This window comes from Nocardioides mangrovi (assembly GCF_020073815.1).
In the GTDB taxonomy this organism is placed as follows: domain Bacteria; phylum Actinomycetota; class Actinomycetes; order Propionibacteriales; family Nocardioidaceae; genus Nocardioides; species Nocardioides mangrovi.
The window spans coordinates 55578-110927 of record NZ_JAIQZJ010000003.1; the positions used below are offsets into that span (position 1 = coordinate 55578).

Here is a 55350-nt window from a genome sequence, read left to right on the forward strand (position 1 = left end):
CGCACACGGTGACCAGCCGGCCCTCGGCAACCGGGTCGAGCCGCTGGCAGCCGGCCAGGCCGTAGAAGCGGGTCCGCACCTGGGGCGACTCGCCGCCCGGCCCGAGCTCGCCGTCGCCGATCGTCGGGCGGCCGACGTACGACGGGGTCACCCACGTGCCGGCACCGGGCGGGACCCGGACCCAGCCGTCGGGGACCAGCCAGACGACGCCGGCCAGCACCAGCACGACCGCTCCCGCGACCAGCACCACACGGCGGGTGGGCCGCAGCCAGGCCCGCACCCGGGGGTGCAGCAGCGAGAGCGCCCCCAGCAGGAGCACCAGCGGGCCGAGGGCCCAGCAGAGGAGGCCGACGCCCACCAGGACGGCCGTGCGCGCGAACCACATCTCGGGCGAGATCCTACGACGCGGCAGCCGTGCCGCGACTCAGCGCCCGCGAGCGAGGATCCCCTCGCGGCGGCCGACGTACGCCGCGGCCACGAGCGTCGTGGTCATCGCGGTCGCGTTGATCGCCAGCACGGTGATGCCCTTGACCAGGACGTAGGTCTCGAGCGGCTGCGAGAGCAGGAGGGCCAGCCCGATCGTGGCCTTCGCCAGCCACAGCACGGCCCAGAAGACGGTGAGGCCGCGGAAGAGCCGGACGATCCGCGGCCGGGCGGCCAGCTCGTCGTCGAGCGGGTAGAAGTCCGCGGCCAGGCGGGCGACGACCGGCCGCGCGGTCCGCAGCGAGAGCAGGAACATCGTCGCGATCGCGACGTCGAGGACGATCGGCTGGAGGAAGTAGACGAAGGCGCTGTTCGCCAGCAGCGCCACCAGGGTCCGGGCGGTGAGGACGGCCGTCGTCAGCAGCAGCAGCCCCGAGGTCCGCCGGCCGGTGAGGGCCCGCCACCCGAGCGCGCCGTACGACCAGACCAGCGCGGCGACGATGGCGGTCCAGACACCTGAGGCGCAGACGACGGTGTAGAAGACCGCCGCCGGGACGAGGCACCCGATCGCCATGTTGGTGCCGGCCCGCCGGGCCACGGCCGCCAGGCACGGGTGCGGTCGCGCCACGGTGACCGGGGCCGGCAGGGCGGCGGGCAGGGCGAGCGCGGTGACTGTCATGGAGGACCCAACTGGAGGAGGCGTACCTGGGACATCGGCTCGTGCGGGCGATTCTTGAGCGACGTTCCCGTGCCTGCAGGACGGAACCGTGACGTGCTCATGACGCGGAGGTAAGGATCTGCCACTATTCCGCCACACACTGTCCGTATCGGGGGAGATGGATGGACCAGGACCCGACGTCCAAGCACTGCTCGTTCTGCGGCGAGACCGGCAGCTACGACCCGCCGCTGTGCGGTGGTCTCGGCGCGTTCATCTGCGGCGACTGCATCGACGACAACGCCCGCGGCCTCGCCGACTTCCAGGCGACCGGCATCGTCGAGCCGAAGCCGTGGGCCGACATGTCCGAGACCCACCTGCTCAGCCGGCTGTGGCTGATCGCGGGCACCGTGACCCAGGCCGAGGACTTCCTCCGGGACTGGGTGCACATGATCCGCGGGCGCGGCGTCTCGTGGACGGAGATCGGGAAGGCGCTCGGGATCTCGGCCCAGGCCGCCCGGGCACGATTCGGGAGCGCACCCGCGCGGGCATGATGGCCCCATGAGCGACCCTCGTGCCGGACAGCCCGCCGAACCCGCCGACCTGGTCGACGTCGCCCACCTGGTGACGTCCTACTACACCGGCGTCCCGGATCCGGAGGATCCCGACCAGCAGGTCGCCTTCGGCACCAGCGGCCACCGCGGCTCGTCGCTGCGCACGGCCTTCAACGAGACCCACATCCTGGCCACGACCCAGGCGATCGTGGACTACCGCCGCTCGCAGGGGTACGACGGACCGCTCTTCCTCGGCCGCGACACCCACGGCCTCTCCGAGCCGGCCTGGGCCTCGGCGCTGGAGGTGCTGGCCGCGAACGACGTCACCGTCCTCGTCGACGACCGCGACGGCTACACGCCGACGCCGGCGGTCTCGCACGCGATCCTGCGCGCCAACGCCGGGCGGGTCACGGGCGGCGGGCTGGCCGACGGGATCGTCGTCACGCCGTCCCACAACCCGCCGTACGACGGCGGCTTCAAGTACAACCCGCCCCACGGCGGCCCGGCCGACTCCGACGCCACGTCGGTGATCGCGGCCCGCGCCAACGAGCTCATCCGGGCCGGCCTCGACGGTGTGCAGCGGGTGCCCTTCGCCCGGGCCCGGGCCGCGGCGTCGGCGTACGACTTCCTGGGGACCTACGTCGACGACCTGCCGCACGTGGTCGACCTCGACGCGATCAAGGCGGCCGGGGTGCGGATCGGCGCCGACCCGCTCGGCGGCGCGTCGGTGGCCTACTGGGGCGAGATCGCCGAGCGGCACGGCCTCGACCTGACCGTGGTCAACCCGCTCGTCGACCCCACCTGGCGCTTCATGACCCTCGACTGGGACGGCAAGATCCGGATGGACTGCTCGTCGCCCTCGGCGATGGCGTCGCTGATCGCCCAGAAGGACCGCTACGACATCGCGACCGGCAACGACGCCGACTCCGACCGGCACGGCATCGTGACTCCGGACGCCGGGCTGATGAACCCCAACCACTTCCTCGCGGTCGCGATCGGCTACCTCTTCGGCGGGGCGCGGCCGGACTGGCCGGCCGGCGCCCGGATCGGCAAGACCCTGGTCTCCTCCTCGATGATCGACCGCGTCGCCACCTCGATCGGGCGCGAGCTCGTCGAGGTGCCGGTCGGCTTCAAGTGGTTCGTGCCCGGCCTCATCGACGGCTCGTTCGGCTTCGGCGGCGAGGAGTCGGCCGGAGCGTCCTTCCTGCGCCGCGACGGCGGGGTCTGGACGACCGACAAGGACGGCATCATCCTGGCGCTGCTCGCCTCGGAGATCCTGGCCCGCACCGGCGAGACGCCGTCGCAGCGGTACGCCGACCTGGTGGCCGAGCACGGCGAGCCGGCGTACGCCCGCATCGACGCGGCCGCCTCGCGTGAGCAGAAGGCGGCGCTGGCGGCGCTCTCCCCGGACGCGGTGACCGCGACCGAGCTGGCCGGCGAGCCGATCACCGCCAAGCTCACCGAGGCGCCCGGCAACGGCGCGAGGATCGGCGGCCTGAAGGTGACCACCGGGTCCGCGTGGTTCGCCGCCCGCCCGTCCGGCACCGAGGACGTCTACAAGATCTACGCCGAGTCCTTCCGCGGCCCCGAGCACCTCGCCCAGGTGCAGGAGGAGGCGAAGTCGGTGGTCGACACCGCCCTGGGCTGACCACGCAAGCACCCACCGCGCGAATACCCCAGATCGGGGACGCGGTCCCGCATCCCGGGCACCTCCCGCCCGGCCCCCGACATGCTCGGGGGTCGGGGAGTTGGAGGATTCAGTGGGCCGTCTGCTGCACGCTCTCGGCTCCTTCTGCGCCCGGCACGGGCTGGTCGTCGTCGCCGTGTGGGTGCTGGTCGCGGTCGGCGTCGGCACCGCGGTGGCCACGATCGGCGCCCAGACCGGCAACGACCTGTCCCTGCCGGGCACCGGCAGCCAGGCGGCGAAGGACCTGCTCGAGGAGCGCTTCCCGCCGCAGCAGAACGGCGTCAACCCGATCGTCTTCGACGTGACCGACGGGAGGCTGACCGACGACCGCTACCACCAGGCGGTCGTCGACTCCGTCAAGGCGATGCGCAAGCTGCCGCACGTCCACAGCGTCACCAACCCGGTCAGCAGCGGCGGCCAGACGGCCGGGCTGCTCTCGGACGACGGACAGACGGCGTTCGCGCCGGTGCTGATGGACATCGGGTCCGGCGACCTGACCGAGGAGCTCGCGCAGCGGGTCCTGGACGCGACCGAGCCCGCGCAGAAGGCCGGGATCACCACCGCCGCCGGCGGATCCATCGGTACGACGCTCTCCACGGACGAGTCGGAGACCAGCGAGGTCGTCGGCATCATCGCCGCGATGATCATCCTCAGCTTCGTGCTGGGCAGCCTGGTCGCGATGGGGCTGCCGATCGTCTCGGCCGTGGTCGGGCTCGGCGTCGCGCTCGCCACGGTCGGGCTGCTCGGGCACGTGCTCGCGGTCCCGACGAGCGGCCCGACGCTGGCCACGATGATCGGCCTCGGTGTCGGCATCGACTACGCGCTCTTCCTCATCACCCGTCACCAGGACCACCTGCGCGACGGCATGGACGTCGTCGACTCGATCGCCCGGACGGTCGCCACCTCCGGCAGCGCGATCGTCTTCGCCGGGTGCACGGTCGTGATCGCCCTCCTCGCCCTCGGCGTCGCGGGCATCCCCCTCGTCAGCACCCTCGGCCTGGCGGCCGCGATCGCGGTCGTGGCGGCGGTGCTGGTCGCGATCACCCTCCTGCCGGCCTTCCTCGGCCTGCTCGGCCACCGGATCGCCTGGCTCTCGCTGCCCGCCTTCCTCCGACCGCGCGGCCGCCACGGAGCCGGGCTGTGGGCGCGCTGGGCCGGCGTCGTACGCCGCCACCCGCTCGCCGTCGCGCTGCTCTCCCTGGCCGCGCTCGCGCCGCTGATCGTCCCGGTCTTCAGCCTGGAGCTCGGCCAGGAGGACATCGGGGCGACGTCGCCGGAGACCACCGAGCGGCAGGCCTACGACCTGGTCGCGGCCGGCTTCGGCGTCGGCTACAACGGTCCGCTCCAGGTCGCCTCCCGGCTCGACCCGGTCGCGGCGCCGAGCGAGGCGTACACGCAGAAGTACGACCAGGCGACCTCGCTCCAGCAGGACCTGGAGAAGAAGCAGAAGCAGCTGCCGAAGGAGCAGCAGAGGCTCGAGGCCGAGCAGGCCTCGCTCGAGCAGCAGAAGTCGCAGCTCCAGTCCGAGCAGGCGACGCTCGAGCGGCAGGCGGACTCGCTCCAGTCGGAGAAGGCCGACCTCGAGCAGCAGGGCGCCGACCTCCAGCGGCAGCAGCAGGAGCTGGAGGCGAAGCAGGCCCGGCTCGAGTCGGAGAAGTCCGCGCTCGAACGCCGGGCCCGCGCCCGGGCCGCCCGGATCGCGCCCCTCGCCCGCGAGCTGGCACGCCTCCTGGTCCGCGAGCGGGTGCTCGAGCGCCGCATCGACCGGGCCGCGGGTCACCCGGACCGGGTGGCCCGGCTGCGGGCGCGACTGGCCGACGTCCGCGCCCGGGAGGCGGCGGTGCGCCGGCAGCTCGCGCCCCTCGTGGCGCAGGCCCGACGCCTCGCCGACCAGGCCCGGCGGCTGGAGGCACAAGCGGCCGACCTCCAACGGCAGGCCGACGAGCTCCAGCGGCAGGCCGACGACCTCCGCGCGCAGCAGGCCACGCTCGAGGAGCGGGCCGCCGAGCTCCAGCGCCGGGGCGACCAGCTCCAGCAGCAGGCCGACAGCCTCCAGCGGCAGGGCGACCAGCTCCAGCAGCAGGCCGACGACCTGAGGGCCGAGCAGCAGCAGGCCCAGCAGGAGGAGAAGCAGGCGAAGCAGCTCAAGAAGGAGCTGACCGCCATGGTGACCCAGGCGGGCGGCGACCCGCGCGGCACCGACCCCCGCGTCGTCCACCTGCAGGACGGCCTGTCCGGCACCGCCGGCGTCGTCACCCTCACGCCACCGCAGCTGAACACGAAGGGCGACGTCGTCCTGCTCTCGGCCGTCCCGAGCACCGCACCCGCCTCCGACGACACCGCCCACCTGGTCGAGCACGTCCGCGACACGGTGCTCCCGGAGACCAACCAAGGCGGCGGCATCACGTCGTACGTCGGCGGCTACACGGCGTCGTACGTCGACCTCGCCTCCCTGATCTCGGCGCGCCTGCTGCTCGTCATCGGGACCGTCGTGCTGCTGGGCTTCGTGCTGCTGATGATCGCCTTCCGGTCGCTGCTGATCCCCCTGCAGGCGGCGGTCACCAACGTGCTGTCGGCCGCGGCCGCCTTCGGCGTGCTCACCGCTGCCTTCCAGTGGGGCTGGGCGGTCTCGCTGCTCGGCATCGACACCGCGGACAGCTCGGTACCGATCGCGAGCTACGTGCCGCTGATGATGTTCGCCGCGCTGTTCGGGCTCTCGATGGACTACGAGGTCTTCCTGGTCAGCCACGTGCAGCAGCACCACCACGCCGGCGAGGAGCCACGGCAGGCGGTGCGGTCGGGCCTGGGCGCGAGCGCGCGGATCACCACCACGGCGGCCCTGATCATGACGACGGTCTTCGGGAGCTTCATCCTCAACGCCGACCCGACCATCAAGCAGTTCGGTGTCGGCCTCTCGGTCGCGGTGCTGCTGGCGGGGATCCTCGTCGTCACCCTCGCGCCCGCGGCCCTGGTGCTCTTCGGCCGCGCGGCCTGGTGGCTGCCGCGGTGGCTCGATCGGCTGCTGCCGCACGTCTCGATCGAGGGCGAGCCCGAGGCCGAGGTCCCGTCCGGGCCCGACGACGAGGACTACTCCTCGTCGAGGCCGCGCTCGATGGCGTAGCGGGTCAGCTCGACCCGGTTGTGCATCTGGAGCTTGCCGAGGATGTTCTGCACGTGGTTCTGCACCGTCCGGTGCGAGAGCACGAGCCGCTCGGCGATCTGCCGGTAGCTCATCCCCTTCGCCACGAGCTTGAGCACCTCGGTCTCCCGGTCGGTCAGCCGCGGCTCGAGCGGGTCGGGCTCGGGCGCCTCGGAGATCCGCTGGAACTCGCCCAGCACCAGGCCCGCCAGCCCCGGGGTGAAGACCGGGTCGCCGTCGGCGACCCGCCGTACGGCGGCGAGGAGCTCCTCGCGCGAGGCCGACTTCACCAGGTAGCCGGTGGCGCCGGCCTTCACCGCGGCGAGCACGTCGGCCTGCTCGCCGGAGGCGGAGAGGATCAGCACCCGCACCTCCGGGTCCTGCTCGACCATCGCGGCGGTGACCGCCACGCCGTCCGGCTCGGGGATCTGCAGGTCGAGCAGCACGACCTCCGGGCGCACGGCCGCGAAGCGGGCCAGCGCCTGCCGGCCGTCGGCCGCGACGCCGACGACGTCGAGCCCCGCGTCGGCGAGGTCGCGCTCGACCGCGTCGCGCCACATGGGGTGGTCGTCGACCACCATCACCCGGATGCTCATGCCTGTGTTCCTCCTCGGGGTACGACGAGCTCCCACTCGGTGCCGAAGGAGCCGCTGGTCAGCTCGGCGGTGCCGCCGAGGTCGGCGACCCGGCCGCGGATCGCCTCGGTGACGCCGAGCCGGCCCTCGGCGGCGGCCTCGGCCAGCCTGCCGTCCGGGATGCCGGGGCCGTCGTCGCGGACCGCGACCTCGACCCGGTCGGGGAAGGCCTGCAGCAGCACCCAGGCCGGGGCGTCGGCGCCGACGTGCTCGCGGACGTTGTCGAGGCAGGCGCCGGTCGCGGCGACGAGCTCGCGGACGGTGGCGGCCGGCAGGTCGACCGGGTCGGCCGGGCCGGAGACGGTCACGTTGCGGCCGTGCTCGAGCCGGGCCAGCTCCGCACCGAGGTCCATCGTGCCGCCGCCCGGTGCGGTCAGGGCGTCCTGCGCGCGGATCAGGGTGCGCAGCTCGCGCTCCTGCTCCCCGGCGAGGCGACCGAGCTCGGCGGCCTCACCGCCCAGCTCCTTGCCCCGACGCTGGACCAGGGCCAGCACCTGGAGCACGCCGTCGTGCACGACGCGCGCCAGCCGCGCCCGCTCGGCGGCCATCGCCGCTTCCCGCTCGGCGACGTCGCGCTCGGTCGCCATCTGCTGCAGCGAGTCGCAGAGGTAGCCGAGCACCGGGCCGCCGATGACGAGCAGGAAGGCGTTGCCGTAGTCGGAGGCGTCGATCGACTGCCGCTGCAGGTCGGCCCCGGCCAGGAGCACGCCGGCGACCAGGCCACCGAGCAGGCGGTACTGGATCGCCCACGCGAAGAGCGCGCCCATCACCCAGAAGCCGGGCACGCTCGAGCTGTCGTCGGCGCCCTTGACCAGCGGCGTGACCGCGAGCAGCCCGACGGCGACCGCCAGGTCGGCGACCAGCAGGGGCAGGCCGCGCCGGCTGCGGTCGCCGTACGCCCAGGTGGCGATGGCGCTCCACCCGACCATCACGCCGACGCACGCCGCGCCCGCGGCCGGCCGGGTGAACTCGTCGGCGCGGACGATGTTGAGCACGACCGCGTTGACCAGGACGATGGCCCGGAGCACGGCGAGAGCTCGGAACATCCGGTCCTTGATCGCGATCGACGCGGCTGAGGTCCACGAGCTCACGCGGGCAGTCTCGCACCGAGGCGCCACGAACCTGAGTACCCGTGCGGATGCCGGCGCCCCGCCGCGCGGCCGAGGGTTGACCCATGGACAGCAAAGCGCCCGCCGCCAAGAACACCGCCGCCTTCTACGCCCAGTCCGCGATCGCCTTCGGACTGGCCCTCTTCACGATGCTCGTCGCCGTCTACTACCTCCCGGCCGACCCGTGGCCCAAGGCCTTCCTCGCCCTCGGCACCGTCTTCCTCGTGACCTCCTCCTTCAGCCTCGCGAAGTGCGTCCGGGACGCCCAGGAGAGCCAGTACGTCGTCTCCCGGCTCGACCAGGCTCGCGTCGACCGGATCCTCGCCGACCACGACCCGTGGAAGGAGGCCGTCTGACGGGAGCGGCGAGCCCGCTCAGTGAGGCAGCCGGATCCGCAGGAACCGGGGCCGGTAGAGCGTCGGGTCCGCCTCCACCGACTTCGCGTCGGTGTTGTTGCGGCTGTACGACGCCACCATCGTCCCGGGCCGGTCGAGGATCTGCGGGTGCGCGAGCGGCATGTAGGTGACCTCGCCGCTGTCCGGGTCGGTCGGCAGCGTGGCCACCGGCCCGGAGAGCGTGAACGGCCCGGTCGGTCCGGGCGCCGTCCAGATCGCGACCTGGTCGCCGATGTCCCCGCCCAGCTTGCTCAGGGCGTACCAGCGGTCGCCCTGGCGGAAGACGCTGAGCGTCTGCGACACCCCGTCCGCCGCCGGCAGCACCACGGCGGCGCTGCCCGCGTCGCGCTGCCACCGGGACCCGTCCCAGTAGCGCCAGTCCTCGGTCTCGAGCACGTCGTCGGGGCGCACCCGCGCCACCTGGAGCGTGAAGCCGGGCGTCGTCGCGTCCTCCTCGCGGGCGGTGCCGTAGAGGTAGAGCCAGTCGTCGTCGGTGTCGCCGGTCCCGGCCAGCGCGGCGCCCCACTCGGGGCGGCCGGTGTCGGAGTCGTCCGCGCCGACGTCCTCGGTCGCGATCAGCTGCGGGGTGCCGCCGGCCTCGACCACGAAGACCGCGAGTGCGGGACCCACGTTGGCGAAGTCGAAGGACCCACCTCCGGTGGTCGCGACCCGCTGGGTGGAGACGACGACCAGGTCGTAGCCCGGGCGGTGCGCCACGGCCACCGACATCGGCCAGTAGCCGACACCGTCGGCACGGTCCGGGATCAGCGCGCCCTTCGAGTGCGGCAGCACCACCGACACGCAGTCGGTGTCCCACAGCATCATCGAGTTGCGCGCCCAGGTCGGGCCGTCGAAGGACGGGCCGCGCAGGGTGTCGCCGAAGACCAGCAGGAAGCGCCCGTCCTGCAGCTGGACGTCCGCGCCGACGTCGGCGCCCTTGAAGGCCGGGGTGCCCTGGAGCGAGGCGATCTGGTGGTTGAGGTCCGGCACGCTCCGGGCAGTGCTGGCGTCCTGGACGCAGGACGTCTCCGAGGCCTGGCTGGGCAGGAACGGCGTACCGGCGAGCGCCGTCGGCACCACCGAGACCGCGACGCCCATGAGCACACCCAGCGGTACGACGGCCCCGACGACCCATGCCCGCCAGTGCCGCAGCGACAGGTGCGTGCCCGTCCCGGCGGCATCGGTCTCGTCGGGGGTGTCGCGCAGCCAGCGGGCCAGGAGCAGCGCGACGACCGCGAGGGCGCCGGCCCCCGCGAGCAGCAGGACCGACCGCGTGCTCCGGCCCGGGTCGAGGTAGGCCACGTCGGCCAGCGCGTCGAGGGCGGAACCGCACGGGAGCCACGGCGTCACGGTCGGCCACGGCGTGGGCAGCAGGTAGCGGCTGGTGCCGGAGAGCAGCGGGGTCGAGAGCAGGAAGGTCGTCGCGGCCATCGCGACGAGTCCCACCAGACCGAGCAGCGCCTCCAGGGCGAACGTGATCGCGCCGAGCGCGAACGACAGGGCCGCCCCGATGGCGACGACGGCGAGGTGGTGGCCGGGGAGTCGCAGCGCCGGCACCAGCTGGAGGAGGGCGGCGCCTCCGAGCGACGCCGCGCCCAGGCCGACGACCCGGACCACGCCGCGTGCGGCCGACGCCGCCACCGGGCCGCGGGTGAGCGACACGGCCAGGGCGAAGGCGAGGCCGAGGAGGCCGCAGCACAGGGCGTACCACCGGATCCGGGAGGCGCCGCCTGCGTCCGACGGCGCGAGCCGCTGCACCTCGACGGTCCGGTCTCGGCTCTTCTCCACGGCCCGCACCCGGTCGACGACGGCGTCGGTCAGGTCGTCGTCGAGGGCGGCGTGGACGAGCACGACGTCCCGGGTGCCGCGGAGGTCGACCAGCACGGCCGCGACGACCTCGCCGTCCTCGACCTGGCCGCGGGCGTCGGCGGCGTCGTCCGTCCACGTGGCGTCGAAGGGATCGGCGGGCATGGCGTTCGCCTCGGTGGCCAGCTGGTGGGCGACCACCGCCGGCGCGGCGATCAGGATCGGGACGTCGTGGGGCTCGCGGTCGCCACCACCGCGGGCCATCGTCGCGAGCAGCACCGCCTGCACGAGCACGACCAGGAGGCAGCCCGCGAGCAGGAGCCGTCGCGCGCGCACCGGCTCAGAGGTGGTCGGGGACGATGAGGGCGTCCGGGTCCTGGCGCGGCGGCAGGTGGGACAGCGCCAGCTGGACCAGCGCGACCCGGCCCTTGAGCAGCGCCGCGCGCCGCAGCCGGCCACCCTCCTCGCCGAGCTGGGCCTCGACGGCCGCCGTGACCTGCTCGTCGGTGTAGGACGGTGTCGTCCCCGGCTCGACGTCCACGTCGGGCAGCGCGACCAGGGTCGCGAGCAGCTGGTCGCCGAGGCCGTCGAGGAGCTGGAAGCGCTCGAAGCGGGTCAGCGCCTCCCAGGCCTCCTCCTCGGTCCGGCGGCCCTTGCGCACGTCGCGGTCCTGCGCGCCGAGGACGCTCTTGGCCGTCCCGGTGAGGGCCGCGGTCAGCTCGTGCTCGGTGAAGCGCATGGGACAAGGATGCCGGATCACCAGCCGTGCGACAGCGCCAGGACCAGGACGGCGTAGCCGGTGCCGAGCAGGCAGACCGCGACCACCGACCAGGCGAACTCGGCGAGGTACGCCGTGCGGTCGCCGGTGCGCGCTCCGCGGTCCCGGGCGCGGTCGCCACGCCACCAGCAGACCGGGGCGGCGGACGCCACCACGGCCCCGCCGACGCCGACCGGGGAGCCGGAGACCAGGGCTGCGACGAGGAGACAGGCGACGAGGAAGCCGAGGAGCACGACGATCCACCGGGCCTCCCGCATGGCGCAGATCCTAGGATCTGCGCCATGGACCACGCCCGCCTCCTCGAGGTCATCGAGCACGACGTCGTTCCCCTGACCCGGGAGGGCGTGGCCCGCGGCAACAAGGTCTTCGGCGCCGCGATCCTGCGCCGCTCCGACCTCTCGGTCGTGGTCGCCGAGACCAACAACGAGATCGAGAACCCCCTGTGGCACGGGGAGATCCACGCCATCAAGCGCTTCCACGAGCTGCCGGCAGAGGACCGCCCCGTACCCGGCGACTGCGTCTTCCTGGCGACCCACGAGCCGTGCTCGCTGTGCCTCTCCGGCCTGGCGTGGGGCGGCTTCTCCGAGTGCTGGTACCTCTTCGACTACGCCGACACCCAGGACTCCTTCGCGATCCCGCACGACATCGCGATCCTGCGCGGCGTCTACGCCGTGCCCGACCCCGACCGGCCCGTGCCGGCTCCCGGCCGCGACCTCTACAACCGGGTCAACGACTTCTTCACCACCCACGACCTGGCGGCCGCGGTCGCGACCAGCCCCGCGCTGGCCGAGCGGGTCGACCGGCTGCGCGCGACGTACGACGAGCTCTCCGGCACCTACCAGTCCCGCAAGGGCGGGCACGGGATCCCGCACGCCTGAGCCCGTGCCCGGGCCGCCGTCAGGTGGCGATGTCCGGGTAGGGCAGCCCGAGGTGGGCGAGCTTGGCGGCGTAGTCGAGCTGCATCCCCAGCGGCTCGTCGAAGTCGCGCTCGAACATCGCGATCCACAGCGTGAGCGTGAGGAACGGGTGGGCGCCCATCTCGAAGAGCGCGACGTGGTCGTGGGTCGTGAGCGCCGTCCGCTCGGCGTCGGTGAAGGAGAGCCAGGTGCTCTTCTCCGCGTCGATGCAGTTGAGCAGGCGGTTGGCCTCCTCGGCCTCCCACCAGGCGACGGTCCCGGCCGGGTCCTCGCGGTAGCGCTCGGTGAGCTCGTGGTCGCGGTCGATCGTGAAGAGGAACTTGTTGACGAGGTACTTGCTCACAGGAGCGCTCCCTTCGAGGTCAGCGGCGGCCCGTCGATGAGGGAAGGGTCGGGGTACCAGGTGAAGTACGCCTCCATGGTGTGGAAGAGGTCGAGGTTGTCGGCGTAGTCGGCCCGGGTGTGGCCGGCGATCCCCATCATCAGCATGAAGTCCATGAACCCGTGAGTGGCGTTGCCGGGCGCGTGGAGGCTGTCCAGGGTCACGCTCGAGAGGCAGCCGTCGATGTCGCCGTCGGCGATCCACCGCACCGCCCGGGCGTCGAACTCCGGGTCCGGTCCGTGCGGGCCGAACTGGCGCGGGCCGCCGAGCTCCAGGGAGAGGTGGCCGGTGCCGATCACCGCGACCCGCAGGTCGCTCGGCCAGGCGTCGATGATCTCGCGGATCGTCTTCCCCAGCTGGACGAACCGCTCGGGGCGGGGCAGCGGCGGGGCGAAGATGTTGGTGTAGATCGGCACGATCGGCAGGTCGTTCTGGGGGCGCACCGTGAAGATCGGGCAGGTCACCGAGTGGTCGACGCGCAGCTCGTTGGAGAAGGCGAGGTCGAAGCCCTTGTCGATGCCCTCGCGCAGCATGTAGGCCGAGAGCTCCTCGTGACCCTTGAAGAAGAGCTTGGGGAGCCCGAACTCCCGCATCTCGTTCTCCCAGTTGCCGTCGTAGTACGGCGCCTTGCCGATCAGGAACTGCGGCATGTTGTCGAGCCACAGCTGGTGGAAGTGGTCCGAGCCGACCATCACCAGCACGTCGGGCCGCGCCCGGGTCAGCGTCTCCCGGTAGGCCTCGACGGCGCTGACCCAGGGAGCCGCGAACGGCGGCGCCTCCTCCGGGGGCAGCTGGCTCGTCTTGAAGTAGAAGGGATGGTGGGTCGTGGCCAGGATCGCCACCAGCTTCGCCATCAGGCTGTCCTCTCGGTCGTACAGATGTCCGCATGACGGCGGTTCGCCGCACGCAGGTGTCCTCTGAGCGTCCGCTGTGCGAACATCTGCGCATGGCAGGCAGAGGAAGTGGGCCCGACTTCGTGGAGGCGCTCGCGCGCGGGCTGGACATCCTCGCGTGCTTCGACGCCCACCACCGGACGATGACGCTCGCCGAGGTGGCCACGGCGACGGACCTCGCGCGGCCGACCGCGCGCCGGCTGCTGCTCACCCTCGAGGAGCTCGGCTACGTGCGCTCCAACGGCGGCAGCTTCGCGCTCACCCCGCAGGTGCTCCGGCTCGGGTCGGCCTACGCCAGCTCGCTCGGCCTGTGGGAGATGGCCCGCCCGCACCTGGAGGCGCTGGTCGCGCGGACCGGGGAGTCGTCGTCGATGTCCCAGCTCGACGGGTCCGACATCGTCTACGTCGCGCGGGTCGCGGTCCCGAAGATCATCGCGCTGCGGGTCGACATCGGCACCCGCTTCCCGGCCGTGGAGACCTCGCAGGGCAAGGTCCTGCTGGCCGCGCTCCCCGAGGACGAGCGGGCCCGGGTGCTCGCCGAGCCGACCCGCTCCGGCCTGCCCGACCCGGCGTACGACGAGGCCGCCTTCGCCGAGGAGCTCCGCACGGTGCGCGCCCGCGGCTGGGCCCTCGCCGACGAGGAGCTGGCGCGCGGGATCCGGTCGATCGCCGTCCCCGTGCGCGACGGCGAGGGACAGGTCCGGGCCGCCATGAACGTCACCGTCCACGCGGCCGAGACCAGCGTCGACACGCTGACCGGCGACTACCTGCCGATGCTGCTGCACGCCGCGAGCCAGATCGCCGCCGACTGGGCGCTGTGGCAGGCGCGGCCGCAGCGCGGGAGCTGACCGCTCCCCTGCGTCGACCGGCACGTCAGCGGCTGTGCGTCGAGGAGTCGGCGTAGGACGTGTAGGTGTAGGGGTTGTCGAGCACCTTCGACTCCGGGATCTCGGGGTTCATGCCCGCGACCCAGTCCTCCTCGCCCAGGCTGTCGCGCAGGTGGTCCACGGTCTCCTCGATCGCGCGGCGCGCCTTCGCGAGGTCGGCACCGACGAGCCGGTGCTCGTGCTTCACGACCCGGCCGTCGACCACGACGGTGTGCACGTCGCCGCGCTGCGCCTGGTAGACCACGTGGCCGTAGGGGTTGAGGATCGGGAACATCACCGGCGACGCGTCGTTCTTGACCAGCACCACGTCGGCCTTCTTGCCGACCTCGATGCTGCCCACCTGGTCGTCCAGGCCGAGCGCCCGCGCGCCGCCGCGGGTCGCCCACTCGACGACGTCGGCGGCCCGGACCCCGAGGTGGGTGACGGTCTCGCTGGCCGCGTGCGCCTCGTGGTGCTCGCGGGCGCGGTCGGCGGACAGCGTGGCGCGCATCGCGGAGAAGATGTCGGCGCTCTGCCAGACGCTGGTGTCCATCGAGAGCGAGATCGGGATGCCGTGCCGGCGCAGCGCCCAGCTCGACGGGTAGCCCTGGCCGCAGGTCGACTCGCTCTCGGAGGCGACCGAGGCGGTGCCGCCGCTCGCGGCGATCCGCTGGTACGAGTCGTCGCTGAGCGAGGCGGCGTGGACGTAGACGGTCTGCGGGGTCATGAAGCCGTGCTCGTGCATGAGCCGGATGCCGTCGTCGTTGGTCGCACCCCAGACGCCCGCGTGGGTCGTGACCGGTACGTCGAGCTCGCGCGCGACCTCGAACGCGGCCCGCTCCGGGAACTCCGGGTCGCCGGTGACGTCGAAGGCCATCTGGAAGCCGAGCATGTCGGTGCGCTTCATCCGGCGCTCGACGAAGTCCCGGAACTCCGGGGTGGTCGACCACTCCCACGGCCCGGCCTGGATGTTGCCGTAGGCGAAGACGAAGCGACCCGGGACCTCCTCCAGCGCGTCGACCGCGGCGTCCGCGTGGTCGACGGTGTGCAGGTTGTGCGACCAGTCGACGCTCGTGGTGACGCCGGCCTCCAGTGCCTCGAGCCCGCTGAGCAGGTTGCCGGCGTAGACGTCCTGGGGCCGGAACTTCCGGCCGTGCTCGAGGTAGTTCCACACGAAGTACTGGGTGAGCGTCCAGTCGGCGCCGTAGCCGCGCACCGCGGTCTGCCACATGTGCCGGTGGGTGTCGATCATGCCGGGCATCACGATGCCGCCGCCGGCGTCGACCTCGGCGGTGCCCTCCGGCACCTCCAGCGCCGGTCCGACCGCGGCGATGCGGTCGCCGACGACCAGCACGTCGACGTCGGCCAGCACCGTGCGCCGGTCGTCCATGGTGAGCACGGTGCCGCCGCGGAACACCACCGCGGGAGCGTTGACCAGGGCGGTGGCCGAGGTGGTGGTGACGTCGGCGGTGGTGGTCATCTCGGGTCTACCTCCGGGCGATGGGCAGGTCGCGGACAAATGTCCGTTTTGCGATCAGCGTCGTGTAACGCCGGTCACCTGTCAAGGGTTCCGACCCCCACTTGACAGCGTCGGTGAGCGCGCGCGAGATTGGCGGACAGTTGTCCGCAAAACTGTGGAGGAGTGTCGCGGTGCCCACCAGCCCAGGTCGACCCCCGCTCGAGGGCGTGCTGATCGCCGACTTCTCCCGGGTGCTCGCCGGGCCCTACGCCACGATGCTCCTGGCCGACCTCGGCGCCGACGTGGTCAAGGTCGAGAGCCCGGCCGGCGACGACACCCGCCACTGGGTCCCGCCGCGGCGCGACGACACCGGCACCTACTACCTCGCGATCAACCGCAACAAGCGCTCGATCGTGCTCGACCTCAAGGACGCCGACGACCTCGCCGTGGCGCACGAGCTCTCGACCCGGGCGGACGTGCTGATCCACAACTTCAAGCCCGGCGGCCTCGACCGCTTCGGGCTCGGGTACGACGACGTCGCGACCCGCAACCCGCGGGCGGTCTACTGCTCGATCAGCGGCTTCGGCTCCACCGGCGGCGCCCACCTGCCCGGCTACGACCTGCTCGTGCAGGCGATGTCCGGGCTCATGGACCTCACCGGCGACCCCGACGGCCAGCCCTTCCGGGCCGGCATCTCGGTCTTCGACGTGATGACCGGCCTGCACTCGGTGATCGGCATCCTCGCCGCGCTCCGCCACCGCGAGGTGACCGGCGAGGGCCAGCACGTCGAGACCAACCTGCTCTCGACCGCGATGTCGTCGCTGGTCAACCAGACCTCGGCGTACGTCGCCGGCGGCGTCGTCCCGCACCGGATGGGCAACTCCCACCTCAGCCTCTTCCCCTACGAGCCGCTCGCGACCGGCGACGGCGACCTCGTGATCGCGGCCGGCAACGACGGGCAGTACCGCCGGCTCGTGCAGGCCCTCGGAGCGCCCGAGCTCGCCGACGACCCCCGCTTCGCCACCGTCGGCGACCGCAACGACCACCGCGAGGAGCTGCGACCGCTGCTGCTCGAGCGGCTGGCGACCCGGACCGCCCAGGAGTGGTTCGCCGAGCTCAGCGACGCCGGGATCCCCTGCGGCCCGATCAACGACGTGCGCGGCGGGGTCGAGCTCGCGGAGTCGCTGGGCCTGGAGCCGGTCGTCGAGGTCGGCGGCATCCCGACCGTGCGCAACCCGATCCGCTTCAGCGCGACCCCCGCCCGCTACGACCTCCCGCCCCCGGGGCTCGACGACCACGGCGAGGAGATCCGCCGCTGGCTCGGCTTCGGGCCGCACCCGCACGACGACGTACCGCCGCACACCGCCCAGGAGCTCCCGTGACCGACGACCACCCGACGTACGGCACCTCGCTCGGCGTCTCGGACCTGCACACCATCTCGCTGCTCGGCCGCGACCTGTCCGCGGACCTGATCGGCAGGGTCAGCTTCGGGCACCTGGCCTTCCAGCTGATCACCCTCGAGGAGCCGACGCCCCAGCAGGCACGGGTCTTCGAGGCGGTGCTGGTCGCGCTGGCCGACCACGGGTTCACCCCGACGGCGATCTCCGCGCGGATGACCTACCTCAGCGCGCCGGAGTCGATCCAGGGCGCGCTCGCCTCCGGGCTGCTCGGGGGAGGGTCGCGCTTCCTCGGCGTGAGCGAGGACACGGGCCGCTTCCTCGCCGACGCGCTCGCGGAGCTCGACGAGCTGCCGACGACCGAGGCGGGCTGGGACGCGGTGGCCGCCGACGCCGTCCGCGCCCAGCGGGCGGCCGGACGCTTCGTCCCCGGCCTCGGTCACCACCTGCACAAGGAGGGCGACCCGCGCACGCCGGTGCTCTTCGCGATCGCGCGGGAGGAGGGACAGTTCGGCCCGCACCTCGCGCTCTTCGAGGCCGTCGGCCGCGTGGCGCCCGAGGTGACCGGCAAGGCGCTGCCGCTCAACGGCGCCGGTGCCTGCGGTGCCGCGCTGGCCGACATCGGGATCCCGATCGAGCTCCTGCGCGGCGTGGTGCTGCTCGCCCGGTGCGCCGGCCTGCTCGGCCACATCGCCGAGGAGGTGCGCGGCCACCGCGTCGCGGCTGCCGTGTTCGCCGACGTCGAGCGGCACGCCGTCTACGTCGACCCGACGGCCGCGGACGAGTGATACGCGCCGCCCACCTGCACACCTGCGGCGAGCCGCCGCACCCGGTCGCGGTCGACGAACCGGTCGCCGGCGAGGGCCAGGCGCTCGTCGAGGTGACGGCCGCGCCGATCACGCCGCTCGACCTGCTCTGCGCCAGCGGCACCTCCTACTTCGGCGCGCCCGCGACGCCGTACGTCCCGGGGGTCCAGGCGGTCGGCGTCGTCCGCTCGTCGTCGCGGCTGTCCCCCGGCACCCGGGTGTGGTTCCCGACGTCGGCCGGGATGGCGCCCGGCGACGGCGGGATGGCGGAGCTGGCCGTCGTCGCCGACGCGGACCTGGTCCCGGTCGCGGGCACCGTGGCCGACGCGCAGCTGGCCGCTCTCGGGCTCTCGGCGATCGCGGCATGGACCGCCCTGGCGCTGCGCGGAGAGCTGGCCGCCGGCGAGCGGGTGCTGGTCCTCGGCAGCAGCGGCGTGGTCGGGACCGTCGGGCTCCAGGCGGCCCGGCTGCTCGGCGCCTCCGCGGTCTTCGGCGCCGCCATCGAGCCGGGCGCCGAGGACGCCGCGCTGGCGCTTGGCGCCGACGGCTTCGTCCCGCTCTCCCGCGACGACGACGTGGACGGGCTCGCCGCCCGGATGAGGGACGTCGTCGGCGAGGTCGACGTGGTGCTCGACCCGCTCTGCGGGGTGCCGTCCTCGGCCGCTGCCCTCTGCCTCGCCCCTCGTGGGCGGCTGGTCAACCTCGGGTCGAGCGCCGCGCCGACCGCGACGTACTCCTCGACCCACCTGCGCTCCGGGTCGCGGGAGGTCCGCGGCTACACCAACAACGACCTCACCGCCGAGCAGCGGCTCGCGGCGCTGACCGCGATCGAGGAGCACGCGGCGGCCGGCCGGCTGCGGGCGCCGCACGAGGTGTTCGACGTCGAGGACGTCGCGACCGCGTGGACCCGTCAGGCCCGCGGCGAGGTGCACGGGCGCGCGGTCGTCACCTTCACCTGACGGCGAGCGAGCCGAGGAGGGCGAGCTTCTCGACGGCGTCCGTCCCCGGCTCGGGGTGCTGGACGACGAGCATCAGGCCGTCGGTGCCCTCGATCGCCAGCTTGGACATCGAGAGGGTGATCTCCCCGACCTGCGGGTGGTCCATCCGGATCGACCGGCTCTGGACCGGCTTCACGTCGTGACGCGCCCACGCCTGGCGGAACTCCTCGCTGGCCAGCGACAGCTCGCCGACCAGCTGGACCACGCGCGGGTCGTCGACGTCGCCGCCGATCCGGTTGCGGAAGCCCGCGACGAGCCGCGGCGCGGTGCGCTCCCAGTCGGGGTGGATCGCCCGCTCGGCCGGGTCGAGGAAGATCGAGAGCAGGCGGTTCTCCCCCACGCGCACGTTGGGGTTGACCGCGGTGGCGAGGGCGTTGGCGGCCAGGAGGTCGAGGTAGCGACCCTCCACGAACGCCGGCAGCCCGACCACCTCGAGCAGCTGCGCGATCCCGGGCGGGACGGTCTCGCGGCGGGCCCGGCGGGCGCGGGAGCGCGGACGCGGTGCGCCCATCTGGAGCAGGTAGGCCGTCGCGGTCTCGTCGAGCTGGAGCACGCCGGACAGCGACTCGAGCACCTGCACCGACGGGTTGCGGTCGCGGCCCTGCTCGAGCCGGAGGTAGTAGTCGGCGCTGATGCCCGCGAGCATCGCGACCTCCTCGCGGCGCAGGCCGGGCACCCGTCGTACGCCGTGGGTCGGGAGCCCGACGTCGTCGGGCGTGACCTGCTCGCGCCGCGCGCGGAGATAGTCGCCCAGGCGGTTGTCGTCGCTCACCCCAGCCACGGTAGTCGTGCGCCACTCGCGGTCCCTGGTCCTGTCACTCCCAGGAACACCGGGGGGCTGGGTGACCGCGCGCCGACGGGGCACGGTGGAGGCATGACAACCACGACTTCACTCCCCGGCGGCACCTGGACGATGGGCGACCACACGGTCACCCGGGTCGGGTACGGCGCGATGCAGCTCGCCGGCCCGCACGTCTTCGGTCCGCCCGCCGACCGCGACGCGGCGCTCGAGGTGCTGCGCACCGTGGTCGAGCTGGGCATCAACCACATCGACACCAGCGACTTCTACGGCCCCCACGTCACCAACGAGCTGATCCGCGAGGCGCTGCACCCCTACCCGGCCGACCTCGTGATCGTCACCAAGGTGGGCGGCCGCCGCGACGAGAAGGGCGACTGGCTGCCCGCCCAGTCCCCGGCCGAGCTCCGTCAGGGCGTGCTCGACAACCTCGAGCGCCTGGACCTGCCCGCCATGGACGTGGTGAACCTGCGGATCATGGACGAGCCGACCGCCTCGATCGGCGAGCGGATGGAGGCGATGGCCGCGCTGCAGCAGGAGGGCCTGGTCCGCCACATCGGCCTCTCGACAGTCTCGACCCGGCAGGTCGAGGAGGCCCAGGCGATCGCGCCGATCGTCCAGGTGCAGAACATGTACAACCTCGCCCACCGCGAGGACGACGACCTCGTCGACGCCCTGAACGAGCAGGGCATCGCCTACGTCCCCTACTTCCCGCTCGGCGGCTTCAGCCCGCTGCAGTCCTCCGAGCTCTCCGCCGTGGCCGACCGCCTCGGCGCCACCCCGATGGCCGTCGCGCTCGCCTGGCTGATGCAGCGCTCCCCCAACGTCCTGCTCATCCCGGGCACGTCCTCGGTCGCCCACCTGCGTGAGAACGTCGCGGGCGCTGGCCTCGAGCTCTCCCCCGAGGACGTCACCGAGCTCGACGCGATCGGCCGCTGACGGCCCGTATGCCTAGGGTGTGCCGCGTGAGAGCGAGCGGCGTGCACCCATTCGCAGAGCGGTGGAACCACAACACGCACTACTTCCCGCTCCTCGCCTCCCGCATCCCCGTCTCCACGACTCGACTCCTCGACGTCGGCTGCGGGGAGGGCACCTTCTGCCGCTTCGTCGCGGACGAGCATCGGACCGTCGTCGGGGTGGACCACGACCCGTCAGTACTGCCTGCCTCGACGACGAGCGTGCGGTACGTCCTCGGCTCCGCCGAGACACTGCCGTTCGCGGACGGGTCGTTCGACGCGGTGACGATGACGATGGTGCTCCATCACGTGGATCCTGGACGCGCCCTGGCAGAGGCTGCGCGGGTCCTCGCTCCCGGCGGGATCCTGCTGACCCTGGGGTACGGACGGTTCGGTGGCTGGCGCGACCTGGCGCACGAGGTCCGGGACGTCGTGACGCATCGGGTGCTGTCCCGCCGGATGCGCGCCTGGGAAGCCCCGACAGCGAAGGCCGACCCATCCGCCACGTGGGAAGAGGTGCGCGCGATGGCGGAGGCAACGCTGCCGAGCAGCACCTACCGACGCCTGCCGATGTGGCGCTACCTGGTCGAGTGGCACCAGCCGTCGGGCGAGGACTCCTAGCGTCAGCTGCACGTCGAGCCATCAGCTCGTCGGCACCGGCGCGGTCCGCCGGTGGGCGGTTGACCCGGCGGCAGGACCGTCAGTCGCGGCGAGGCCCGGCGTCGAGGTCGAGCACGCCGTCGTACGCGGGAGCGGTGATGCTCGGCTCGGACCGGAGGTCCCAGCCGACCGAGATCGCCGGGTCGGCGGCCTGCTGCCGGTACACCGTCAGGTAGGGGTCGCCGTCGATCGCGGCCAGGAGCGCATCCTGGTCGCCGACCGCAGAGATCCGGAAGGGTTGGGGGTAGGGCACGCCGTCGATGATCACGGTGTCGCCCTCGCACGTGATGTCGCTGGCGCTGACGACCCGCTGGCCCTGCACCGTGACCGCGGTCGCGCCGGCCTCCCACATCGCCTTCATCACCGCCCGGATGTCCTGCTGGTGCACCAGGAGGACGTTCGGGTCGAGCTCGGTGGAGCCGATGACCTTCTCCGGGGCGTCGGCGAGGGTGACCGTCACCCCGGGCCCGGTGCGCGGCATCGAGCCGTCGGGATCCTGGATCTTCCCGCGGTGCGGTTGCGGGTCCGGATCGGCGGCACGGCTCGGGGTCTGCGAGACGGTCGGGCCGGGGGACGGTGCCGGCTGCAGGTCGTGCCCGCCCTCCCGCGCGGCGAGCAGGCCGACGACAGCGAGCACCACGATCGTGGCTGCGGCCACGAGCACCGGCGGCACCCAGGTTCGACTGCTCGGCCGGCGTCCGCCGGAGGAATCGTGCGCAGGCAACGCCGGCATCGGCGGCACGGCCAGCCGGCCGGCCACCTCGTGCAGCTCGCGACTCAGTGTCTCTTCCAGCTCGATCCCCATCTCAGGCCTCCTCTCCCTCGTGCGTGTCGGACCCGAGAGCGGCCCGCAGGGCCTTCAGCGCGCGGTGCGCGGTGGACTTCACGTTGCCGGTCGAGCACCTCAGCGTCTCGGCGATCTCGCGCTCGCTGAGCTGCTCGTAGTAGCGCAGCACGATGACCGCTCGCTGCCGCGGCGGGAGCGACGCCACGTGCGGCCACAGCACGAGCCGGTCCTCGAGTGCCGAGCCGCCGCCTGGGCGCGGCTCGGGCGGGGCATCGGTCAGCAGCTCCAACCCGCGGGACTTCGGCCGCCGCCCGGAGATGTAGAGGTTGGTCATCATGCGGCGCAGGTAGGCCGCCGGCTGGTCCGCCCGGCTGACCTTGTCCCAGGTGCGGAAGGCCTGCACCAGCGTCTGCTGGGCGAGATCCTCCGCGTCTGCGTGGCTGCCGGCGAGCAGGTAGGCCGTCCGATACAGCCGCGGCCACGCGGACGCGGCGTACTCCTCGAACGTCGGCGCATCTGCGCCTGTCGCTGGCTCGCGGTCACCATCGAGCACCCCCTTCGCCACCCTGACGCGGGCCGCGCCGCGAAGGTTGCGTCCCGGACCGTACCGGCTCGCAGCCGTGGAGCTAGACGAGGTCGCGCAGCATGCGGTCGGAGCCGAGCAGCGCCTCGCGGTCGTACGTCGAGGTGCTGGCCATCAGCTCGTCGGCGCCGGTGCGCTCGGCCAGCACCTCCAGCCGCTTCGCGACCGTGGCCGGGCTGCCGGCGACGGCCCGGTCGAGGGAGGCCTCGACGCGGCGGCGTACCTGCGCCGGCCAGTCGGCGTCGCGAATGGCGGCGACGGGCTCCAGCGGTGGGAACTCACCGGTCTGGCGGGACATGGCCATCGCCCACGCCTCGGGGAGGGCGAGGTCGCGGGCGGTGGCGTCGTCGTCGGCCACGGTGACGTCGAGGGAGATGGTGACCCCGGGGGTGCTGCCGCGGTGGGGACGGAAGTCCCGGCGGTAGCGGCGCAGCATCTCCGGGATCTCCTCGGAGTCGAGGACCGGGCCGCCGACGACGACGGGGAGGCCGTGGCGGGCGGCGACCTCGATCCCGCGGCCGGTGGCCAGCAGATGCATCGGGACGGCGCGGTCGGCGGCCGGGCGGGCGGTGACCGGGCCGGTGCCCTCGAGGTAGCCGCGGAGCTCGTCGAGGTCCTCCTCGAAGGTGTCGGCGGCCTCGAGGCCACTGCGCAGCGCCCGGCGGACGGGTGGGGTGAAGCCGACCGAGCGGCCGAGGCCGAGGTCGATCCGGCCGGGGTGCAGGGCGTCGAGGACGAGGAACTGCTCGGCCACGACGAGCGGCTGGTGCAGCGGCAGCATCACCCCACCCGAGCCGATCCGGATCCGCGACGTACGCGCGCCGATGGCAGCGAGCAGCACCGCCGGCGTGCCGGACGCGATGCCGGGTACGGCGTGGTGCTCAGCCACCCACAAGCGGTCGTAGCCCAGCCACTCGGCGTGCTCGGCCCGGAGGACCGTGGCCTCCAGCGCCGCTGCGTCGGGGTGGCCGGCGCGGGTGCGGGAGCGGTCGAGCAGGGAGAGCCTCACAGCCTCCCAACGCCCTGTCGCGCCGCGTCCTTCCCCGGCGACGACCGCCTCAGGAGGCGCCGACCACCGGTACGTCGGGCGTGACCTCGCCCTCGACGGGGGCGACGGTGCCGCCGAAGTACATCTGGGCGAGGTGCGGGTCGGAGAGGATCGACGCCGCATCGCGCTGGGTGACGACCTTGCCGGACTCCATGACGATGCCGTGGGTGGCCATCCGCATGCCGAACCGGACGTTCTGCTCGACGATCAGGATCGTCTTTCCGTTCTCACGCAGCACCATCACGGACTCGTAGAGCGACTGCAGCGCCTTGGGGTCGAGGCCGAGGGACGGCTCGTCGAGGAGCAGCAGCACCGGGTCGAGCATGAGGGACCGCGCGAACTCGACCATCCGGCGCTGACCGCCGGAGAGGTTGCCCGCGTTGTCGTTGCTCCGGTCCGCGACGATCGGGAAGAGGTCGGCGACCTGGTCGTAGCGCTCCTTCACCAGGGCCTTCTTCCGCCGGATGATGTAGGCGCCGAGGAGCACGTTCTCGCGCACCGACATGTGGGGGAAGAGCGCGTTCGACTGCGGCACCTGGGAGATGCCGCGCTCGAGGATGTCCGCCGCGGACGCGCGGTGGATCGGCTCGCCCTGGAGGTGGACCTCGCCGAGCCGGGGGCTGAGCAGGCCACTGACCGTCTTGAGCACGGTCGACTTGCCGGCTCCGTTCGGACCCACGATGCAGGCGACCGAGCCGTGGGGAACGGTGATGTCGACGCCCTGGAGGACGTCGCCGCCGCCGTACCCCGCGACCACGCCCTGCATGGTCAGCATCGGAGCCGCGCTGGACTGGTCGCTCATGCCTCCACCTTCTCCTCGACCACGAAGTCATCGCCCAGGTAGGCGTCGATGACGGCCGGGTCGCGCTGGATCTCGTCGGGCGTGCCGGTGGCCATGGTGCGGCCGCGGGCGAGCACGTGGATCGGGTCGCACAGGCCCAGCACGAACGGCATGTTGTGCTCGACGAGCAGGAACGTCTTCCCGTAGGAGTTGAGCTCACGGATCATCTCGGACATCCGCTCGATCAGCACGGGGTTGATGCCGCCGGCGGGCTCGTCGAGCAGGATCACCTTCGGATCGAGCATCAGGATCTGGGCGAGCTCGACCAGCTTCTGCTGGCCGTAGGACAGGGCGTGCGCCTTCTGGTCGCGGAAGGCGCGCATGCCGACGTACTCCAGCAGCTCCTCGGCCGCGCGGGCCTCCGCTCCGCTGACGGCGATCCGCCCGAGCTGGCCGATGGAGAAGCTGCGCTGGACGGCGACGACGTTCTCGAGCACCGTCATCTCGCGGAAGAGCCGAGTGATCTGGAAGGTGCGGCCGAGGCCGGCGTGCGCGCGGTCCCACGAGGGGCGTCCGTCGATCCGCTTGCCGTCCAGCCAGATCTCGCCGGCGTCTGCCCGGATGGTGTCGTCGATCAGGTTGAAGATCGTGGTCTTGCCCGAGCCGTTGGGACCGATCAGGCCGGTGATCGACCCCTCCGGCACCGCGAACGACGCACCGTCGACGGCCTTCACGCCGCCGAAGTGCTTGCGCAGGTTCTTGACCTCGAGGATCGGGCGGTCGGGCAGCTCGGCGCGGTCGACCAGCTGCACCCGGTCGGTGATCGACGCCAGGCTGCCACCGGTGCCGATGCGGGCACCGACCAGACCGGCCTTGCCGCGCGTCCGGCTCCACTCCAGCGCCGACTGCACGGCCGGGAGCACGCCCTGCGGCAGGAAGATGACGACGCCGACCAGCAGGCCACCGAAGAGGAACAGCCGCGCGTTGCCACCGCCCCAGTCGTTGTTGGCCATCTCGTTGAGCCACTCGATGAGGAACGCCCCGACCACCGGGCCCCACAGGGTGCCCTTGCCGCCGATCAGCATCGAGAGCACCAGCTGCACGCTGATCAGGATGCTGAACATGCCGCGCGGGTCGATGAAGGTCAGGTAGTAGCCGTAGACCGCGCCCGCCATGCCGACCATGAAGGCGCTGGCCATGAAGGCGATGATCTTCTCGATCGGCAGGTTGATCCCGATCGTGGCCGCCTTCGTCTCGTCCTCGCGGATCGCGATCAGGCCCATGCCCAGCTTGGTCCGGCGGATCCACCAGGTCAGGAGCACCTGCACCGCGAGGATGCCGAGCAGCACGTAGTAGAACGGCCAGTTGATGATGTCGCGGTCCCACGTCGGGAGCGGCAGGGTCAGGCCCGCCGTGCCGTTGGTCAGCGACACCCAGTTGATCGCGATCACCTGGACGAGGAAGAGGAACGCCACGGTGATGATCACGAACGACGGGCCGCGCGAGCGCAGCGACACGAACCCGAGCACCAGTGCCACCGCGGACGCGACGACGCCGGCGAGTGGCACCCACAGCCACGGGTTCGTGTCCGGCATCTTCCCGGCCAGCACACCGATGGTGTAGCCGCCGAGGCCGATGAACGCGCCCTGGCCCAGCGACACGTAGCCGGCGAACCCGGAGATGATGTTGAGGCCGCTGGCACCGACCGCGAAGACCAGCGACAGGATGATCATGTTCTGGTAGTAGATGTCGTCGCTGACCATCGGGTAGATGACCAGCAGGGCGGCCGCGACGATCGCGATCACGCGCCCGACCCAGATCGGCTGGATCCTCATGCGGCGACAGCATCCTCTCGGAGTCGGGTGCCCAGCAGGCCCTGCGGACGGATGAGGAGCACCGCGAAGACGATCGCGTAAGGCACCGCGGTGGCCCACGCGGGTGACCAGTACGTCGCGGTCAGGGTCTCCGCGAGGCCGAACATCAGCGCGCCGAGCACGGCGCCGTTGAGGCTGCCGAGGCCACCGAGGACCACGATCGCCAGGAGTCGGGCGATCCACTGGTAGTGGGACCCGGGCACGAACGGGTAGAGCACGCCGGTGATCGCACCCGCGGCCCCTGCGGCGGCGATGCCGATGCCGAACACCAGGGCCGCGACGGACGCGACCCGGATGCCGACCAGCTGCGCCGACGCGGGGTTGGTCGCGGCCGCCCGGATCGCCCGGCCGAGCCACGACTTGGTCAGCAGCAGCCACAGGGCGACGAGCACCACGACGGCGATCAGGCCGCCGTACACCTGCGCCTTCGGGAGGAACAGGCCGCCGACGGTGAAGGACTCGTCGGCGTACGACGGCCGGATCGCGGTCGAGTTGTTGCCCCAGACCTCGCCCATCACCCCCTCGAGCACGAGCGCCAGGCCGAACGTCAGCAGGACGGTCGACGACATCGGGGCGCTGCGGATCGGGGAGACCGCGACCTTGTAGGTGACCCAGCCGACCGCGAAGACGACCGGGGTCGTGATCACGATGGCGAGCAACGGGTCGATGCCGAGGGTGTCCCAGAGCCAGTAGGTCACGAAGGCTCCGAGGATCACGTAGGCACCGTGGGCGATGTTGATCACCCGCATGACACCGAAGATCAGGGTCAGTCCACTCGCTGCGAGGGCGTAGACGCCGCCGAGCAGCAGGCCGAGGACGAGGGTCTGGAGCAGCTCGGTCATCAGCTGGCGCCCCCGGGCTTCCAACCCTGGATGAGCTCGTCGGAGGTGGCGAACTCCTGCGGAAGCACGAACTGCACGGAGTCACCCTGCCACTGGCCGATGAGGAAGTCGCCGTTCGGCGAGCCGTCGTCGTTCCAGGTCAGGTCACCGAGGATCGTCGACACGGTGTTCTCGCGCAGCCAGTCGGCCATCGCCGCCTGGTCGTCGATGCTGCCGACGCCCTCGGCCGCGGCCTGGAGGACCTGACCGGCGGCGTACGCGTCGGCGGCGTCCTCCGGCGGCTCCTGACCGTCGAACATCTCCTTGTACTTCGCGACGAAGTCGGCGTTGCCGGGGGTGTCCGCGGTCGGCGCGTGGCTGATGCCGAACATGATGCCCTCGGTGTTCTCCGGGCCGATCGCGTCGGCGTACTGCTTGCCGAGCGAGGGGGCCGTCGTCTGGTAGAGCCAGTCCGGGGTGAAGCCGGCCTTGAGCATCGCGCGGACCAGGCCGACGCCGTCCTCGAAGACCGCACCGTGGACGACCACGTCGGGGTCGGCGGCCTTGATGGCGGTCACGATCGAGTCGAAGTTCTTGGTGTCGGTGGCGTAGGTCTCCTGGTAGACGGTCTGGATGCCCGCGGCCTCCAGGATCTGCCGGACGCCGTCCACGTTCGGCGCCGCGAACGGGTCGTCGATGGTCGGGTACGCCGCGGTCTTGGGCCGCTCGTCCTCCGGCAGTCCGGCGAGGTACTCGGCGAAGAGCTTGCCCTGCTTGTCGGCGGTCGCCTGCTGGGCGAAGAAGAGGTACTTGAACCCGCGGCTGAACATCTCGGGCGACCCACCGGCCGGCTCGACGTACAGCATCTGGTTCTTCTCGGCGACCGCCGAGGCGGGCAGGTTGAGCAGCGAGGAGAAGGTCCCGAGAAGGAGGTCGACCTTGTCCTGGCTGATCAGCGCGTTGTAGTCGGAGACGATGGTGTTCTGGTTGGACGCGTCGTCCTTGACGACGACGTCCACGTCGCGGCCGAGCAGGCCGCCGTTGTCGTTGACCATCTCCTGCCAGACCTGGTAGCCCTGCTGGGCCGCCTGGCCGGGCTGGGAGAACTCACCGGTCAGTGGGAGCGACGAGCCGATGCGGATCGTGGCGTCGGAGCCACCACCTCCACCGCTCGAGTCATCACCGCAAGCCGCCAGCCCGAGCGCCAGGACTCCGGCCAGCGCCGCGGCGGTCCAGCCGTGGCGAAGCGAAACGTGGGACATTCTTCCTCCTCGGGGTCCGCAATCGATTGCGGCTCTCGCAGTCTTGTGAACGGCGCCACACTCTGTCAAGCAATTCCGCGTAACTTGCGTCCTCTGCGGCGAGTCGACCCGATCTCGGTGGGCCCGCAATCGCCCCGACTCTTGCAAACGGTTGTGGCACCTGCGACGCTCCCCTGCATGGCTCAGGACAACACCCTGACGGCCACGGCCCTCCCCGAGGAGGCCGAGGTCGTCGTGATCGGCGCCGGGCACAACTCGCTGGTCGCCGCGGCCTACCTGGCGCGGGCCGGACTCGAGGTGGTCGTCGTGGAGGCGAACGCCCAGCCGGGTGGCAACACCCGGACCGAGGAGCTCACCCTCCCCGGCTTCGCCCACGACTCGTGCAGCAGCGCGCACGTGCTCATCCAGAACAATCCGCTGATCCGCGACGACGAGCTCGGGCTGCTCGCCGAGTACGGCCTCGAGTACCTCGCCACCGACCCCGCCGTCGTGCTGCCGCAGCCCGACGGCGAGGTCCTGGTGATGCACCGGGACCTCGAGGCGACCGCGGCCGAGCTGGCGCGCTGGTCCTCCGAGGACGCCCGTACCTTCGAGCAGCTCATCGGCGAGTGGCGCGGTGGACTCGCGGCGGCGCACGGACGGTGGAGCTCCCACCTGCCGCAACCGGACGACGCGACCTCGCGGCGCTACCGGGAGCTGCGGAGCAGGAGCGCCTGGGACGTCGTGCACGAGCGGTTCACGCATCCCGTCGTCCGCTCCTTCATGCTCTGGCTGGCGATGGCCACGATCCAGGACCCGCGCCGCGCCGGCACCGGCTTCCTGCCGTCGTCGCTCGCGGCCGGGCGACTCGACTTCGGCTGGACCACCCCGGTCGGGGGCAGCCAGGCGCTCCCCGACGCCCTCATCCGCATCATCGAGAAGCACGGGGGTCAGGTCGTGTGCGGCGCGCCGGTGGTGGGCCTGGTGACCGACGGCAGCCGGGTGCGCGGGGTCCGGGTAGCCGGCGGCACCGAGGTGCGCGCGCGGCGCGCGGTGGTCGCCGGCGGCCATCTCGCGACCCTGCCCTCGATGCTCGAGGGACGTGCCCCGACCGCCGACCTCGAACGCGCTCGCGACTCCTGGCGGCCCGGGCTCAGCGTGCTGGCCGTCCACGCCGCTCTGCGCGGCGACCTCGGCTTCGGACCGAACGGTCTCCCGAGTGCCGCCGCAGGCCTCGGCACCGCCGACGGCATCGTCCGTCACCTCGACCGGTTCGCTGCCGGCGACTGGGACGCCGAGGACCCGTGGCTGCTGGTGGTCAACCAGACCGCGGTCGATCCCACCCGACGGCCCGTCGACGGTGGTGGGACCTTCAAGATCCTGACGATCGCGCCGTACGAGCTGAGCGGCGGGCGGTCGTGGGAGTCGGAGAAGGACGAGTACGGCGCCCGCATCGTCGACCTCGTGCGCCGCCACGCGACCGGACTCGAGGTCGACGACATCCTGGCCATGCGCACCGAGTCGCCGCTCGACGTCGCCGCGCACAACCCCCAGAACCTCGGCGGCTCCTGCCACGGCGGCGAGTTCCAGCTCGACGGTGAGGTGGTCGCCGGCTGGCAGCGCTACGACACCGACGTCCCCGGCCTCTTCCTCACCGGCGCGTGCGTCCACCCCGGCGGCTCCGTCTCGGGCCGCCCGGGCCGCAACGCCGCCCGCACCGTGCTGACCTCGCTCGGCCTCGACCCGCTGGACGTGATGGGTCCCAGCTAGGTGGCCGAGGCGCCGGGAGCTTCATCGGTCGGCCGATGAAGCAACCCGCGCCCGCACCCAACGAATCGCACCCGGGGCTCCCAGAGGTCGGTGAGCGCGGCGAGCCAGCGGGCGGCGACGACCCCGTCGACGGGGCGGTGGTCGACCGACAGGGTGACGGTCATCCGCTTGCCGGGCACGACCGCACCGTCCTCGACGACCGGCTCGTCTCGCACCGCGCCGACCGCGAGGATCGCGGCGTGGGGTGGGTTGATGATCGCGGCGAACTCCTCGACGCCGTACATGCCGAGGTTGGTCACGCTGATCGTGCCGCCCTCGAGCTCGTCCTGCTTCAGCCTCCCGTCGCGAGCACGCGCGGCGAGGTCACGCACGCGCGCGGCGACCTCGCTGACCGGGAGCGACGTGACGTCGCGGAGCACCGGGGTCACCAGGCCCCGGTCGGTGGCGACGGCGACCGCGACGTCGACGGTGTCGAAGGTGCGGACGGCGTCGGGGGTCCAGACGACGTTCATCTCCGGTACGGCGCGGTGCGCGGCCGCGACGGCCTTGACGACGAGGTCGTTGACCGAGACCTTCACGTCGCCGTCGTTGACCTCGGCACGCAACGCGACCAGGGCGTCCGCGCGGACGGTCGCGCGCACGTAGAAGTGCGGCGCGGTCTGCTTGCTCTCGGTGAGCCGGCTCGCGATCGCCCGGCGCAGCCGGGTGTGCGGGATCTCCGACGCAGGGGCGTCGTGGGTCGGTGCCAGAACGGCGCGCGTCTCGGCGACGGGGGCGGGAACGGGCTCCGTCCGGGCGGCGAGAGCGCGCTCGACGTCGCGGCGCAGGATCCGCCCGCGAGGCCCCGTGCCGGGCAGGTCGTCGATGGGGAGCCCGGCGTCCTTGGCGATCTTGCGGGCCAGCGGGCTCGCGAACAGCCGGCGCGTCGGCGCGGCCGCCACCTCCTCCACCACCGGTGTCGCCTGCTCCGGCACGTCGCGCCGCTCCGGGAGGACGGGGGCGGTCGCGACCGCGACGCCGAGGGCGGCCAGGACCGCGTCGAGGTCGTCCACGGTCTCCCCGACCGCGCCGAGGACGGCGATCGGGGCGCCGACCTCGACCTGGGAGCCGGGAGCCACCAGCGTCTTGATGACGATGCCGGCGTCCTCGGCCTCGACGTCGACGACGGCCTTCTCCGTCTCGACCGTCGCGATCGCGTCGGTGGCGGAGAACTCGGCGTTCTCCGCCACCAGCCAGTCGGCGAGGACGGCGTCGGTCGCGTTGGCCGCGACCTCGGGCATGCGCAGCACGGTGGGCACGTCAGTACCTCGCGATCTCGGCGAGCTCGGCGATGACCTCGTCCTTCTGCGCGATGGCGGCGCGCTCGAGCACCTTGCTGATGCTCGGCGACGCCTCGGCACCCGTCACCCGGCGCACGGGTGCGTCGAGCAGGTCGAAGAAGCGGCGATGGATCTCGTCGGCGAGCCAGCCGCCGTACGACGTGCCGACCGCGCCCTGCTCGGCGATCAGCACCTGGTTGGTCCGGGTGATCGACTGCTCGATCAGCTCCCAGTCGATGCTGGCCCGGTCGAGCCAGCGCAGGTCGATCACCTCGGCGTCGACCTGGCCGAACTCCTCGACCGCCTCCAGCACGAAGGGCACCATCCCGAGATAGGTGAGCACGGTGACGTCGTTGCCCGGGCGGCGGATCGCGGCCTTGCCGACGGGCAGCACGTAGTCGAGGTCGTCGATCGGGCCGGGTCCGCTCGAGCCGTAGAGGTCGACGTGCTCGAGTACGACGACCGGGTCCTGGCAGGTGAGTGCGGCGTTCATCAGTCCCACGTAGTCGTACGGCGTGGACGGCGCGACGATCCGCCAGCCGGGGTTGGTCGCGAACACCCCGGCCGGGTCCATCGAGTGCTGCGAGCCGTAGCCGGTGCCCATCGCGACCTTGCTGCGCAGCACGAGCGGGACACCGGACTCCCCGCCGTACATGTGTCGGGCCTTGCCGATCTGGTTGAAGAGCTGGTCGGCGGCGACCCACATGAAGTCGGCGTACATGAACTCGACGACCGGCGTGCAGCGGCCGTCGAGCGCGATGCCTCCGGCGAGACCGGCGAACGCGTTCTCGCTGATCGGGGTGCCGAGGATGCGACCCGGGAAGCGGTCGGGAAGGCCGCGGGTGGCGCCGTTGGTGCCGCCGTTGAGCCGGTGCACGTCCTCCCCCATGACGACGATGCCCGGGTCGGTCTCCATGCGCCGGCCCATCACGGCCGCGACCGCGTCGATGAACTTCGTCTCCTGCACCGGTACGGCGAAACCGGTCGGGTCGACCACGCGAGCGGCGTCGAACTCCGACAGGTCGCCACGGACGCCGACGTCGACCCAGTCGGGGTCGGGCCACTCGCCGGGCCGGATCTGACGCTGTCCGGGCTTGCCGCCCGGCAGCGGCTCGACGAGCTCGCGGCCGATCTCCTCCATCACGGCCTTGGCGGCGGCCACGGCCGCGGCGGTCTCGTCGGCGGTCATGATGCCGCGGCGCTGGAGGTGCGCGGCGGTCTGGGTGAGCGGGTCGCGCTCGCGCCAGGCACGCTCCTCGTCCTTGTCGCGGTAGCCGAAGGCGCTGCCCGCGAACCCGCCGTTCTGGTGGAAGAAGCGGTAGGTGTCGACCTCGACCACCGTCGGCCCGCGGCCGCGGCGCATGTGCTCGACGGCCTCGGTCATCGCGAGATGGACCGCGAGCGGGTCCATGCCGTCGACCTTCCAGCTCGCGATGTTGAAGCCCAGGCCGCGGGCGGACAGGCGCGGCTCGGCGGTCGCCTCGTCGACCGACGTCGACACGGCGTACCGGTTGTTCTCGATGAAGAAGCAGACCGGCAGCGACCAGGCGCCGGCGAGGTTCATGGTCTCGAGCGTGGAGCCGATGTTGACCGCGCCGTCCCCGAAGTAGGTGACCGACACGGCGTCGCCACCGGAGTGCCGGTGCGACCAGGCGAAGCCGGCGGCCTGCGGCACGCCACCGCCGACGATGGCATTGGTGCCCATCGCTCCGGCCTCCTTCCACTGCAGGTGCATCGAACCGCCACGGCCGTGGCTCCAGCCGCGGTCGAGGCCGCAGATCTCGGCGAGCGTCTTGAGGAGCACCTCGCGCACCTGCTCGGACGGCGCCTCCAGCGGGTCGAGCCCCTTCGGCTCGACGTGGTGCAGCGCCTTGGCGAGGAACTGGTGGTGGCCGCGGTGCGAGCCGTTGACGGAGTCGTCGCTGGTGAGCGCGAGCACCGAGCCGACCGCGCCGCCCTCCTGGCCGATGCTCGAGTGGGCGGGGCCGTGGATCAGGCCGCCGGCGGCCAGCTCGAGCACGTACTGCTCGAAGGTCCGGATCCAGACCAGCTGGGCGTAGATCGTGCGCAGCAGGTGGGGGTCGGCGGCGTCCCAGTCGGCCTCGGTGGCGACGACCTCGACCCACGGTGACGCGGGCTCGAGGGGGTGGTGCTCGGGCATGGGTGTCTCCTCGGCTGAGTCGTGGCTCGACAGCACGATGACACAGTATTGGATCCAAAATCTAGTGTGGGAAGTGATGGACGCCACGGTTCCCCGCGTGCTTTGCTGCTTCAGCACGTCAGATCGGATCCGAAAGGTACGTCTTATGCCGATACCGGGGCTGCGCCGGATGGACCACGTGGGGTTCACCGTGCCCGACCTCGACGAGGCGCACCGCTTCCTCGTCGACGTGCTCGGCTGCGACTACCTCTACTCGCTCGGCCCCTTCCGGCACGACGACGACTGGATGCTCGCCCACCTCAACGTGCACCCGCGGGCGGAGATGGTCGAGAACCGGTGGTTCCGCTGCGGCGACCAGGCTGTCTTCGAGGTCTTCCACTACACCTCCCCCGACCAGTCCGACGCGATCCCGCGCAACAGCGACATCGGCGGCCACCACATCGCGCTCTACGTCGACGACCTCGACGCGGCGGTGACGCACCTCGAGTCGCATGGCGTGCGTGTGCTCGCCGGCCCGACCGCCAGCAAGGGCCCCGCCGCGGGCAACCGCTGGATCTACTTCCTCAGCCCGTGGGGGATGCAGTTCGAGCTGGTGTCCTACCCCGGCGGCAAGGCGTGGGATCGGGAGAACCCCGATGACTGACGTGAGCAGCAGCCGCGTGGCGGCGTACCTCCGCGAGGCGATCCTCGGCGGCGACCTCAAGCCGGGCGACCGGATCCGCCAGGAGGAGATAGCGGCCAGGCTCGGCGCGAGCCGCCTCCCGGTGCGCGAGGCGCTGCGGATGCTCGAGGCCGAGGGGCTCACCGAGCACGAGCCGCACAAGGGTGCACGGGTGCCGCGGCTGACGCAGCACGAGGTCGACGTCATCTACCGGATGCGCGAGCGGCTCGAGCCGCTGGCGCTCGTCGAGAGCCTGCCGCAGCTGGGCCCGGCCGACGTCGAGCGGCTCGAGGACGTGCAGCGCCGGATCGAGGACAACGACGACCTCGAGAAGTTCCTCGACCTCGACCGCGAGTTCCACATGCTCACCTACAGCGGCTGCGCGATCGAGCCGCTCAACCAGAACGTCACCCGGCTCTGGAACTCCACCCAGCACTACCGGCGTGCGTACGTCGCACTCGGCGGGCAGAGCCGGATGTGGATCGTCAACGCCGAGCACCGGCTGATCCTCGATGCCGTCGTACGCCGTGACGCCTCGGACGCCGAGCGCTACCTGGAGGGCCACATCCGTCGGACCCGGAACGAGCTCGCGCACCACCCGGAGGTCTTCGACTGATGCGGATCACTGTCAACGGAGAGGATGTGGGCCTCACCTCGGACGGCGACACCACCCTCCTCACTGCGCTGCGCGACGAGCTCGGACTGGTCGGCACCCGCTTCGGCTGCGGCCAGGGCCTGTGCGGTGCGTGCTTCGTCGACGTCGACGGCACCGTGATGCCGTCGTGCCAGACGCCGGTGTGGCAGGTCGAGGGGCAGGCCGTCACGACCGTGGAGGGGCTCTCCCAGGACGGCGAGCCGCACCCCGTGCAGCGGGCGATCCTCGACCGGCAGGCGGCACAGTGCGGCTTCTGCATCTCCGGCATCGTGGTGCGCGCGGCCGCACTGCTGCGCGACGAGCCGGACGCCGACGCCGCCCGCGTCACCGAGGCGCTCGACCGCAACCTGTGCCGCTGCGGCGCCCAGCGCCGGATCATCGAGGCCGTGCTCGCCGTCCGGGAGTCACGATGAGCGAGCTCCCGGCCCACGTCGTCGACAACCCGAGGCTCGGCACCTGGATCACCGTCGCCGGCGGCGTGGTCGAGGTGCACGTCGGCAAGGTCGAGCTCGGCCAGGGCATCGTCACGGCGCTCGCGCAGATCGCGGCCGACGCGCTCGCCCTTCCGTTGAGCCGGATCCGCATGCTCGCCGCCCACACGACCCACGGCCCCGACGAGGGCCTCACCGCCGGCAGCCTGTCGGTGCTCCAGGCCGGACCCGCGCTGCGTCACGTCGGTGCCGTCGTACGCGCGCTCGCCGGCCCGCCCGACGACGAGTACGTCGCGCGCATCGCCGCCCTCGACCCCGACACGGACCTCCTGACCGCCCCGACCGCGGACGCCGTCACCCCTGACGCGGTCGGGAGCAGCACGCCCCGGCTCGACCTGCCCGACAAGGTGCTGGGTCGGCCGCGCTACCTGGCCGACCTGCGGCCCGACGGGCTGCTCCACGGCCGGGTGCTGCGGCCGCCGTCGCCCGGCGCCCGGCTCCTCGAGCTCGACGACGACTGGAAGGCACCCGGCGTCGAGCTCGTGCGCGACGGCTCCTTCGTCGGCGTCGTCGGCGAGCGCGAGGCCGACGTCGACCGGGCTCTGGAGCAGCTCGCCCGCGACTGCGCCTGGGCCGAGGAGGACGCCCTCCCGGACGGGGACGATCTCCCCACCTGGCTGCGTGCCGGCCCGCACGAGGAGATCGAGGTGCTCGACGAGTCGCCCGCGCCGGGCACCCTCAGCGCGTCGTACTCGCGGCCCTTCCTGGTGCACGGCTCCATCGCACCCAGCGTCGGGCTCGCGCGCTGGGACGGCGATGCGCTGCGCGTCTGGAGCCACAGCCAGGGCATCCACCCGCTGCGGATGGCGATCGCCTCGGCCCTCGGGCTCGACCCGGCAGTCGTCGAGGTCGAGCACGTGGAGAACGCCGGCTGCTACGGCCACAACGCCGCCGACGACGCGGCCTTCGACGCCGTGCTGCTGGCGCGCGCCGTACCCGGGCACCCGGTGCAGGTGCGCTGGACCCGGCCGGACGAGCTGGCCTGGGGACCGCTGTCCTCGGCGATGACCGCGACCGTCTCCGCGTCGCTGGCTGACGGGCGCATCGCCGGCTGGTGCTACGACGTGTGGAGCCAGGGACACACCGCGCGGCCGATGTACCGCGGGATCCCCGGGCTCCTCGCCGGCGCCCACCTCGCGACTCCGGTCCCGCTGCTGCCGGCCACGGACCCGCCGACCGCGGCCGGCGGCGGCACCACCCGCAACGCCGTCCCGATCTACGACGTCGGCCCGCGGCGCATCGCCGGGCACCGGCGCGTCGACAGCCCCTTCCGCACCTCGGCGATGCGGGCGTTGGGCGCCTACCTCAACGTCTTCGCGATCGAGAGCTTCATGGACGAGCTGGCCGAGGAGGCGGGCGCCGACCCGGTCGACTTCCGGCTCGCGCACCTCACCGACGAGCGCGCCGCGCGCGTGGTGGCGGAGGCCGCGCGCCTCGCGGAGTGGGGCGAGGAGCTGCCCGACGAGGTCGGCCGCGGCATCGGCTTCGCCCGTTACAAGGACAAGGGCGCCTACTGTGCGGTCGTCGCCGAGGTCGGCGTCGCGTCCTCCGTGGCGGTACGCCGCCTGACCGTGGTCGCCGACATCGGCCTGGTGGTCAACCCGGACGGCGCCCGCAACCAGCTCGAGGGCGGGGCCACCCAGTCGACGAGCTGGACGACCAAGGAGCGGGTCCGCTTCGACCGGCGCCGGATCTCCAGCACCGACTGGGAGACCTACCCGATCCTCACCTTCCGCGAGGCGCCGCTCGTCGACGTCCACCTGGTCGACTCGGCCGCGCCCTCCCTGGGCGCCGGCGAGGCCGCTCAGGGGCCGACCGCAGCCGCGATCGCCAACGCGGTGCACCACGCCCTCGGCGTACGGGTCCGGGATCTCCCGCTCGACGCCGACGCCGTCGTCCGGGCCATCGAGGCCCAGGAGTAAGCCCAGGAGTAAGCCCAGGAGTAAGGAGAGCACCATGCCCCGGATCAGCTATGTCCCGATGGATGCGATGACCGCGGAGATGCGCGTCGAGATGGAGCGCAGCGCGCGCGAGGGCACGCCGCGGCCGGAGTCGTCCGCGGTGCGTGCGCACTGCCCGGACGTCTTCATGACGTTCACCGACTACTGGGACGCGACCTTCCGCAAGGGCGTGCTCGACCACGCCGTCAAGGAGCTGGCACGGCTCTACATCACCAAGACGACGAACTGTCAGTTCTGCGGCAACCAGCGCTCCTCGACCGCCGGCCTGCCGGAGTACGAGGTCGACGACCTGCTCAACTTCGAGCGCTCCGACCAGTACGACGATCGCCAGAAGGCCGCCCTGGCCTACGCGCAGGCGATCGCCTGGGGCGAGCAGGACCTCGACGGCCTGTGGTCGCGGCTGCACGCGCACTTCACCGAGGCCGAGCTGGTCGAGCTCGGCTGCTTCGTGGCCCTGACCTTCGGGCAGCAGTCCTGGATCCGGCTGCTCGGCATCGGCCACCAGGAGTACGACGTCGAGGGCATCGACTCGACGGCCGGACTCGCACCCGGGGTGGCCAGGTGACCGAGCTCCGCTCGATCGAGCGGGTCGGCTTCGTCGGCCTGGGCGCGATGGGCAGCGGAATCGCGCGGCGGCTGATGGACGCGGGCTACTCCGTCGTCGGCTGGAACCGCACCCGGGCCAAGGCGCAGGACCTCGTCGACGCCGGCATGGGCTGGGCCGACACGCCCCGCGAGGTCGCCGAGCAGTGCGACGTCGTGCTCACGATGCTCACCAACACCGCGGCGATCCCGGCCAACGCGCACGGCGACGACGGGCTGCTCGCCGGTCTGCGACCCGGCACCGTGTGGGCCGACCTGAGCACGATCGCCCCCGACGCCAGCGTCGCGCTGTCCGAGGAGGTCGCCACGACCGGCGCGTTCTACCTCGACACGCCCGTCTCCGGCAGCCCGGCGACGCTGGCCGCCGGTCAGATGTCGGTGATGGTCGGTGGCGACCGCGCGGCGTACGACCACGTGGAGAAGCTGCTGCTGTCGATCGGCCCGAAGGTCACGTACATCGGCGCCAACGGCCACGCCATCCTCACCAAGGTCGCGATCAACCTGACGCTGGTGGTGTCGGTGACCGCGTTCGCCGAAGCCGTGGCGCTGGTCGAGAAGGCCGGCGTCGACCGCGCGGCCGTCGTCGACGCGGCGCTCAAGAGCGTGGTCGCCTCGCCCGTGATCGGCTACCGCGCGCCACTGCTGGTCGACGACGACACCGTCTTCGCCGACGTCGAGCTCCAGCAGAAGGACCTGGTGCTCGCACAGGACCTCGGCCGCCGGCTCGGCGCGATGGTGCCGACCTGCTCGGCCGCGAGCGAGATGCTCAGCGCCGCCCGCAGCAGCGACCTCGCCGACCGCGACTTCCTGATCAGCGTGTCCGACGTCTACCGACGAGCAGCAGGAGTGGCCCTGTGAAGCCCCCCTTCCGCACCACCATCGCCGACGTACCTCTCGAGGAGAATCTCAGCGAGGACGAGGGCTGGGTCGACATGCAGGTGCAGTACCTCATCAACTCCGACCGCGGCGGCTCCGACCACCTCACCGTCGGCAAGACCGTGCTGCCGCCCGGCGCCCGCCACGAGCGGCACCTGCACACCGGTGCCGACGAGTTCCTCGTGGTGATGTCGGGCCGCGGCGAGATCCACACCAACACGGGCCGCGAGCCGTCGCAGGCCGGCGACGTCATCTTCACCCCGCGCGGCAACTACCACGGCTTCGTCAACACCGGCGACGAGGACGTGGTGCTCATCTGGGGCTGGAGCGGCGCCGGGTCCCTGTCCGCCGCCGGATATGGCATGCCCGGCCCGGACGAGACCTTCGACGACCCGTCGTGACCTCTCACCCTCCCCTCGACCCGCGGATCCGGCGCGGCACCGAGCGGATGCTGGCGGCCCGGGCCGCCGCCCCCGATCCCATCGGCTGGAAGGCCGGCTTCGGCGCTCCTGCGTCGCTGGCCGCTCTGGAGATCGACCGCCCGCTGGTCGGCTTCCTCACCCGCTCCCGCCTGCTCCCCTCGGGCACCTCAGCGTCGGTCTCCTCCTGGACGAAGCCCATGCTGGAGGCCGAGGTGTGCGCGCACCTGGCGTCCGACGTCGGCCCCGGCTGGACGCCGGCCGAGGCCCTCGCCGCCGTCGGCGGCTGGTCCGTGGCGATCGAGCTCGCCGACCTCTCCTTCGCACCCACCGACGTCGAGGCGATCCTGGCCAGCAACATCTACCACCGCCACGTGATCCTCGGCCCGGTCGTACCTGCGCTTCCCTCGCCTCTCTCCTTCTCGGTGACGAAGGACGGCTCCGAGGTGGCGACGACGTCCGATCCCGAGGCCCTCACCGGCGATCTCGGCTTCGTGCTCGCTTCGACGGCCGACACCCTCGCCGCCTGCGGCGCCGGTCTTCGCGCCGGAGATGTCGTCATCACCGGCTCGGTCATCCCACCGCTCGCGCTGGAGGACGGCGGTGCGTGGTCAGTGGCCGCCGGCGCGCTCGACGCGGTGTCGCTCCGTCTCCTCCCTCTCGCCTGACGATGGCAATTCGAACATCTGTTCGATACCATGAGTCATGGCCGCCCCATTGGAGGAGATGTGCGAGGACGAGGTCCTCGACTTCGCCGACGTGTGCGCGGAGGCCGCCCGGCGCGCGGAGGTCGACCTGCTGCGCGCCGCCTACCAGTGGGCGGTGCTGCACTCTGCCGAGCGGCTCGACCCGGCCGAGTCCGCGAAGCCCGGCCGCGAACGTCCCCGGCAGCTCGGCGGGTCCGGAACGCCGCAGGTCACGGAGTTCGCAGCGGCGTCGTTCGGGGCGCGGATCGGGCGTTCGTCGTACGCCGCCGCTCGCCTCATCGCGGACGCCCTCGACCTGCACCACCGGCACCCGCAGCTGTGGGCCCGCGTCCGCGCCGGGGAGGTCCGCGCCTCCTACGCCCGGCACGTCGCCGCCAGGACCCGTGACCTCGAGCCCGACGAGGCGGCGTACGTCGACGCAGGTGTCGCCGAGTCCGCCGACGGGCGTATCTGCTGGTCGCGGTTCGAGGCGCTCGTGGACGCCAAGGTCGCCCAGGCCGCCCCCGCGGCAGCACGCGAGCAGGAGGAGCGGGCCGCGAAGGCGACGTTCGCCAAGACGCTCCGGACCGAGGCCCGTGGCATGGCCTCCTTCCTGATCCGCGCCGACATCGCGACCATCGACGCGATCGATGCCGCCGTCACCGCGAAGGCCGCCCAGCTCGACACCGAGACCCCCGACGTTCCCGACGACGAGCGGCGCGTGCAGGCAGCCCTCGCCCTGCTCGCCGGCGACGACGCGTCCGTGGACGTCCAGCTCTTCGTGCACGCCTACGTCGGCCCCGACCGCGAGGGCATCGTCCGGGTCGAGGGCCACCAGCCGGTCACCGACGACTGGGTCCGCACCGTCCTCGGTCCCCACGCCACGTTCACGATCCGCCCGGTCCTCGACCTCGCCGGCCAGGCCCCGGTCGACGCCTACGAGATCCCCGACCGACATCGCCAGGCCGTGCACCTGATGACGCCGGCCGACACCTTCCCCTTCGCCTCCTGCACCACGCGAACCATGCAGATCGACCACACCGTCCCTCACGACGAGGGCGGCAAGTCGGGCGTCGGCAACTACGGGCCGATGACCACCACCCATCACCGCATCAAGACCCATGGACGATGGCAGGTGCAGCAGCCGTTCCCCGGCATATACCTCTGGCGCGACCCCCACGGGGCCTACTACCTCGTCGACCACACCGGCACCCGCCGGATCAACTCGGCGCCCACAGGTGCGCCCGCGTCCTCCATTCGCAGCGTCGTCGAGCTCTGGCACGCACCAACGGGCATCGAGCTCGACTACGCAGCCTGACGCAGGCTCGCAGACCACGCTGGCGGGACGTTCGCGGCGGAAGCCGCGGTGATGGTCACGCCGGTCGGACCGATCGGGACGTCACCAGCTGACGGCGACGTACTTCGACTCCAGGTAGTCGAGCATGCCCTCGTGGCCGCCTTCGCGGCCGATGCCGGACTGCTTGGTGCCGCCGAAGGGGGCGGCGGGATCGGAGACGAGGCCGCGGTTGAGGCCGACCATGCCGGAGTCGAGCTGCTCGCTGACCCGGAGGCCGCGGGCGAGGTCGCGGGTGTAGACGTAGGAGACCAGGCCGTACTCGGTGTCGTTGGCCATCCGGATCGCGTCGGCCTCGTCGGAGAAGGTGATGATCGGGGCGACGGGGCCGAAGATCTCCTCGCCGAGGATCTCCGCGCCGAGCGGTACGTCGAGGAGCACGGTCGGCTCGTAGTAGAAGCCCTCGCGGTCGGGGCGCTTGCCGCCGGTGACGACGCGGGCGCCGGCGGCGACGGCGCCCTCGACGAGCTCGTGGACGGAGGCGGCTGCCTCCTCGTTGACGAGCGGGCCGACCTCGGTGTCGTCGGCGGTGCCGGGGCCGACGCGGAGGGCGGCCATCCGGTCGCCGAGGCGCTGGGAGAAGTCGGCGGCGACGGCCTCGTGGACGTAGAAGCGGTTGGCGGCCGTGCAGGCCTCGCCGGCGTTGCGCATCTTGGCGATCATCGCTCCGTCGACGGCGGCGTCGAGGTCGGCGTCGTCCAGGACGACGAAGGGCGCGTTGCCGCCGAGCTCCATCGAGCAGTTGACGACCTGGTCGGCGGCCTCCTTGAGCAGCACCCGGCCGACCTCGGTCGAGCCGGTGAAGGAGAGCTTGCGGACGCGCGGGTCGTGCAGCATCGCGGAGACGACCGCGCCGGAGCGGCGGGCGGGCAGCACGTTGACCACGCCGGCCGGGACGCCGGCGTCCTCGAGGATCTTGGCCATCAGCAGCGCGGTGAGCGGGGTGTCGGAGGCCGGCTTGAGGATGACGGTGCAGCCGGCGGCGAGCGCGGGGCCGATCTTGCGGGTGGCCATCGCGGCCGGGAAGTTCCACGGGGTGACCAGCACGCAGATGCCGACCGGCTGCTGGAGCACCACGATCTTGTTCGCACCCGACGGCGCGGTCATCACCTGACCGGAGGCGCGCACGGCCTCCTCGGCGTACCAGCGGAAGAACTCCGCGGCGTACGCCGTCTCGCCGCGGGCGTCGGGGAGCGCCTTGCCGTTCTCCAGCGAGATGAGGTGGGCGATCTCGTCGGCGCGCGCGGTCATCAGCTCGAAGGCGCGGCGCAGGATCTCCGACCGCTCGCGCGGGGGCGTCGCGACCCAGCCCGCGGCCGCGGCGTCGGCGGCGTCGACCGCAGCGATCGCGTCGTCGACGGACGCCGAGGCGACGGTCGTAAGCACGGCGCCGGTCGCGGGGTCGAGCACGTCGAAGCGGCCGCCGTCCGAGGCGGGCACCAGCTTGCCGCCGATGCACAGGTCCAGCGGCAGGTCGGTGAGCTGGTCGAGGGAGAAGTCACCCATCAGGGAAGGCCTTTCAGTACGGGTTGGCGACGACGAGCTCCTGCGCGGGGAAGAGCGTGAGGATCTGGGGACCGTCCTCGGTGATGACGATCTCCTCCTCGATCCGCGCGGCGGAGACGCCGTCCGAGGCGGGGCAATAGGTCTCCAGCGCGAAGACCATGCCGACCTGCAGCTCGACGGGCTCCTTCATCGAGTTGAGGCGGGAGATGATCGGGCGCTCGTGCAGGCCGAGGCCCAGGCCGTGGGCGAACTGCAGGCCGAAGGCCTCCATCTCGCTGCCGAAGCCGAACTCCTCGGCAGCCGGCAGCAGCGCGGCGACCTCGTCGGTGCCGACGCCGGCCTTGATGCCCTCGATGCCGCGGTCCATCCACTCACGTGCCTTGGTGTAGGCGTCGCGCTGGGCCGGGGTCGAGCTGCCGACCGCGAAGGTGCGGTAGTAGCAGGTCCGGTAGCCGTTGAAGGAGTGGATGATGTCGAAGAAGGCCTGGTCGCCGGGGCGGATCAGCCGATCGGTGAAGTTGTGCGGGTGCGGGTTGCAGCGCTCGCCGGAGATCGCGTTGACCGCCTCGACCTGGTCCGAACCCATCTCGTAGAGGCGCTTGTTGGCGTGCGCGACGATCTGGTTCTCGCGGACGCCGGGCTTCAGCATCTCGACGATGTCCTGGTAGACGCCGTCGACCATCGCGGCCGCCTGGTTGAGCAGCACGATCTCGTCGTGGCTCTTGATGCAGCGCGCGTCGAGCATCAGCTGCTGCGCGTCGACGACCCGCAGGCCCTGCCGCTCCATCTCGAAGAGGAACGGCGGCTCGACGATGTCCATGCCGACCGGCAGGTCGGCCACCCCGGCCTCGACGAGCAGTGACTTGATCTCCGCGACGGCATCGGCCATGAGTCCGACGGACGGCGCAACGGCGCCGCGGAAGCCGAGGAAGCCAGCCCGGTAGTTCTCCTCCGGGACCCACTGGCTGTACTTCTTGTGGTGCTTCACCGCCGACCCGAAGTCCCACAGCACCGGGTCCTTGTCCCGGGCGAGCAGGGCATAGCGGATCATCTTGTCGCCGAGGGCGCCGCCGATCCAGGTCTGGGTGGTGTAGCGGATGTTGTAGAAGTCGAAGAGCAGGAACGCCCCGCACTCGCTGGTCTCCAGCGCGGCCTTCGCGCGCTCGAGCCGGTATCGCCGGAGTCGTTCGAAGTCGACCCGCTCCTCGTAGTCGACCCCCATGTGCCCCGGTGCGGGGATCGGACCGCTCATCCGCCGAGCCCGTCGTCGACGGGGACGTTCTCGGGCTTGAGCTCGATGCCGGAGTTGTGGGCCTGGAGCTCGAGGAGGATCGCGAAGTCCTCCTCGGTGCGGCCGCTGCTGACGCTCGCCTGGACGGCGGCGGCCGCGGCGGCGGCGACCGGCATCGGAACGTCGAGGTCGTGCGCGGCCTCGAAGCCGAGGTCGAAGTCCTTGCGCAGCAGGATCGGGGTGAAGGTCGGCGTGAAGTCGAGGTTCACGAAGGCCGGCGACTTGTAGCGCGTGAAGACCGAGCCCATGACGGAGTTGTTGAGGAACTCCAGGAAGGCCGCGCGCGGAATGCCGCCCTTCTCGGCCAGCACGGTGATCTCGGCGAGGTTCTGGGTGACGACGCCGAGCATCACGTTGTGGCAGATCTTCGCGAGGCGGGCGAGCTCGCCCTCCCCGACGTACGTCGCACCCTTGCCGAGGTGGTCGAGCAGCGGGGCGAACCTCACGTACGCCTCCTCCGGGCCGGAGACCACGAGCGTCAGGCCGCCGGACCGCACGACCTTCCCGTTGCCGCTCACCGGCGACGAGAGGAAGTCGACGCCGCGCTCGGAGCAAGCGGTGCGCATCGCGGCCGAGGCCTCGGTCGAGACCGTCGAACAGTCGATCACCGCACCCGGCACGTGGTCGGGGTCGGCCAGCAGGCCGCCCTCGCCCACGAGGACCTGCTCGAGGTCGGCGGGGGTGGAGACCATCGTGAAGACGACGTCGAGACCACGCAGGTCGGCGATCGTGTCGGCGACCTGGCAGCCGACCTCGGTGAGCACCTCGGCCTTGGCGCGCGTGCGGTTCCAGACCGTCACGTCCTCGCCGGCCTTGGCCAGGCGGCTCGCCATCGCGGCGCCCATCCGGCCGGCGCCGATCCAGCCGATCCTGATCGTGCCGGGCTGGTGGGTGGTGTCGGTCATGAGCCTGCCTTCTCGGTCGTGCGGACGGGAGCGGTGAGCCGGGCGGCCAGCCAGTCGGCGGTGCGCGGCCGGTGCCAGGGCGCGACGTTCGCGCAGCCGTGGTTGCCGTTCTCGAGCATGAGCAGCTCGACCGGGCCGGCGACGGAGTCGCGCAGCCGGACGGCGTGCTCCCACGGGATCAGCCGGTCGAGCCGGCCGAAGACGATGAGGAGCGGGGCGACGAGGTCCTGCGCGACGTCGGCCATCCCGAGGGTGAGCGCGATCTGCCGTGCCTCGTCGTCGGTGGCGGCGCCGCTGCGCACGCGGAACGTGTCTCGGGTCAGCTGAGGCAGGCCCGGCCAGCACTCGCCGAAGTTGAAGGGTCCGGCGAGCGACACGCACGCGGTGACGCGGTCGCCGAGGGCGGCGGCGATGCGGGGCGCGTAGTAGCCGCCCAGACTGACGCCCCAGATGCCGAGCCGGCTGCGGTCGAGCTCGGGCAGCTCGCCGAGCGTCGCCCAGAGCGTCTCGGCGACGGGCGCCCAGTCGCCGCGGATCGGCAGGTCGTACTCCGCCTCGCCCTGGCCGGGGCCGTCGATCGTGAAGGTCGCCATGCCCCGGACGAGGAAGGTCTCCTCCGTCGAGCGCAGCTCCTCCTTGGTCGAGTCGAGGCCGGGCACGAGGACGACGACCGGGTGCGGGACGTCCCCCGCCGGCACCCGCAGGACGGCGACCAGCGTGCTCCCCTCGAAGGGCATCTCCACCCGGCGGCCGGGCGGGTCGAGGTACGGGAGAGCGGCGTCCAGGCAGGCCACGGCGCGGGCGTGCGCGGCCTTCATCTGCTCGACGTCCTCGACGAAGACGAACTTGGCGAAGTGGTGGTAGACGGCAGCCTGGGACAGGTGCTCGCCGGCCGAGCGCAGTCGGCCCTCGGCGAGGGCATCGCGTCCGAGCTGCTCGTGCTCGGCGCCGGCGGCGACCCACGCGGCGCACCAGTCGGCCCAGTGCTCCAGACCGGCGGTGACGCGCTCGAAGTCGGCGACGGTCACGCCGTTGACCGTGAACCGTGGCCCCCAGTGGGACACCGCCGAGGCGACCAGCTCGTCCATCTCTCCCCTTCGGATCGCATACGTTCACGCCGAGGCGACGTGTTACTGCAAACGAGTGCAGCCTCCCGCCACTGCGGGATGATGTCAAGTACGGCGGGCTGCAGACGCCTGTTGCTGCAATCGACTGCACAATCCGCTACGGTGCCGCCGTGGACCTCCTCGTCGTCGGCTCGTTCACCCCGTCCGTGCTGCTGGACGTGGCCGGTCGCACCGGCCGGCTCCGCGACCGCGGGCTGGAGGTGCGCGAGGTCGCGGTGACCTCGTCGCCGGGCCAGTTCCGCTCCCTGCTCGACGGCGAGCTCGACGTCGGGCTCACGAGTCCCGACAACGTGCTCGCCTACCGCTTCAACCCGCGCAACCCGCTCGGCGAGCTCGCCGACGTGCGCATCGTCGCGGCCATCGACCGCGGCATGGGGCTGGGCCTCTACGGACGGCCGGGCACGACGGCCGCCGACCTCGTCGGCGCCCAGGTCGGCGTGGACGTCGGCACGTCCGGCTTCGCCCTCGCGCTCTACTCTCTCGCGGAGGGACTGGGAGTGACCCGCGACCGGTACGACCTGGTCGCGCTGGGCTCGACCCCTCGGCGGCTCGAGGCCCTGCTCGCCGGTGACTGCCTCGCCACCATGCTCAACGCCGGCAACGAGCTGATCGCGGAGGAGCACGGCTGCGTCCGGCTCGCGACGGCGGCCGAGCACCTCTCGCCCTACCTCGGCACCGTCGTGGCCGTCGCCGGCGAGCACCACCTCGGCGGCGCCCGGCGCCTCTCGTCGGCCCTGCTCGAGACGGCCACCGAGATCGCCGGCGGCGGACTCACCGACGAGGCCGCCGAGTCGGCCGCGCGGCGGCTCGGGCTCGGCGACGACCTCGCCCTGCGGTACGTCGAGCGCCTGCGCGACCCGCGCGACGGACTGGTGCCCGACGGCGTGGTCGACACCGGATCGCTCGAGACGCTGGTGCGGCTGCGGCGTACCTATCTCCCCGCGCCGGTGCCCGGCGAGCCCGGCGCCGACGCCCTCGACGCGGCACTCGCGGAGGACTCCGGCCTGGTGCAGGCGTGAGGCGCACCCCGAGGCCGGGCCGCCGCAGCGAGCCACTGCGGCTCCTCCAGCTGACGACCTTCGTCAGCACGCTCGACCGCTTCGCGATGCCCCCGATGCTGGTGGCGATCGCGCACGACATGGACGCCTCGCTGAGCCAGGTCGTGCACGCCGCCGGGGCCCACTTCCTGATCTACGGCCTGTCCCAGCCGCTGTGGGGCATGGTCTCCGACCGTCTCGGCAGAGTCCGCACGATGCGGGTGACGCTGCTGCTGGCCGGCATCTGCACGCTGCTCTCGGCGATCACCTGGTCGCCGCTCAGCCTCACCGTCGCGCGCGGCCTCGCGGGTGGCTTCTTCGGCGCCGCCTACCCCGCGAGCATGATCTACATCGGCGACACCGTGCCCGCCTCTCGGCGGCAGCCCGACATCGCCCGCCTGATGGTGGGCGTGGCCCTGGGTACGGCGCTGGCGTCGATCGGGGCCGGCCTGCTCGCCGACCTGGTGTCCTGGCGGTTCGCCTTCGTGGCCACGGGCATCGCCTCGCTGGTGCTGACCGGCACCCTGCGCGCGCTGCCCGAGCCGGACGCGACCGAGCGGCCCGGCACGGTGCGGGAGGCGATCGGCCGCGTCGGCCGGTCGCCGGTCACGCTGCTGGTGCTGCTCTTCGCCTTCACCGAGGGCGCGGTCCTGCTCGGCGGCCTCACGCTGCTGCCGCCTGCGGTCGAGCACACCGGCGCGAGCGCCGTGCTGGCGGGCACCGTCACGGCGGTCTACGGCGTGGCGGTCTTCCCCTTCTCCCGGCTGGTCGGACGACTCGCGGCGACCTGGCACCCCAGCCGCTTGATCGCGCTGGGCGCCGGGGCGGCCGCCCTCGGCTGCGCCCTGCTGGTCGTCTCCCAGGAGCCGCCGATGGCGCTGGCCGTCGCCGTGCTGCTGGCCCTGAGCTGGACCGCCATGCACTCCTCGCTCCAGACCTGGGCGACCGAGGTGCTGCCGGCCGCGCGCGCCACCGTCGTGTCGTTCTTCGCCGGATCGCTCTTCGTCGGCAGTGCGCTCGCCGCCGTCGTGGTCGCCGACCTCGCGGACGCCGGGCGCTACTCCGTCATCTACGCCGCGTACGCCGCGCTCGCCATCCCGCTCGGCGTGGCCGCCAGCTGGCGACGGGCGCAGTGGCAGCGTCCGCCGGACCGTGACCGGGCAGCCTGACCCCTAGGATGCCCGCCATGCAGACACCGACGCTCCGGGACGTGGCGGACGCAGCAGGCGTCCACCCCGCGACGGCGTCGCGCGCGCTCAACCCGGCGACCCGTGGACTGGTCAACGCCGACACGGCACGTCGCGTGATCAAGGTGGCCGAGTCGCTCGGCTACCGCCCCAATCCGATCGCGCGCGGCCTGAAGACGGCGAAGTCGGGCACCGTCGGCCTGGTCATCCCCGATCTCACCAACCCGCTCTTCCCGCCGATCGTCCGCGGCATCGAGGACGTCCTCGAGCCCGCCGGCTACAGCGGCCTGATCGTCAACACCGACAACGACCCCGGCCGCGAGCGCGCCCAGATCGAGCAGCTGCGCTCACGCCAGGTCGAGGGCCTCATCATCGCCACCGCGCTGCTCGACCACCCCCTGCTGGCGCAGCTGCGCCGCGAGGGCGTGCTGATGGTGATGGTCAACCGGCGACCGGACGGCATCGACGTCCCGTCGATCACCCCGGACGACGCGACGGGGGTGGAGCTCGCCGTTCGGCACCTCGCGGACCTCGGCCACCGACGCATCGCCCACCTCGCCGGGCCGCTGCAGACCTCCACCGGCCTGGTCCGGGCCCGCGCCTTCCGCAGCGCGATCCGCGACCGCGGGCTCGACGACGACCCGGACCTGGTCGAGGTCTGCACCTACTGGAGCGAGGAGGCAGGCGCCGTCGGGCTGCGCACGCTGCTCGACCGCGGCACCGAGTTCACCGCGGTCGTCGCGGGCAACGACCTGATCGCGCTGGGCTGCTACGACGTCTTCGCCGAGCGCGGCATCGACTGTCCGAGCGAGATCAGCGTGGTCGGGTTCAACGACATGCCCTTCCTCGACAAGCTGCGTCCGCCGCTGACCACGATCGCGATCCCGCACCAGCAGATCGGGGCCGAGGCCGCCCGGCTGCTGCTCGACGCGATCGCCGACCCGGCTCGGCCGGCACGATCGGTGCTGCTGCCGCTGAGCCTGGTCGTCCGGGGCTCGACCGCACCACCCCGCTGACCCGTTGCAATCGTTTGTGGTCGTCGCTAGGTTGCGGCCATGACCGACCCGTACGCGCCGCTCTTCAGCGAGGATCTCCCGGGCTCCGACAGCCCCGCCCACTACCTGCTCGCAGAGACGCTCGACGGGCTCTACGCGCCGTACGCGCTGCGCCTCCCCGCCGGTCCCGGACCCCACCCCTTCGTCCTCGTCGCCTACGGCAACGGCGGTGGCGGCATCGACTGGCTGCGCCACCGCGTGCACGGCTTCCGGCACGTCACCGACGTGCTGCTCGAGGCCGGGTACGCGTGCGCGTGGACCCGCTACCGCACCGAGGTCGAGCTCGGCTACGACACCGGCGGCGCGCTCCGCGTCGAAGGCCGCCAGGGCATGGAGCTGATGAACCGCGCGCCGCTGGAGTACGAGGACGAGGTCGCGATCCTGCGGCACGTCGGCAAGCACCCCGCGATCGACCACGAGCGGCTCTTCCACCTCGGCGTCAGCCACGCCGGCGAGATGCTCTTCAAGCTCTGCTCGCAGTACGCCGGCCTCCTGCGCGCCGGCGTCGCGGCCGAGCCGGCGTCGCACGAGCTGCTCACCCTGCGCCTCGAGGACGCCCCGAGCGTCGTCACCGTCGACGGGATGCGCGACATCGAGAGCATGGAGATCCGCTCGACCGAGGCGGCCCGCGCGCGGATCACCTCACCCGAGGAGGTCTCGGCCCGACTCGACGGCGTGGACATCCCCGTCCTCGTGCTCGGTCGTGACCAGGACGAGCTCCAGGGCATCTTCCGGCTCACCTACGAGCTGCTCGCCGAGAAGCGCGACGACGCCGAGTGGCGGACCTGGAGCCACGACGTGCACGGCTACATCTACCCCGAGAACGACGAGCACGGCGTCCCCGTCGTCGACGACGTGCAGCGCGAGGCCCTAGCCGCGATCGTGGGGTTCTTCGACCGCTACCGCTGACCTCGGGCGAGGTCAGGCGGCCCGGGCCTGCTTCCGCGCCTGCTGCTGGAGGCGGGCGGCGGCGGCGCGGCGGATCTTCGGTCCCTTGGTCGTCATCGCCCAGAGCAGCTTGGCCTGCTCGGGGAGGTTCTTGGCGTTGGTGGTCTCCAGCCAGCCGTTGGGCAGCGAGAGCCGCACCACCTTGTGCCAGGCCGAGTAGACCTGCTGCGGCAGCGGGGCCGAGTGGTAGTTGAGGTCGTACTTCTCGAAGAGGGCCTGCACCTTCGGCGCGACCTCGGCGTACCGGTTGCTCGGGAGGTCGGGGAAGAGGTGGTGCTCGATCTGGTGCGAGAGGTTGCCGGACATGATGTGCATGGCCTTGGACCCGGAGATGTTGGCGGAGCCGAGCATCTGCCGGAGGTACCACTCGCCGCGGGTCTCCCGCTCCGGGATCGACTTCTTCTCGAAGGTCTCGACGCCCTCGGGGAAGTGGCCGCACATGATCACCGAGTGCGACCAGATGTTGCGCACCAGGTTGGCGGTGAAGTTGGCGGCCAGGGTCGGCAGGAACGCGCCGAACGGGATCGCCAGGCCCGGGTTGACGACGTAGTCCTTGGTGGCCTGCTTGCGGATCTTCTTCAGCGTCTTCGAGAGGTTGGCCTTGAACTCCGCGGACCGCTTCTCCTTGGGGATCCGCAGGTTGCGGCCCAGCTCGAGGTCGTACGCCGCGATGCCGTACTCGAAGAAGCAGGCGTTGATGAAGTTCCACAGCGGCTGCGCGAGGTACATCGGGTGCCAGCGCTGGTCCTCGTCGACGCGCATGATGCCGTAGCCGAGGTCGTTGTCCTTGCCGACGATGTTCGTGTAGGTGTGGTGGATCTCGTTGTGCGCGTGCTTCCAGCCGTCGGCGGTCGACGCGTTGTCCCACTCCCAGGTGGTCGAGTGGATCTTCGGGTCACGCATCCAGTCCCACTGGCCGTGCATGACGTTGTGGCCGATCTCCATGTTCTCGAGGATCTTGGCCACCGAAAGCCCGACGGTGCCGAGCACCCACAGCGGCGGCAGCGCCGAGCCGAGCAGCACGGCACGCGAGGCGAGCTCGAGGCGGCGCTGCACGTTGACGACGCGGTGGATGTAGGCCGCGTCCTTCTCGCCCCGGGTGTCGAGCACGTCCTGGCGGATCGCGTCGAGCTCGATGCCGAGCTGCTCGATGTCCTCGGGCGTGAGGTGGGCGGTCGGGTTGACGGGCTTCTTCGTGATGGCGGTCATCGCGAGCGTGCTCCTTCGTCGATGTGGCAGGCACCAGCAGCGGCGCTGATGCAGGTCTGGATCGGTACGCCGGCCGAGCCGGTCTCGCCGGGGACGGCGACCGTGACCGCGCCGTTGCGCAGGTCGCGCACGGCGCCGTCGGTCATGGGGATGACGCAGCCCATGCAGATGCCCATCCGGCAGCCGCTGGGCATCAGGACGCCGGCCTCCTCGGCCGCGTCCAGGATCGGGGTGGCGCCGTCGGCCTCGATGGTGCGGCCGTCGGCGAAGGTGACGGTGCCGCCGCTCTGCCCATCTCCGGCCGGCTCGACCAGGACGGTGCGGAAGCGCTCGGTGGTGAGGGCCAGGCCGCGCTCGGCGTGGTGGGCCTCGAGCGCGTCGAGCAGGCCCGCCGGGCCACAGGCGTAGGCGAGCCGCTCGTCGAGGTCGGGCACGAGGTCGGCGAGGTCGGAGACGTCGAGCAGGCCGTGCACGTCGTCGTACCGCTCGACGAGGGTGATGCGCCCGGAGTCGCCGTGGGCGCGGAGCTCGTCGCGGAAGATCGCGGTGTCGGCGTTCTGGTTGACGTGCACGAGCGTGATGTCGACGGCCGGCGCGAGACGCCGTGAGAAGAGGTTGCGGAGCATGCCGATCACCGGCGTGATGCCGGAGCCGGCGGTGACCAGGAGCAGCTTGGCGGGCATCGGCTGCGGGAGCACGAACTCGCCCTCGGCCTGCTCGAGCTGGACCATCGAGCCCACCTTGACGGCGTGGACGAGGTGGTTGCTGACCACGCCGCCGGGGATCGCCTTGACGGTGATGCTGATGCAGCGGTCCCGACGGGGGCCGTGGGTCAGGGAGTAGGTGCGCCACAGGCGGACGCCGTCGACGTCGACGCCGATCCGGACGTACTGGCCGGGGACGTGGCCGGCCCAGTCGCGGCCCGGCTTGATCAGGATCGTCGCGGACTCGGCGGTCTCGGGGGTGACCGAGACGATCCGGCCCTGCAGGCTCTCGCGGCCGCCACGCAGCGGGTGGAAGACGTCGAGGACGTCGTCGACGCTGAGCGGGGTGACGGCGGCGTCGGCGACCCGGCGCAGGCTCTCGCGCAGCGTGCGGCCCCGGGTGGGCCGCGTCGTACCGGACGGGAGGGCGATGCTCATGAGGACCAGTGTGCTGCCGCTCAGGGCGAAGATCATGACCGCAGCACGTGAAGATACGGGTCACAGTTGTTCCCAGCGAACAAAATGAGGGCCACACTGGGACCATGGCCACCACCCGACACACCGCTGACCACGGTCTCCGCCTCCCGCCGCAGGCGGTCGAGCGGATGCGCGCGGAGCTGCCCGAGGTCGCCGAGCACGTCGTCGGCGCCATCATCGACGAGGTCCCGAGCTACACCGACGCCTTCAGCGGGCCGATGGGCGAGACGATCCGTAACGCCGTGCAGCTGGCTCTCGGCGGCTTCCTGTCCCTGGCCAGCGGGCGGCGCGGCGCCGACGTCACCACACCCACGGCTCCGGCGGTCGACGGCGCCTACCAGCTCGGCCGGGGCGAGGCGCGCAGCGGGCGCTCGACCGAGGCGATCCTCGCGGCCTACCGCATCGGTGCGCGGGTGTCGTGGCGGGAGATGTCCACGACGGCGGTGCGCAACGGCCTCGACGGCGAGACCCTGGCGGCCTTCGCGGAGCTGGTCTTCGCCTACATCGACGAGCTGTCCGCCGCGAGCGTCGCGGGGCACACCGACGAGCTCGCGACCACCGGCCGGGTGCGACAGCGCCGGCTCGAGCGGATCGCCCACCACCTGCTCTCCGGCTCGCCGCGCGACGCGGTCGTCGCCGCGGCCGAGCGCGCCGGCTGGGAGCCGCCCACCACGCTCACCGCGGTGATCGTGCCGGAGGCACAGGTGCGGCCGGTGCTGGCCGGCGTCTCCGCCGCGACGATCGCGGCGACCGAGCCGCCCGAGCTCGACGAGGCGGTGCTGCTGCTGGTGCCGGACGCCCACGGGCACCGGCGTACGGCGCTGCTGCGGACGCTCGGCACCCGCGGGTGCACCGCCGGTCCGGCACGGCCGTGGCTGGACGTGCGGGCGTCGTACGACCGGGCGCTCCGGGCCCGGGCGGCGGGCCTCGACCTCGACACCGAGGCGCACCTCGTGCCGCTGGTGCTCGAGGCCGACCCGGCCGCGCGGGCCGACCTCCGTGCCCAGGTGCTCGCCCCGCTCGCCGACCTGCGACCCGGGACCGCCGAGAAGCTCACCGACACGTTGCGCTCGTGGCTGCTCCACCACGGCCGTCGCGACGAGGTCGCCGCCGACCTCTTCGTGCACCCGCAGACCGTGCGCTACCGGATGGGTCAGCTGCGCGAGCTCTACGGCGACCGGCTCGACGACCCCGGGACGGTGCTCGCGATGGTCGTCGCACTCGGTTGAATTCTTTACCAATCCGGTCCCCACGGACCTCCGAAGCCCTTCCGACAGGTTCACCGCCCGCGCGAGCGTGCGCGCGGGCTTGATCGGGAGGAAAGCATGACGAACCACCGCACCGTCCGTACCGCTACCGCGGGTCTCGCTGCCGCTGCGCTCACCGCAGTCGCCGTGGCTGCTCCCTCGACCGCCGAGGGCGCGCCCGCCCACGACCGCCCCACGAGTCTCGCGAAGGTGCTGGCCGCCGACGGCCACCACTTCGACCGGAACTGGGGTGACTTCGACATCCTCGACGCCGCCGTGGGCGCCGTGCTGCAGGCCGACCCGGACAGCGCGGTCGGCGTGCTCGCCAAGCCGCGCACCAAGCTGACCGCCTTCCTGCCCACCGACCGGGCATTCCGCAAGCTGGCCTTCACGCTCACCGGTTCGCGGCCGATGACCGAGAAGGCCACCTTCCGCCGCCTCGCCCGCGCCGCCGGCGTCGACACGATCGAGCAGGTCCTGCTCTACCACGTCGTGCCGGGCAAGACGCTCGGCGCGAAGCGCGTCGTGGCCGCCGACGGCACGAGGCTGACCACCGCCCAGGGCGGCACCGTCAAGGTCCGCGTCCGCGGCGATGTCGTCCGGCTCGCCGACCAGGACCCGGACGTCGCCAACCCGAAGGTGATCGCGACGAACATCAACAAGGGCAACCCGCAGATCGCCCACGCGATCAACGGGGTCCTGCTCCCCGTCGATCTCTGAGCCGGACCTGACCGGCCCGTGCCGGTGGTGCTCGCCCGTCGACGCGCGCGAGCGCCACCGGCCCTAGACCTCGTAGACGCCGGGGAAGGTGCCCGGCGCCGGGTCCTCGCCCACGAGTCCGTCGACGGACTCCCGGACCAGGTCGGCGTGGCCGACGTGCCGGCCGTACTCCTCGAGCAGGTCGTAGACGAGCCGCCGGGCGTTGGGGTGGCGGCCCTCGTCGTCCTGGAGGTCGGCCTCGAAGTCCAGCCCGCCCGCGGCGATCGCCTCGTCGAGCAGCGCCTGCCCCTGCGCGACGGACTCGACGAAGAGCCGCTCGAGCGACTCCGGGGTGTCGTCGTCCTCGACCCGGAGGTGCCAGTCCTGGTCGTCCCAGTCCGCCTGGTCGAAGGGCGGGAAGGGGGCGCGGCCGTGCAGCTTCCAGGACAGCGTGATCGCCTCGACCACGGCGGCGTGCTTGAGCAGCCCGCCGAGCGAGAGCGTCGAGCTCGGGATCGTGGCGCGGATGCCGTCGGCGTCGAGGCCGCTGCACTTC

At 72.3% G+C, this 55350-nt stretch carries 54 protein-coding genes (2 of these 54 running past the window's edge); 27 read left to right on the top strand and 27 right to left on the bottom strand.

Annotated features, from left to right (window positions below; all coding sequences use genetic code 11):
• Nucleotides 1–385 carry the start of a hypothetical protein gene (locus K8U61_RS06980; RefSeq protein WP_224122274.1) on the bottom strand. Its footprint begins 1010 nt before the window's first position, so only the first 385 of its 1395 coding nucleotides appear in the window; its start codon is at nucleotides 383–385; its stop codon lies beyond the left edge, outside the window.
• A gap of 39 nt (nucleotides 386–424) precedes the next feature.
• Nucleotides 425–1102: a VC0807 family protein gene (locus K8U61_RS06985; protein WP_224122275.1), complete on the bottom strand. Its 678-nt coding sequence runs from the start codon at nucleotides 1100–1102 to the stop codon at nucleotides 425–427.
• A 161-nt stretch (nucleotides 1103–1263) separates the two neighbouring features.
• Between K8U61_RS06985 and K8U61_RS06990 the strand changes: the two genes are divergently transcribed.
• From K8U61_RS06990 to K8U61_RS07000, 3 genes are all read left to right on the top strand, one after another.
• A complete protein-coding gene (locus K8U61_RS06990) occupies nucleotides 1264–1632 on the top strand; it encodes a ClpX C4-type zinc finger protein (RefSeq protein WP_224122276.1) in 369 nt (122 codons plus the stop codon).
• 7 nt (nucleotides 1633–1639) lie between these two features.
• Nucleotides 1640–3280, top strand: coding sequence for a phosphoglucomutase (alpha-D-glucose-1,6-bisphosphate-dependent) (gene pgm / locus K8U61_RS06995; RefSeq protein ID WP_224122277.1), 1641 nt, complete (start codon nucleotides 1640–1642; stop codon nucleotides 3278–3280).
• A gap of 112 nt (nucleotides 3281–3392) precedes the next feature.
• The gene (locus tag K8U61_RS07000; protein ID WP_224122278.1) at nucleotides 3393–6440 is read left to right on the top strand and encodes an MMPL family transporter; all 3048 of its coding nucleotides are present in this window, start codon (nucleotides 3393–3395) and stop codon (nucleotides 6438–6440) included.
• Here the strand turns inward: K8U61_RS07000 and K8U61_RS07005 are convergent.
• Together K8U61_RS07005 and macS are read right to left on the bottom strand one after the other, a co-directional pair.
• The gene (locus K8U61_RS07005) at nucleotides 6407–7054 is read right to left on the bottom strand and encodes a response regulator (protein WP_224122279.1); all 648 of its coding nucleotides are present in this window, start codon (nucleotides 7052–7054) and stop codon (nucleotides 6407–6409) included. The genes K8U61_RS07000 and K8U61_RS07005 overlap by 34 nt on opposite strands.
• The gene (gene macS / locus K8U61_RS07010; RefSeq protein ID WP_224122280.1) at nucleotides 7051–8184 is read right to left on the bottom strand and encodes a MacS family sensor histidine kinase; all 1134 of its coding nucleotides are present in this window, start codon (nucleotides 8182–8184) and stop codon (nucleotides 7051–7053) included. Before macS ends, K8U61_RS07005 begins: the two co-directional genes overlap by 4 nt.
• An 83-nt stretch (nucleotides 8185–8267) precedes the next feature.
• Here macS and K8U61_RS07015 point away from each other — a divergent pair, with 83 nt between their 5' ends.
• Nucleotides 8268–8558 (top strand): YiaA/YiaB family inner membrane protein, encoded by a 291-nt coding sequence (locus K8U61_RS07015; RefSeq protein WP_224122281.1) that lies wholly within the window; start codon nucleotides 8268–8270, stop codon nucleotides 8556–8558.
• An 18-nt stretch (nucleotides 8559–8576) separates the two neighbouring features.
• Here K8U61_RS07015 and K8U61_RS25385 read toward each other — a convergent pair whose 3' ends face one another.
• The 3 genes from K8U61_RS25385 to K8U61_RS07030 are packed head-to-tail and all read right to left on the bottom strand — an operon-like array spanning nucleotide 8577 to nucleotide 11438.
• On the bottom strand, nucleotides 8577–10739 hold the full coding sequence (locus K8U61_RS25385) for a DUF5005 domain-containing protein (RefSeq protein WP_224122282.1): 2163 nt from the start codon (nucleotides 10737–10739) through the stop codon (nucleotides 8577–8579).
• 4 nt (nucleotides 10740–10743) lie between these two features.
• On the bottom strand, nucleotides 10744–11142 hold the full coding sequence (locus tag K8U61_RS07025) for a hypothetical protein (protein WP_224122283.1): 399 nt from the start codon (nucleotides 11140–11142) through the stop codon (nucleotides 10744–10746).
• A gap of 17 nt (nucleotides 11143–11159) precedes the next feature.
• Complete coding sequence (locus K8U61_RS07030) at nucleotides 11160–11438, bottom strand: hypothetical protein (protein ID WP_224122284.1); 279 nt, start codon at nucleotides 11436–11438, stop codon at nucleotides 11160–11162.
• Between the two features lie 24 nt (nucleotides 11439–11462).
• Here K8U61_RS07030 and K8U61_RS07035 point away from each other — a divergent pair, with 24 nt between their 5' ends.
• Nucleotides 11463–12059, top strand: coding sequence for a cytidine/deoxycytidylate deaminase family protein (locus tag K8U61_RS07035; protein ID WP_224122285.1), 597 nt, complete (start codon nucleotides 11463–11465; stop codon nucleotides 12057–12059).
• A 19-nt stretch (nucleotides 12060–12078) separates the two neighbouring features.
• Here the strand turns inward: K8U61_RS07035 and K8U61_RS07040 are convergent, their stop codons facing one another.
• The gene (locus tag K8U61_RS07040; RefSeq protein ID WP_224122286.1) at nucleotides 12079–12441 is read right to left on the bottom strand and encodes a hypothetical protein; all 363 of its coding nucleotides are present in this window, start codon (nucleotides 12439–12441) and stop codon (nucleotides 12079–12081) included.
• On the bottom strand, nucleotides 12438–13334 hold the full coding sequence (locus K8U61_RS07045; protein ID WP_224122287.1) for a DODA-type extradiol aromatic ring-opening family dioxygenase: 897 nt from the start codon (nucleotides 13332–13334) through the stop codon (nucleotides 12438–12440). The genes K8U61_RS07040 and K8U61_RS07045 overlap by 4 nt, the downstream gene beginning before the upstream one ends.
• 92 nt (nucleotides 13335–13426) lie before the next feature.
• On the opposite strand from K8U61_RS07045, the gene K8U61_RS07050 reads away from it, so the two are divergent.
• Complete coding sequence (locus K8U61_RS07050; protein ID WP_224122288.1) at nucleotides 13427–14221, top strand: IclR family transcriptional regulator domain-containing protein; 795 nt, start codon at nucleotides 13427–13429, stop codon at nucleotides 14219–14221.
• Nucleotides 14222–14246: 25 nt separating this feature from the next.
• Here the strand turns inward: K8U61_RS07050 and K8U61_RS07055 are convergent, their stop codons facing one another.
• Complete coding sequence (locus K8U61_RS07055; protein ID WP_224122289.1) at nucleotides 14247–15719, bottom strand: amidohydrolase family protein; 1473 nt, start codon at nucleotides 15717–15719, stop codon at nucleotides 14247–14249.
• 170 nt (nucleotides 15720–15889) lie between these two features.
• Here K8U61_RS07055 and K8U61_RS07060 point away from each other — a divergent pair, with 170 nt between their 5' ends.
• Genes K8U61_RS07060 through K8U61_RS07070 form a run of 3 tightly spaced genes read left to right on the top strand, consistent with a single transcriptional unit; the run spans nucleotide 15890 to nucleotide 18860 of the window.
• Nucleotides 15890–17080, top strand: a complete 1191-nt coding sequence (locus K8U61_RS07060) for a CaiB/BaiF CoA transferase family protein (RefSeq protein WP_224122290.1) — start codon at nucleotides 15890–15892, stop codon at nucleotides 17078–17080.
• Nucleotides 17077–17883, top strand: a complete 807-nt coding sequence (locus K8U61_RS07065) for a citryl-CoA lyase (protein WP_224122291.1) — start codon at nucleotides 17077–17079, stop codon at nucleotides 17881–17883. Before K8U61_RS07060 ends, K8U61_RS07065 begins: the two co-directional genes overlap by 4 nt.
• Entirely contained in the window at nucleotides 17880–18860 is a 981-nt protein-coding gene (locus K8U61_RS07070) for a quinone oxidoreductase family protein (protein ID WP_224122292.1), read from the top strand. Before K8U61_RS07065 ends, K8U61_RS07070 begins: the two co-directional genes overlap by 4 nt.
• Here the strand turns inward: K8U61_RS07070 and K8U61_RS07075 are convergent.
• The gene (locus tag K8U61_RS07075; RefSeq protein ID WP_224122293.1) at nucleotides 18853–19671 is read right to left on the bottom strand and encodes a helix-turn-helix transcriptional regulator; all 819 of its coding nucleotides are present in this window, start codon (nucleotides 19669–19671) and stop codon (nucleotides 18853–18855) included. The genes K8U61_RS07070 and K8U61_RS07075 overlap by 8 nt on opposite strands.
• A gap of 102 nt (nucleotides 19672–19773) precedes the next feature.
• On the opposite strand from K8U61_RS07075, the gene K8U61_RS07080 reads away from it, so the two are divergent.
• Both K8U61_RS07080 and K8U61_RS07085 read left to right on the top strand, forming a co-directional pair.
• Complete coding sequence (locus K8U61_RS07080) at nucleotides 19774–20634, top strand: aldo/keto reductase family oxidoreductase (protein ID WP_224122294.1); 861 nt, start codon at nucleotides 19774–19776, stop codon at nucleotides 20632–20634.
• Between the two features lie 41 nt (nucleotides 20635–20675).
• Nucleotides 20676–21272 carry a class I SAM-dependent methyltransferase gene (locus K8U61_RS07085; protein ID WP_308043112.1) on the top strand — a complete coding sequence of 199 codons (597 nt, stop codon included), beginning with the start codon at nucleotides 20676–20678 and terminating at the stop codon, nucleotides 21270–21272.
• Between the two features lie 79 nt (nucleotides 21273–21351).
• Here K8U61_RS07085 and K8U61_RS07090 read toward each other — a convergent pair whose 3' ends face one another.
• From K8U61_RS07090 to K8U61_RS07120, 7 genes are all read right to left on the bottom strand, one after another.
• Entirely contained in the window at nucleotides 21352–22116 is a 765-nt protein-coding gene (locus K8U61_RS07090) for a DUF881 domain-containing protein (protein WP_224122296.1), read from the bottom strand.
• Nucleotide 22117: 1 nt separating this feature from the next.
• Complete coding sequence (locus tag K8U61_RS07095; protein WP_224122297.1) at nucleotides 22118–22651, bottom strand: SigE family RNA polymerase sigma factor; 534 nt, start codon at nucleotides 22649–22651, stop codon at nucleotides 22118–22120.
• Between the two features lie 73 nt (nucleotides 22652–22724).
• Nucleotides 22725–23690 carry an MsnO8 family LLM class oxidoreductase gene (locus tag K8U61_RS07100; RefSeq protein WP_224122298.1) on the bottom strand — a complete coding sequence of 322 codons (966 nt, stop codon included), beginning with the start codon at nucleotides 23688–23690 and terminating at the stop codon, nucleotides 22725–22727.
• A gap of 49 nt (nucleotides 23691–23739) precedes the next feature.
• Nucleotides 23740–24531, bottom strand: coding sequence for an ABC transporter ATP-binding protein (locus K8U61_RS07105; RefSeq protein ID WP_224122299.1), 792 nt, complete (start codon nucleotides 24529–24531; stop codon nucleotides 23740–23742).
• Entirely contained in the window at nucleotides 24528–26345 is a 1818-nt protein-coding gene (locus K8U61_RS07110) for a branched-chain amino acid ABC transporter ATP-binding protein/permease (protein WP_224122300.1), read from the bottom strand. The genes K8U61_RS07105 and K8U61_RS07110 overlap by 4 nt, the downstream gene beginning before the upstream one ends.
• Complete coding sequence (locus K8U61_RS07115; protein ID WP_224122301.1) at nucleotides 26342–27226, bottom strand: branched-chain amino acid ABC transporter permease; 885 nt, start codon at nucleotides 27224–27226, stop codon at nucleotides 26342–26344. Before K8U61_RS07115 ends, K8U61_RS07110 begins: the two co-directional genes overlap by 4 nt.
• A complete protein-coding gene (locus K8U61_RS07120) occupies nucleotides 27226–28467 on the bottom strand; it encodes an amino acid ABC transporter substrate-binding protein (protein WP_224122302.1) in 1242 nt (413 codons plus the stop codon). Before K8U61_RS07120 ends, K8U61_RS07115 begins: the two co-directional genes overlap by 1 nt.
• Nucleotides 28468–28644: 177 nt before the next feature.
• On the opposite strand from K8U61_RS07120, the gene K8U61_RS07125 reads away from it, so the two are divergent.
• Nucleotides 28645–30216, top strand: a complete 1572-nt coding sequence (locus K8U61_RS07125) for a phytoene desaturase family protein (protein WP_224122303.1) — start codon at nucleotides 28645–28647, stop codon at nucleotides 30214–30216.
• Here the strand turns inward: K8U61_RS07125 and K8U61_RS07130 are convergent.
• Together K8U61_RS07130 and K8U61_RS07135 are read right to left on the bottom strand one after the other, a co-directional pair.
• Nucleotides 30213–31496 carry a dihydrolipoamide acetyltransferase family protein gene (locus tag K8U61_RS07130; protein ID WP_224122304.1) on the bottom strand — a complete coding sequence of 428 codons (1284 nt, stop codon included), beginning with the start codon at nucleotides 31494–31496 and terminating at the stop codon, nucleotides 30213–30215. The genes K8U61_RS07125 and K8U61_RS07130 overlap by 4 nt on opposite strands.
• Nucleotides 31497–31515: 19 nt before the next feature.
• Nucleotides 31516–33696, bottom strand: coding sequence for an alpha-ketoacid dehydrogenase subunit alpha/beta (locus K8U61_RS07135; RefSeq protein WP_224122305.1), 2181 nt, complete (start codon nucleotides 33694–33696; stop codon nucleotides 31516–31518).
• Nucleotides 33697–33865: 169 nt separating this feature from the next.
• Between K8U61_RS07135 and K8U61_RS07140 the strand changes: the two genes are divergently transcribed.
• The 9 genes from K8U61_RS07140 to K8U61_RS07180 are packed head-to-tail and all read left to right on the top strand — an operon-like array spanning nucleotide 33866 to nucleotide 41366.
• The gene (locus K8U61_RS07140) at nucleotides 33866–34339 is read left to right on the top strand and encodes a VOC family protein (RefSeq protein ID WP_224122306.1); all 474 of its coding nucleotides are present in this window, start codon (nucleotides 33866–33868) and stop codon (nucleotides 34337–34339) included.
• Complete coding sequence (locus K8U61_RS07145) at nucleotides 34332–34973, top strand: GntR family transcriptional regulator (RefSeq protein WP_224122307.1); 642 nt, start codon at nucleotides 34332–34334, stop codon at nucleotides 34971–34973. The genes K8U61_RS07140 and K8U61_RS07145 overlap by 8 nt, the downstream gene beginning before the upstream one ends.
• Nucleotides 34973–35425 carry a (2Fe-2S)-binding protein gene (locus K8U61_RS07150; protein WP_224122308.1) on the top strand — a complete coding sequence of 151 codons (453 nt, stop codon included), beginning with the start codon at nucleotides 34973–34975 and terminating at the stop codon, nucleotides 35423–35425. The genes K8U61_RS07145 and K8U61_RS07150 overlap by 1 nt, the downstream gene beginning before the upstream one ends.
• A complete protein-coding gene (locus tag K8U61_RS07155; RefSeq protein WP_224122309.1) occupies nucleotides 35422–37425 on the top strand; it encodes a xanthine dehydrogenase family protein molybdopterin-binding subunit in 2004 nt (667 codons plus the stop codon). The genes K8U61_RS07150 and K8U61_RS07155 overlap by 4 nt, the downstream gene beginning before the upstream one ends.
• A 34-nt stretch (nucleotides 37426–37459) precedes the next feature.
• A complete protein-coding gene (locus K8U61_RS07160) occupies nucleotides 37460–38029 on the top strand; it encodes a carboxymuconolactone decarboxylase family protein (RefSeq protein WP_224122310.1) in 570 nt (189 codons plus the stop codon).
• A complete protein-coding gene (locus K8U61_RS07165; protein WP_224122311.1) occupies nucleotides 38026–38925 on the top strand; it encodes an NAD(P)-dependent oxidoreductase in 900 nt (299 codons plus the stop codon). The genes K8U61_RS07160 and K8U61_RS07165 overlap by 4 nt, the downstream gene beginning before the upstream one ends.
• Nucleotides 38922–39344: a cupin domain-containing protein gene (locus tag K8U61_RS07170; protein WP_224122312.1), complete on the top strand. Its 423-nt coding sequence runs from the start codon at nucleotides 38922–38924 to the stop codon at nucleotides 39342–39344. The genes K8U61_RS07165 and K8U61_RS07170 overlap by 4 nt, the downstream gene beginning before the upstream one ends.
• On the top strand, nucleotides 39341–40030 hold the full coding sequence (locus K8U61_RS07175) for a fumarylacetoacetate hydrolase family protein (RefSeq protein WP_224122313.1): 690 nt from the start codon (nucleotides 39341–39343) through the stop codon (nucleotides 40028–40030). Before K8U61_RS07170 ends, K8U61_RS07175 begins: the two co-directional genes overlap by 4 nt.
• A 37-nt stretch (nucleotides 40031–40067) precedes the next feature.
• A complete protein-coding gene (locus K8U61_RS07180; protein ID WP_224122314.1) occupies nucleotides 40068–41366 on the top strand; it encodes a 13E12 repeat family protein in 1299 nt (432 codons plus the stop codon).
• Nucleotides 41367–41447: 81 nt separating this feature from the next.
• Here the strand turns inward: K8U61_RS07180 and K8U61_RS07185 are convergent, their stop codons facing one another.
• Genes K8U61_RS07185 through K8U61_RS07200 form a run of 4 tightly spaced genes read right to left on the bottom strand, consistent with a single transcriptional unit; the run spans nucleotide 41448 to nucleotide 46192 of the window.
• Nucleotides 41448–42908 carry an NAD-dependent succinate-semialdehyde dehydrogenase gene (locus K8U61_RS07185; protein ID WP_224122315.1) on the bottom strand — a complete coding sequence of 487 codons (1461 nt, stop codon included), beginning with the start codon at nucleotides 42906–42908 and terminating at the stop codon, nucleotides 41448–41450.
• A gap of 13 nt (nucleotides 42909–42921) precedes the next feature.
• Nucleotides 42922–44160 (bottom strand): M24 family metallopeptidase, encoded by a 1239-nt coding sequence (locus K8U61_RS07190; protein WP_224122316.1) that lies wholly within the window; start codon nucleotides 44158–44160, stop codon nucleotides 42922–42924.
• Complete coding sequence (locus tag K8U61_RS07195; protein ID WP_224122317.1) at nucleotides 44157–45104, bottom strand: NAD(P)-dependent oxidoreductase; 948 nt, start codon at nucleotides 45102–45104, stop codon at nucleotides 44157–44159. The genes K8U61_RS07190 and K8U61_RS07195 overlap by 4 nt, the downstream gene beginning before the upstream one ends.
• The gene (locus K8U61_RS07200; protein WP_224122318.1) at nucleotides 45101–46192 is read right to left on the bottom strand and encodes an alpha/beta hydrolase family protein; all 1092 of its coding nucleotides are present in this window, start codon (nucleotides 46190–46192) and stop codon (nucleotides 45101–45103) included. Before K8U61_RS07200 ends, K8U61_RS07195 begins: the two co-directional genes overlap by 4 nt.
• A gap of 149 nt (nucleotides 46193–46341) precedes the next feature.
• Between K8U61_RS07200 and K8U61_RS07205 the strand changes: the two genes are divergently transcribed.
• The 4 genes from K8U61_RS07205 to K8U61_RS07220 are packed head-to-tail and all read left to right on the top strand — an operon-like array spanning nucleotide 46342 to nucleotide 50419.
• Nucleotides 46342–47250: an ABC transporter substrate-binding protein gene (locus K8U61_RS07205; RefSeq protein WP_224122319.1), complete on the top strand. Its 909-nt coding sequence runs from the start codon at nucleotides 46342–46344 to the stop codon at nucleotides 47248–47250.
• Nucleotides 47247–48437: an MFS transporter gene (locus tag K8U61_RS07210; RefSeq protein ID WP_224122320.1), complete on the top strand. Its 1191-nt coding sequence runs from the start codon at nucleotides 47247–47249 to the stop codon at nucleotides 48435–48437. The genes K8U61_RS07205 and K8U61_RS07210 overlap by 4 nt, the downstream gene beginning before the upstream one ends.
• A gap of 17 nt (nucleotides 48438–48454) precedes the next feature.
• Nucleotides 48455–49471, top strand: coding sequence for a LacI family DNA-binding transcriptional regulator (locus K8U61_RS07215; RefSeq protein ID WP_224122321.1), 1017 nt, complete (start codon nucleotides 48455–48457; stop codon nucleotides 49469–49471).
• A gap of 39 nt (nucleotides 49472–49510) precedes the next feature.
• The gene (locus K8U61_RS07220) at nucleotides 49511–50419 is read left to right on the top strand and encodes an alpha/beta hydrolase family protein (protein WP_224122322.1); all 909 of its coding nucleotides are present in this window, start codon (nucleotides 49511–49513) and stop codon (nucleotides 50417–50419) included.
• A 12-nt stretch (nucleotides 50420–50431) separates the two neighbouring features.
• Here K8U61_RS07220 and K8U61_RS07225 read toward each other — a convergent pair whose 3' ends face one another.
• Both K8U61_RS07225 and K8U61_RS07230 read right to left on the bottom strand, forming a co-directional pair.
• Nucleotides 50432–51667, bottom strand: a complete 1236-nt coding sequence (locus K8U61_RS07225; RefSeq protein ID WP_224122323.1) for a fatty acid desaturase family protein — start codon at nucleotides 51665–51667, stop codon at nucleotides 50432–50434.
• Nucleotides 51664–52809 (bottom strand): ferredoxin reductase, encoded by a 1146-nt coding sequence (locus K8U61_RS07230; protein WP_224122324.1) that lies wholly within the window; start codon nucleotides 52807–52809, stop codon nucleotides 51664–51666. Before K8U61_RS07230 ends, K8U61_RS07225 begins: the two co-directional genes overlap by 4 nt.
• A gap of 104 nt (nucleotides 52810–52913) precedes the next feature.
• Here K8U61_RS07230 and K8U61_RS07235 point away from each other — a divergent pair, with 104 nt between their 5' ends.
• Nucleotides 52914–54077 carry a PucR family transcriptional regulator gene (locus K8U61_RS07235; RefSeq protein WP_224122325.1) on the top strand — a complete coding sequence of 388 codons (1164 nt, stop codon included), beginning with the start codon at nucleotides 52914–52916 and terminating at the stop codon, nucleotides 54075–54077.
• A gap of 96 nt (nucleotides 54078–54173) precedes the next feature.
• Nucleotides 54174–54815: a fasciclin domain-containing protein gene (locus K8U61_RS07240; RefSeq protein ID WP_224122326.1), complete on the top strand. Its 642-nt coding sequence runs from the start codon at nucleotides 54174–54176 to the stop codon at nucleotides 54813–54815.
• Between the two features lie 63 nt (nucleotides 54816–54878).
• Here the strand turns inward: K8U61_RS07240 and K8U61_RS07245 are convergent, their stop codons facing one another.
• Nucleotides 54879–55350, bottom strand: partial view of a mycothiol transferase gene (locus K8U61_RS07245; protein WP_224122327.1) — the 3' portion only. Its footprint extends 98 nt past the window's final position; the window shows 472 of its 570 coding nt (coding positions 99–570); the start codon falls outside the window, past its right edge; it ends in the stop codon at nucleotides 54879–54881.

What these genes read in the sequence shown, in the direction of transcription:
- K8U61_RS07090 (WP_224122296.1), bottom strand. Translation starts at nt 22,116, where the DNA reads ATGGGGATCGAGCTGGAAGAGACACTGAGTCGCGAGCTGCACGAGGTG.
- K8U61_RS07055 (WP_224122289.1), bottom strand. Translation starts at nt 15,719, where the DNA reads ATGACCACCACCGCCGACGTCACCACCACCTCGGCCACCGCCCTGGTC.
- K8U61_RS06985 (WP_224122275.1), bottom strand. Translation starts at nt 1,102, where the DNA reads ATGACAGTCACCGCGCTCGCCCTGCCCGCCGCCCTGCCGGCCCCGGTC.
- K8U61_RS07115 (WP_224122301.1), bottom strand. Translation starts at nt 27,226, where the DNA reads ATGACCGAGCTGCTCCAGACCCTCGTCCTCGGCCTGCTGCTCGGCGGC.
- K8U61_RS07030 (WP_224122284.1), bottom strand. Translation starts at nt 11,438, where the DNA reads ATGCGGGAGGCCCGGTGGATCGTCGTGCTCCTCGGCTTCCTCGTCGCC.
- K8U61_RS07105 (WP_224122299.1), bottom strand. Translation starts at nt 24,531, where the DNA reads ATGAGCGACCAGTCCAGCGCGGCTCCGATGCTGACCATGCAGGGCGTG.
- K8U61_RS07150 (WP_224122308.1), top strand. Translation starts at nt 34,973, where the DNA reads ATGCGGATCACTGTCAACGGAGAGGATGTGGGCCTCACCTCGGACGGC.
- K8U61_RS07195 (WP_224122317.1), bottom strand. Translation starts at nt 45,104, where the DNA reads ATGACCGACACCACCCACCAGCCCGGCACGATCAGGATCGGCTGGATC.
- K8U61_RS07190 (WP_224122316.1), bottom strand. Translation starts at nt 44,160, where the DNA reads ATGAGCGGTCCGATCCCCGCACCGGGGCACATGGGGGTCGACTACGAG.
- K8U61_RS07200 (WP_224122318.1), bottom strand. Translation starts at nt 46,192, where the DNA reads ATGGACGAGCTGGTCGCCTCGGCGGTGTCCCACTGGGGGCCACGGTTC.
- K8U61_RS07135 (WP_224122305.1), bottom strand. Translation starts at nt 33,696, where the DNA reads ATGCCCGAGCACCACCCCCTCGAGCCCGCGTCACCGTGGGTCGAGGTC.
- K8U61_RS07155 (WP_224122309.1), top strand. Translation starts at nt 35,422, where the DNA reads ATGAGCGAGCTCCCGGCCCACGTCGTCGACAACCCGAGGCTCGGCACC.
- K8U61_RS06990 (WP_224122276.1), top strand. Translation starts at nt 1,264, where the DNA reads ATGGACCAGGACCCGACGTCCAAGCACTGCTCGTTCTGCGGCGAGACC.
- pgm (WP_224122277.1), top strand. Translation starts at nt 1,640, where the DNA reads ATGAGCGACCCTCGTGCCGGACAGCCCGCCGAACCCGCCGACCTGGTC.
- K8U61_RS07125 (WP_224122303.1), top strand. Translation starts at nt 28,645, where the DNA reads ATGGCTCAGGACAACACCCTGACGGCCACGGCCCTCCCCGAGGAGGCC.
- K8U61_RS07005 (WP_224122279.1), bottom strand. Translation starts at nt 7,054, where the DNA reads ATGAGCATCCGGGTGATGGTGGTCGACGACCACCCCATGTGGCGCGAC.
- K8U61_RS07225 (WP_224122323.1), bottom strand. Translation starts at nt 51,667, where the DNA reads ATGACCGCCATCACGAAGAAGCCCGTCAACCCGACCGCCCACCTCACG.
- K8U61_RS07110 (WP_224122300.1), bottom strand. Translation starts at nt 26,345, where the DNA reads ATGAGGATCCAGCCGATCTGGGTCGGGCGCGTGATCGCGATCGTCGCG.
- K8U61_RS07080 (WP_224122294.1), top strand. Translation starts at nt 19,774, where the DNA reads ATGACAACCACGACTTCACTCCCCGGCGGCACCTGGACGATGGGCGAC.
- K8U61_RS07230 (WP_224122324.1), bottom strand. Translation starts at nt 52,809, where the DNA reads ATGAGCATCGCCCTCCCGTCCGGTACGACGCGGCCCACCCGGGGCCGC.
- K8U61_RS07235 (WP_224122325.1), top strand. Translation starts at nt 52,914, where the DNA reads ATGGCCACCACCCGACACACCGCTGACCACGGTCTCCGCCTCCCGCCG.
- K8U61_RS07180 (WP_224122314.1), top strand. Translation starts at nt 40,068, where the DNA reads ATGGCCGCCCCATTGGAGGAGATGTGCGAGGACGAGGTCCTCGACTTC.
- K8U61_RS07240 (WP_224122326.1), top strand. Translation starts at nt 54,174, where the DNA reads ATGACGAACCACCGCACCGTCCGTACCGCTACCGCGGGTCTCGCTGCC.
- K8U61_RS07045 (WP_224122287.1), bottom strand. Translation starts at nt 13,334, where the DNA reads ATGGCGAAGCTGGTGGCGATCCTGGCCACGACCCACCATCCCTTCTAC.
- K8U61_RS07160 (WP_224122310.1), top strand. Translation starts at nt 37,460, where the DNA reads ATGCCCCGGATCAGCTATGTCCCGATGGATGCGATGACCGCGGAGATG.
- K8U61_RS07185 (WP_224122315.1), bottom strand. Translation starts at nt 42,908, where the DNA reads ATGGGTGACTTCTCCCTCGACCAGCTCACCGACCTGCCGCTGGACCTG.
- K8U61_RS07120 (WP_224122302.1), bottom strand. Translation starts at nt 28,467, where the DNA reads ATGTCCCACGTTTCGCTTCGCCACGGCTGGACCGCCGCGGCGCTGGCC.
- K8U61_RS07015 (WP_224122281.1), top strand. Translation starts at nt 8,268, where the DNA reads ATGGACAGCAAAGCGCCCGCCGCCAAGAACACCGCCGCCTTCTACGCC.
- K8U61_RS07215 (WP_224122321.1), top strand. Translation starts at nt 48,455, where the DNA reads ATGCAGACACCGACGCTCCGGGACGTGGCGGACGCAGCAGGCGTCCAC.
- K8U61_RS07145 (WP_224122307.1), top strand. Translation starts at nt 34,332, where the DNA reads ATGACTGACGTGAGCAGCAGCCGCGTGGCGGCGTACCTCCGCGAGGCG.
- K8U61_RS07220 (WP_224122322.1), top strand. Translation starts at nt 49,511, where the DNA reads ATGACCGACCCGTACGCGCCGCTCTTCAGCGAGGATCTCCCGGGCTCC.
- K8U61_RS07050 (WP_224122288.1), top strand. Translation starts at nt 13,427, where the DNA reads ATGGCAGGCAGAGGAAGTGGGCCCGACTTCGTGGAGGCGCTCGCGCGC.
- K8U61_RS07140 (WP_224122306.1), top strand. Translation starts at nt 33,866, where the DNA reads ATGGACCACGTGGGGTTCACCGTGCCCGACCTCGACGAGGCGCACCGC.
- K8U61_RS07130 (WP_224122304.1), bottom strand. Translation starts at nt 31,496, where the DNA reads ATGCCCGAGGTCGCGGCCAACGCGACCGACGCCGTCCTCGCCGACTGG.
- K8U61_RS07025 (WP_224122283.1), bottom strand. Translation starts at nt 11,142, where the DNA reads ATGCGCTTCACCGAGCACGAGCTGACCGCGGCCCTCACCGGGACGGCC.
- K8U61_RS07035 (WP_224122285.1), top strand. Translation starts at nt 11,463, where the DNA reads ATGGACCACGCCCGCCTCCTCGAGGTCATCGAGCACGACGTCGTTCCC.